The organism is Chryseobacterium taichungense (assembly GCF_900109935.1).
In the GTDB taxonomy this organism is placed as follows: domain Bacteria; phylum Bacteroidota; class Bacteroidia; order Flavobacteriales; family Weeksellaceae; genus Chryseobacterium; species Chryseobacterium taichungense.
In genome coordinates, this window is record NZ_FOBV01000006.1 from 1 (window position 1) to 56,821 (window position 56,821).

General features: G+C 38.1%; 60 protein-coding genes, 2 tRNA genes and 1 pseudogene (1 of these 63 cut by a window edge). 29 read left to right on the top strand and 34 right to left on the bottom strand.

From position 1 onward, the window contains the following. From BMW64_RS13275 to BMW64_RS13285, 3 genes and pseudogenes are all read left to right on the top strand, one after another. A partial coding sequence (locus tag BMW64_RS13275; RefSeq protein ID WP_228400922.1) for an RteC domain-containing protein occupies positions 1-315 on the top strand: 315 nt, incomplete at its 5' end. Then, positions 303-799, top strand: a pseudogene (locus BMW64_RS13280) (ATP-binding cassette domain-containing protein); the annotation flags it as partial. The gene BMW64_RS13275 and the pseudogene BMW64_RS13280, both read left to right, overlap by 13 nt. Next, complete coding sequence (locus tag BMW64_RS13285) at positions 789-2,093, top strand: HlyD family secretion protein (RefSeq protein WP_090000447.1); 1,305 nt, start codon at positions 789-791, stop codon at positions 2,091-2,093. The pseudogene BMW64_RS13280 and the gene BMW64_RS13285, both read left to right, overlap by 11 nt. 168 nt (positions 2,094-2,261) lie before the next feature. Here BMW64_RS13285 and BMW64_RS13290 read toward each other — a convergent pair whose 3' ends face one another. From BMW64_RS13290 to BMW64_RS13305, 4 genes are all read right to left on the bottom strand, one after another. Further along, positions 2,262-3,497 (bottom strand): site-specific integrase, encoded by a 1,236-nt coding sequence (locus tag BMW64_RS13290; RefSeq protein ID WP_090000448.1) that lies wholly within the window; start codon positions 3,495-3,497, stop codon positions 2,262-2,264. A gap of 369 nt (positions 3,498-3,866) precedes the next feature. Beyond that, positions 3,867-3,941, bottom strand: a tRNA-Val gene (locus tag BMW64_RS13295). Positions 3,942-3,973: 32 nt separating this feature from the next. Then, a tRNA-Val gene (locus tag BMW64_RS13300) sits at positions 3,974-4,048 on the bottom strand. Positions 4,049-4,092: 44 nt separating this feature from the next. Next, complete coding sequence (locus BMW64_RS13305) at positions 4,093-5,337, bottom strand: bifunctional folylpolyglutamate synthase/dihydrofolate synthase (RefSeq protein WP_090000449.1); 1,245 nt, start codon at positions 5,335-5,337, stop codon at positions 4,093-4,095. Positions 5,338-5,435: 98 nt separating this feature from the next. Here BMW64_RS13305 and BMW64_RS13310 point away from each other — a divergent pair, with 98 nt between their 5' ends. Genes BMW64_RS13310 through BMW64_RS13330 form a run of 5 tightly spaced genes read left to right on the top strand, consistent with a single transcriptional unit; the run spans position 5,436 to position 9,647 of the window. Next, positions 5,436-6,758, top strand: coding sequence for a TolC family protein (locus BMW64_RS13310; RefSeq protein ID WP_090000450.1), 1,323 nt, complete (start codon positions 5,436-5,438; stop codon positions 6,756-6,758). Between the two features lies 1 nt (position 6,759). Beyond that, complete coding sequence (locus BMW64_RS13315; RefSeq protein WP_090000451.1) at positions 6,760-7,350, top strand: SprT-like domain-containing protein; 591 nt, start codon at positions 6,760-6,762, stop codon at positions 7,348-7,350. Positions 7,351-7,352: 2 nt separating this feature from the next. Then, positions 7,353-8,435, top strand: a complete 1,083-nt coding sequence (locus tag BMW64_RS13320; RefSeq protein WP_228400923.1) for a mannose-1-phosphate guanylyltransferase — start codon at positions 7,353-7,355, stop codon at positions 8,433-8,435. Positions 8,436-8,467: 32 nt separating this feature from the next. Then, a complete protein-coding gene (locus tag BMW64_RS13325) occupies positions 8,468-9,142 on the top strand; it encodes a hypothetical protein (RefSeq protein WP_090000453.1) in 675 nt (224 codons plus the stop codon). After that, the gene (locus BMW64_RS13330; RefSeq protein ID WP_090000454.1) at positions 9,102-9,647 is read left to right on the top strand and encodes a GNAT family N-acetyltransferase; all 546 of its coding nucleotides are present in this window, start codon (positions 9,102-9,104) and stop codon (positions 9,645-9,647) included. Before BMW64_RS13325 ends, BMW64_RS13330 begins: the two co-directional genes overlap by 41 nt. 83 nt (positions 9,648-9,730) lie before the next feature. Here BMW64_RS13330 and bcp read toward each other — a convergent pair whose 3' ends face one another. Next, a complete protein-coding gene (gene bcp / locus BMW64_RS13335; RefSeq protein ID WP_090000455.1) occupies positions 9,731-10,180 on the bottom strand; it encodes a thioredoxin-dependent thiol peroxidase in 450 nt (149 codons plus the stop codon). Between the two features lie 32 nt (positions 10,181-10,212). Here bcp and BMW64_RS13340 point away from each other — a divergent pair, with 32 nt between their 5' ends. Then, positions 10,213-10,833: an endonuclease III domain-containing protein gene (locus tag BMW64_RS13340; RefSeq protein ID WP_090000456.1), complete on the top strand. Its 621-nt coding sequence runs from the start codon at positions 10,213-10,215 to the stop codon at positions 10,831-10,833. A 79-nt stretch (positions 10,834-10,912) separates the two neighbouring features. Here the strand turns inward: BMW64_RS13340 and BMW64_RS13345 are convergent, their stop codons facing one another. From BMW64_RS13345 to BMW64_RS13355, 3 genes are all read right to left on the bottom strand, one after another. Further along, the gene (locus BMW64_RS13345; protein ID WP_090000457.1) at positions 10,913-11,359 is read right to left on the bottom strand and encodes a DinB family protein; all 447 of its coding nucleotides are present in this window, start codon (positions 11,357-11,359) and stop codon (positions 10,913-10,915) included. Between the two features lie 80 nt (positions 11,360-11,439). Then, positions 11,440-11,829, bottom strand: coding sequence for a DUF1398 domain-containing protein (locus BMW64_RS13350; protein WP_090000458.1), 390 nt, complete (start codon positions 11,827-11,829; stop codon positions 11,440-11,442). A gap of 381 nt (positions 11,830-12,210) precedes the next feature. Then, positions 12,211-14,007 (bottom strand): DUF885 domain-containing protein, encoded by a 1,797-nt coding sequence (locus BMW64_RS13355; protein WP_090000459.1) that lies wholly within the window; start codon positions 14,005-14,007, stop codon positions 12,211-12,213. Between the two features lie 252 nt (positions 14,008-14,259). Between BMW64_RS13355 and BMW64_RS13360 the strand changes: the two genes are divergently transcribed. The 4 genes from BMW64_RS13360 to BMW64_RS13375 all read left to right on the top strand — a co-directional run bounded on the left by BMW64_RS13360 (position 14,260) and on the right by BMW64_RS13375 (position 16,976). Further along, positions 14,260-14,721: a hypothetical protein gene (locus BMW64_RS13360; protein WP_090000460.1), complete on the top strand. Its 462-nt coding sequence runs from the start codon at positions 14,260-14,262 to the stop codon at positions 14,719-14,721. 178 nt (positions 14,722-14,899) lie between these two features. Continuing rightward, positions 14,900-15,604 (top strand): MotA/TolQ/ExbB proton channel family protein, encoded by a 705-nt coding sequence (locus BMW64_RS13365; RefSeq protein ID WP_090000461.1) that lies wholly within the window; start codon positions 14,900-14,902, stop codon positions 15,602-15,604. Positions 15,605-15,661: 57 nt separating this feature from the next. Then, on the top strand, positions 15,662-16,060 hold the full coding sequence (locus BMW64_RS13370) for an ExbD/TolR family protein (RefSeq protein WP_090000462.1): 399 nt from the start codon (positions 15,662-15,664) through the stop codon (positions 16,058-16,060). A 34-nt stretch (positions 16,061-16,094) separates the two neighbouring features. Then, positions 16,095-16,976, top strand: coding sequence for a ferric siderophore ABC transporter substrate-binding protein (locus tag BMW64_RS13375; RefSeq protein WP_090000718.1), 882 nt, complete (start codon positions 16,095-16,097; stop codon positions 16,974-16,976). A gap of 14 nt (positions 16,977-16,990) precedes the next feature. Here the strand turns inward: BMW64_RS13375 and BMW64_RS13380 are convergent, their stop codons facing one another. From BMW64_RS13380 to BMW64_RS13420, 9 genes are all read right to left on the bottom strand, one after another. Further along, positions 16,991-17,383 carry a hypothetical protein gene (locus BMW64_RS13380; RefSeq protein WP_090000463.1) on the bottom strand — a complete coding sequence of 131 codons (393 nt, stop codon included), beginning with the start codon at positions 17,381-17,383 and terminating at the stop codon, positions 16,991-16,993. Between the two features lie 82 nt (positions 17,384-17,465). Next, positions 17,466-18,869: a nucleoside recognition domain-containing protein gene (locus BMW64_RS13385; protein WP_090000464.1), complete on the bottom strand. Its 1,404-nt coding sequence runs from the start codon at positions 18,867-18,869 to the stop codon at positions 17,466-17,468. Between the two features lie 165 nt (positions 18,870-19,034). Then, positions 19,035-19,547, bottom strand: coding sequence for a DUF6973 domain-containing protein (locus tag BMW64_RS13390; RefSeq protein WP_090000465.1), 513 nt, complete (start codon positions 19,545-19,547; stop codon positions 19,035-19,037). A gap of 55 nt (positions 19,548-19,602) precedes the next feature. Continuing rightward, positions 19,603-20,457, bottom strand: coding sequence for an acetyl-CoA carboxylase, carboxyltransferase subunit beta (gene accD, locus BMW64_RS13395; protein WP_090000466.1), 855 nt, complete (start codon positions 20,455-20,457; stop codon positions 19,603-19,605). Between the two features lie 83 nt (positions 20,458-20,540). Beyond that, entirely contained in the window at positions 20,541-21,611 is a 1,071-nt protein-coding gene (fbaA, locus tag BMW64_RS13400; protein ID WP_090000467.1) for a class II fructose-bisphosphate aldolase, read from the bottom strand. Between the two features lie 70 nt (positions 21,612-21,681). Next, the gene (locus BMW64_RS13405) at positions 21,682-22,548 is read right to left on the bottom strand and encodes an NAD kinase (protein ID WP_090000468.1); all 867 of its coding nucleotides are present in this window, start codon (positions 22,546-22,548) and stop codon (positions 21,682-21,684) included. A gap of 6 nt (positions 22,549-22,554) precedes the next feature. After that, positions 22,555-23,205 (bottom strand): CBS domain-containing protein, encoded by a 651-nt coding sequence (locus BMW64_RS13410; RefSeq protein ID WP_090000469.1) that lies wholly within the window; start codon positions 23,203-23,205, stop codon positions 22,555-22,557. A gap of 185 nt (positions 23,206-23,390) precedes the next feature. Continuing rightward, positions 23,391-23,921, bottom strand: a complete 531-nt coding sequence (locus tag BMW64_RS13415; RefSeq protein WP_090000470.1) for an RNA methyltransferase — start codon at positions 23,919-23,921, stop codon at positions 23,391-23,393. Positions 23,922-23,981: 60 nt separating this feature from the next. Further along, a complete protein-coding gene (locus BMW64_RS13420; RefSeq protein ID WP_228400924.1) occupies positions 23,982-24,884 on the bottom strand; it encodes a bestrophin family protein in 903 nt (300 codons plus the stop codon). 87 nt (positions 24,885-24,971) lie between these two features. On the opposite strand from BMW64_RS13420, the gene BMW64_RS20715 reads away from it, so the two are divergent. Next, complete coding sequence (locus BMW64_RS20715; protein ID WP_177175293.1) at positions 24,972-25,139, top strand: hypothetical protein; 168 nt, start codon at positions 24,972-24,974, stop codon at positions 25,137-25,139. A gap of 313 nt (positions 25,140-25,452) precedes the next feature. Further along, positions 25,453-26,331, top strand: a complete 879-nt coding sequence (locus BMW64_RS13425; RefSeq protein ID WP_090000472.1) for a cupin-like domain-containing protein — start codon at positions 25,453-25,455, stop codon at positions 26,329-26,331. 1,142 nt (positions 26,332-27,473) lie between these two features. Here the strand turns inward: BMW64_RS13425 and BMW64_RS13435 are convergent. The 3 genes from BMW64_RS13435 to BMW64_RS13445 form a co-directional block, all read right to left on the bottom strand. After that, positions 27,474-28,208, bottom strand: coding sequence for a DNA-binding domain-containing protein (locus BMW64_RS13435; protein ID WP_090000474.1), 735 nt, complete (start codon positions 28,206-28,208; stop codon positions 27,474-27,476). Positions 28,209-28,322: 114 nt separating this feature from the next. Continuing rightward, complete coding sequence (locus tag BMW64_RS13440) at positions 28,323-29,588, bottom strand: hypothetical protein (protein ID WP_143052702.1); 1,266 nt, start codon at positions 29,586-29,588, stop codon at positions 28,323-28,325. Positions 29,589-29,947: 359 nt separating this feature from the next. Continuing rightward, positions 29,948-30,169, bottom strand: coding sequence for a hypothetical protein (locus BMW64_RS13445; protein ID WP_143052703.1), 222 nt, complete (start codon positions 30,167-30,169; stop codon positions 29,948-29,950). A 573-nt stretch (positions 30,170-30,742) separates the two neighbouring features. Between BMW64_RS13445 and mutS the strand changes: the two genes are divergently transcribed. After that, positions 30,743-33,331, top strand: a complete 2,589-nt coding sequence (gene mutS / locus BMW64_RS13450; RefSeq protein ID WP_090000477.1) for a DNA mismatch repair protein MutS — start codon at positions 30,743-30,745, stop codon at positions 33,329-33,331. 500 nt (positions 33,332-33,831) lie between these two features. Here the strand turns inward: mutS and BMW64_RS13455 are convergent, their stop codons facing one another. Together BMW64_RS13455 and BMW64_RS13460 are read right to left on the bottom strand one after the other, a co-directional pair. Next, on the bottom strand, positions 33,832-34,260 hold the full coding sequence (locus BMW64_RS13455) for an energy transducer TonB (protein ID WP_090000478.1): 429 nt from the start codon (positions 34,258-34,260) through the stop codon (positions 33,832-33,834). 57 nt (positions 34,261-34,317) lie between these two features. Next, complete coding sequence (locus BMW64_RS13460) at positions 34,318-35,115, bottom strand: hypothetical protein (RefSeq protein ID WP_090000479.1); 798 nt, start codon at positions 35,113-35,115, stop codon at positions 34,318-34,320. A 204-nt stretch (positions 35,116-35,319) separates the two neighbouring features. Between BMW64_RS13460 and BMW64_RS13465 the strand changes: the two genes are divergently transcribed. After that, on the top strand, positions 35,320-35,703 hold the full coding sequence (locus BMW64_RS13465) for a ribosomal maturation YjgA family protein (RefSeq protein WP_090000480.1): 384 nt from the start codon (positions 35,320-35,322) through the stop codon (positions 35,701-35,703). On the opposite strand, the gene BMW64_RS13470 is transcribed toward BMW64_RS13465, so the two are convergent. From BMW64_RS13470 to BMW64_RS13485, 4 genes are read right to left on the bottom strand one after another with little or no spacing between them, the layout of a single operon-like run. Further along, positions 35,704-36,621 carry a YARHG domain-containing protein gene (locus tag BMW64_RS13470; RefSeq protein WP_090000481.1) on the bottom strand — a complete coding sequence of 306 codons (918 nt, stop codon included), beginning with the start codon at positions 36,619-36,621 and terminating at the stop codon, positions 35,704-35,706. Between the two features lie 35 nt (positions 36,622-36,656). Next, positions 36,657-37,295 (bottom strand): DUF2306 domain-containing protein, encoded by a 639-nt coding sequence (locus BMW64_RS13475; RefSeq protein WP_090000482.1) that lies wholly within the window; start codon positions 37,293-37,295, stop codon positions 36,657-36,659. Positions 37,296-37,298: 3 nt separating this feature from the next. Further along, positions 37,299-37,697, bottom strand: coding sequence for an energy transducer TonB (locus BMW64_RS13480; protein WP_143052704.1), 399 nt, complete (start codon positions 37,695-37,697; stop codon positions 37,299-37,301). Positions 37,698-37,708: 11 nt separating this feature from the next. Then, positions 37,709-38,911, bottom strand: coding sequence for a BaiN/RdsA family NAD(P)/FAD-dependent oxidoreductase (locus tag BMW64_RS13485; RefSeq protein ID WP_090000484.1), 1,203 nt, complete (start codon positions 38,909-38,911; stop codon positions 37,709-37,711). A gap of 308 nt (positions 38,912-39,219) precedes the next feature. On the opposite strand from BMW64_RS13485, the gene BMW64_RS13490 reads away from it, so the two are divergent. The 4 genes from BMW64_RS13490 to BMW64_RS13505 all read left to right on the top strand — a co-directional run bounded on the left by BMW64_RS13490 (position 39,220) and on the right by BMW64_RS13505 (position 41,539). After that, on the top strand, positions 39,220-39,714 hold the full coding sequence (locus BMW64_RS13490; protein WP_090000485.1) for an acyl-CoA thioesterase: 495 nt from the start codon (positions 39,220-39,222) through the stop codon (positions 39,712-39,714). A 68-nt stretch (positions 39,715-39,782) separates the two neighbouring features. Next, positions 39,783-40,847, top strand: a complete 1,065-nt coding sequence (gene thiL, locus BMW64_RS13495) for a thiamine-phosphate kinase (protein ID WP_090000486.1) — start codon at positions 39,783-39,785, stop codon at positions 40,845-40,847. A gap of 5 nt (positions 40,848-40,852) precedes the next feature. Next, the gene (locus BMW64_RS13500; RefSeq protein ID WP_090000487.1) at positions 40,853-41,113 is read left to right on the top strand and encodes a CPCC family cysteine-rich protein; all 261 of its coding nucleotides are present in this window, start codon (positions 40,853-40,855) and stop codon (positions 41,111-41,113) included. 9 nt (positions 41,114-41,122) lie between these two features. Beyond that, positions 41,123-41,539 (top strand): hypothetical protein, encoded by a 417-nt coding sequence (locus BMW64_RS13505; protein WP_090000488.1) that lies wholly within the window; start codon positions 41,123-41,125, stop codon positions 41,537-41,539. 65 nt (positions 41,540-41,604) lie between these two features. Here the strand turns inward: BMW64_RS13505 and pepT are convergent, their stop codons facing one another. Then, positions 41,605-42,852, bottom strand: coding sequence for a peptidase T (gene pepT / locus BMW64_RS13510; RefSeq protein ID WP_090000489.1), 1,248 nt, complete (start codon positions 42,850-42,852; stop codon positions 41,605-41,607). A 187-nt stretch (positions 42,853-43,039) separates the two neighbouring features. Between pepT and BMW64_RS13515 the strand changes: the two genes are divergently transcribed. Then, positions 43,040-43,888: a hydroxymethylglutaryl-CoA lyase gene (locus BMW64_RS13515; RefSeq protein WP_090000490.1), complete on the top strand. Its 849-nt coding sequence runs from the start codon at positions 43,040-43,042 to the stop codon at positions 43,886-43,888. Between the two features lie 15 nt (positions 43,889-43,903). After that, entirely contained in the window at positions 43,904-44,308 is a 405-nt protein-coding gene (locus BMW64_RS13520; RefSeq protein ID WP_177175294.1) for an OsmC family protein, read from the top strand. 37 nt (positions 44,309-44,345) lie between these two features. Here the strand turns inward: BMW64_RS13520 and BMW64_RS13525 are convergent, their stop codons facing one another. From BMW64_RS13525 to BMW64_RS13535, 3 genes are read right to left on the bottom strand one after another with little or no spacing between them, the layout of a single operon-like run. Then, positions 44,346-44,672, bottom strand: a complete 327-nt coding sequence (locus BMW64_RS13525) for an SUF system Fe-S cluster assembly protein (protein WP_090000491.1) — start codon at positions 44,670-44,672, stop codon at positions 44,346-44,348. 3 nt (positions 44,673-44,675) lie between these two features. Next, positions 44,676-45,380, bottom strand: coding sequence for a 3'-5' exonuclease (locus tag BMW64_RS13530; RefSeq protein ID WP_090000492.1), 705 nt, complete (start codon positions 45,378-45,380; stop codon positions 44,676-44,678). 11 nt (positions 45,381-45,391) lie between these two features. Next, positions 45,392-45,739 carry a tRNA-binding protein gene (locus BMW64_RS13535; RefSeq protein WP_090000493.1) on the bottom strand — a complete coding sequence of 116 codons (348 nt, stop codon included), beginning with the start codon at positions 45,737-45,739 and terminating at the stop codon, positions 45,392-45,394. A gap of 228 nt (positions 45,740-45,967) precedes the next feature. On the opposite strand from BMW64_RS13535, the gene BMW64_RS13540 reads away from it, so the two are divergent. The 5 genes from BMW64_RS13540 to BMW64_RS13560 all read left to right on the top strand — a co-directional run bounded on the left by BMW64_RS13540 (position 45,968) and on the right by BMW64_RS13560 (position 51,233). Continuing rightward, positions 45,968-46,543, top strand: coding sequence for a DUF4840 domain-containing protein (locus BMW64_RS13540; RefSeq protein WP_177175295.1), 576 nt, complete (start codon positions 45,968-45,970; stop codon positions 46,541-46,543). Between the two features lie 98 nt (positions 46,544-46,641). After that, a complete protein-coding gene (locus BMW64_RS13545) occupies positions 46,642-47,208 on the top strand; it encodes an RNA polymerase sigma factor (protein WP_090000720.1) in 567 nt (188 codons plus the stop codon). Then, on the top strand, positions 47,201-48,568 hold the full coding sequence (locus BMW64_RS13550) for an outer membrane beta-barrel protein (protein ID WP_090000495.1): 1,368 nt from the start codon (positions 47,201-47,203) through the stop codon (positions 48,566-48,568). Before BMW64_RS13545 ends, BMW64_RS13550 begins: the two co-directional genes overlap by 8 nt. A 29-nt stretch (positions 48,569-48,597) precedes the next feature. Then, positions 48,598-49,566 (top strand): T9SS type A sorting domain-containing protein, encoded by a 969-nt coding sequence (locus BMW64_RS13555; protein ID WP_090000496.1) that lies wholly within the window; start codon positions 48,598-48,600, stop codon positions 49,564-49,566. A gap of 131 nt (positions 49,567-49,697) precedes the next feature. Further along, entirely contained in the window at positions 49,698-51,233 is a 1,536-nt protein-coding gene (locus tag BMW64_RS13560) for a YifB family Mg chelatase-like AAA ATPase (protein ID WP_090000497.1), read from the top strand. A gap of 34 nt (positions 51,234-51,267) precedes the next feature. Here BMW64_RS13560 and BMW64_RS13565 read toward each other — a convergent pair whose 3' ends face one another. Further along, complete coding sequence (locus tag BMW64_RS13565) at positions 51,268-51,744, bottom strand: YdeI/OmpD-associated family protein (RefSeq protein ID WP_090000498.1); 477 nt, start codon at positions 51,742-51,744, stop codon at positions 51,268-51,270. A gap of 143 nt (positions 51,745-51,887) precedes the next feature. Next, positions 51,888-54,089, bottom strand: a complete 2,202-nt coding sequence (locus BMW64_RS13570) for a S46 family peptidase (RefSeq protein ID WP_090000499.1) — start codon at positions 54,087-54,089, stop codon at positions 51,888-51,890. Positions 54,090-54,176: 87 nt separating this feature from the next. On the opposite strand from BMW64_RS13570, the gene BMW64_RS13575 reads away from it, so the two are divergent. Further along, complete coding sequence (locus tag BMW64_RS13575; protein ID WP_090000500.1) at positions 54,177-54,629, top strand: META domain-containing protein; 453 nt, start codon at positions 54,177-54,179, stop codon at positions 54,627-54,629. A gap of 454 nt (positions 54,630-55,083) precedes the next feature. Here the strand turns inward: BMW64_RS13575 and BMW64_RS13580 are convergent, their stop codons facing one another. Both BMW64_RS13580 and BMW64_RS13585 read right to left on the bottom strand, forming a co-directional pair. Then, positions 55,084-55,968, bottom strand: coding sequence for a hypothetical protein (locus tag BMW64_RS13580; RefSeq protein ID WP_090000501.1), 885 nt, complete (start codon positions 55,966-55,968; stop codon positions 55,084-55,086). A 10-nt stretch (positions 55,969-55,978) separates the two neighbouring features. Beyond that, a protein-coding gene (locus BMW64_RS13585; protein WP_090000502.1) for a beta-carotene 15,15'-monooxygenase crosses the window boundary here: on the bottom strand, positions 55,979-56,821 show its 3' portion. The gene runs 498 nt beyond the window's last position; 843 of the gene's 1,341 nt are visible here — the last part of the coding sequence; the start codon falls outside the window, past its right edge; it ends in the stop codon at positions 55,979-55,981.

The following is a 56,821-nucleotide window of genomic DNA, read 5'->3' on the forward strand; positions in this document are numbered from 1 at the left end:
TTAGACACATTTTATTTTGAAGCAGACCATCGTTTTTCTACTTCACACGATTATAAGGTTGCCAAGATTATTGCCAATGACCTGATACAAGTTTATTTGGAAGACAGGCTCAATAACATCAATGTGAAAAGGGGTTCGGACAATTCATTGAAATGGACGGCAAGCAAAACAGCACTTACGGAACTCATATATGCACTGTACTCCCACGGTGTATTTAACAATGGGAATACAGATATAAAATTGATTGCTAAAGCATTTGAAGATGCCTTTAATATTGAGTTAGGTGATTTTTACCACACGTTTGCGGTGTTGTAATGCAGGACGGTTATATCTTCAATGATACCATTGCCAATAATATTGCAGTAGGAGAAGATTATGTTGATAAAAAGAAACTACGTCAGGCAGTGGAAATCGCAAACATCAAAGATTTTGTAGAAGGTTTGCCACTAAGCTACAATACTAAGATCGGGAATGAAGGTGTCGGGATTTCCGGTGGACAAAGACAAGGATTGTTTATTGCCAGGGCCGTTTATAAATCTCCACAATATATCTTCTTCGATGAGGACACTTCTGCTTGGATGCCAATAACGAAAAAGTGATTATGGAAAATCTGGAACAATTCTTCAAAGGAAAAACCGCAGTCGTTATAGCCCATCGTTTATCGACCGTAAAACACGCCGATAAAATCATTGTATTAGATAAAGGAAAAGTGGTAGAAGAAGGCAGTCATAATGAGTTAGTAGCCAGCAAAGGCGAATATTACAGACTCCTTAAAAATCAATTGGAACTTGGAAACTAAAAAAGACATATTAGATAATCTGGAACTTTGGAGTGAGAACGTTCAGGATATTTTAACGCAACCACCGCATTGGATGATCCGATGGGGAAATTCTGTTATTTTCATTATTCTCATCATGATTTTGGTAATGAGCTGGTTTATCAAATACCCGGAATTTATTCCCGCACCCATTATAGTGACCTCGCAAAACCCGCCGGAGAAAATCGAAGCAAGAATCAGTTCCAGAATTGAGAAGATCCTGATTAAAGATCATCAAAGTGTAAAGAAAAACGATGTACTGATGATTTTGCAGTCTACAGCCAATTATGATGATGTTCTGAAACTCAGAACATTAATGGATTCGATAACGCCAAGCCGATTATTTTCTTTTCCGATCAATCTGACGTCGAACTTTAGATTAGGTGAGCTTCAGAGTGATTATAATAATTTTGCCAAAGCCTTTCAGGATGAAAAACTATTTTCAAGATTACAGCCTTACTCTCCAGATAATCTTGCAGCTAGCGAAGGATTGTCTGAATACAGCGGTAGGATCGCGACTTTAAAGCAGCAGTTAAATCTTGAAAACGCCAAGTTTGACTTAAGTAAAAAAAATTTCAGTCGTTCCCAGTCTTTATTTGACCAAGGAGTCATTTCAAAAATGGAACTGGAAAATGAAAAAATAAAATACCTTCAAGCGGAACAGAATCTTAAAACAATCCATATTTCACTTTCGCAATTGCAGGAAGGGATTTCCAATCTCCAAAAAACGAAAAGCAGTGCCAATATCAATTCCGAAAAAGATAAAATCAATTATTCTTCCCAAACCTTGCAGCTTTTTGAGCAGCTGAGAAAATCTCTGAAGCAATGGGAGCAAAATTATTTGGTTATTTCTTCTACGAATGGTGTTACAAGTTTTCAGCAATTCTTCGGAGAGAATCAATTCGTGAAATCCGGCGATGCGATTCTGACAATATTGCCAACCGATAAAATGGCTGTTGTTGGCAGAATGCAGGTTCCATCCACCAACTCGGGGAAAATTATTCCGGGAGAAAAAGTGTTGATAAAGCTGGACAACTATCGTTATCAGGAATACGGAATTGTAGAAGGAAGAGTTCAGAACATTTCACTATCTCCGGATGAAAAAGGGAATTATTATGTTGATGTAATTCTTCCAAGAGGTCTTAAAACATTATACAACAAAAATCTTTCTTTCGATAAAGAGCTAAAAGGCAATGCTGAAATTGTAACTGAAGATTTACGGCTGATTGAACGTTTTTTCTATCAGATCAGAAAGCTGTTGAAGTTTCAGTCGTAAGGATATAGTTTAATAGTTGAATCTTTGGTTTATAATTTGGTATTGAAAAGTTAAGATTAGCAAATTCTATGCGTAAATTTATTTTCTAACAATTCAGTAAAAAGGTTTTGCATTACTGGACGACAATGTCAAGATAAGAAAATGCTATGCAGAGTACAGAAACTTAGTCTATATTTCCATTTTTCCCTTGTTTTTAAAAACCATTTTTAGATTAGACATATCTTCACTTACCTTCTGATCTAAAATCTTAGCGTAATGTTGAGTGGTCTTAATATTCTTATGACCAAGCATTTTGCTTACACTTTCGATGGGAACCCCGTTTGATAAAGTAATAGTGGTAGCGGATGTATGACGTGCAATATGGTATGTCAATTCTTTGTCAATCTCGCATAGATCAGCAATCTCTTTGAGATAGCAATTCATTTTTTGATTGCTAAGGATAGGAAGTAATTTACCATTATTTAGGCAGGTAGGATGATTTCGGTATTTTTTTATTATTTCTTCAGCCTGTGGGAGTAATGGAATATTAGATGCCGTTTTGGTTTTTTGCCGGTTTGTGAAAATCCATTTGTTGCCGTCCAGCCCGACCCTGATATTTTTGTGGGTCAAGTTCTGGGTATCTATATAAGCTAACCCAGTAAAACAGCTGAATAAAAATATGTACCGCACTTGAGAGAGACGCTCATTTTTAAAGTCTTTATTAAAAAGCTTTTCAATTTCCTCTTCAGTTAGAAAGGTTCTTGTGACTTCATCAAATGAAGACTTATAATTCAAGAACGGGTCTTTTGTGATCCAGCCATTAGCAATACAGTTTCTGATAATTTTTCCAAAATTCTTTTTAACATATTTAACCGCGGTATTATTGCTACAAGATTTTTCTGTTCTTAAGTAAAATTCAAAATCGTTTAGAAATGCTAGATCTATTTTTAAAATATCAATGTCTGTTGTATTATATTTCCATTTCAGAAATTGCTGGGTATGTTGCAAAGTTATGTTATAACGTTCAAGAGTTCCTTGCGCAAATTCCTGTCCTATAAGCTTCTTCATTCGATTATTATGGTCATTAAATATGGGAATTAATGTTCTTTTGCAATCATCTTTCCCAATTAGTTTATTTTTTAAAGCCTCACAAGTTGGAGTTTCTTTGTCCCTGATCATTTGATGGTAGGTGTCATAGACCTTCTGTTCAAGAGATTTCAGATAGAAGTTTATCGATCTGCTTTCTTCCGAAGAACCAGCAACTTTTTGTGATTGGGAATTCCACCTTGTAGGTAGTATATGGCGTTTCGTGGATATCTCGCAAATTTTGCCGTCAATCGTAATTCTCATATAGATTGGAGATTGACCCTCTGAATTTGTTTTGGACTTTTTCACATAGAAAAGTAAGTTGAATGTCTTGTTCATTTTGCCTTTTATTTTAGAGTTTAAAATTAATCTTGAGCCTAACCTCGTACAAGATATTCACTTTCTAAACTGGCTTGTACAAAGGATTTCTTTCAAATTCTAGTGACCTATTTGATCTAAATATATTAGGTCACTGAAGAGGTCACTAAAAGGATCGCTATTAGTGCTACTAAAATTTTTGATTGGTGCCAATAATCGGGACAGCGTAATCAAATTTTCTAGTGACCTGTTAAGGCTCATTTAAACAGGTCAACGAATAGGTCACTTTCAGATTGTTAAATTTTAACGCTTTTTGAACAGACATAAAAACAAAAAATGCCGTAAAACCTATGTTTTACAGCATTTTGAACTATTTTGTTTTAATAGTTGTGGGTCCTGAGGGATTCGAACCCCCGACCCTCTGGGTGTAAACCAGATGCTCTGAACCAACTGAGCTAAGAACCCGAATTTTTTTGAAAGGTTTCGTTCCTTTTCTGTGGGTCCTGAGGGATTCGAACCCCCGACCCTCTGGGTGTAAACCAGATGCTCTGAACCAACTGAGCTAAGAACCCTCTTTATCGTTGTTTCCTCGATTAGAGTGGTGCAAATATACGACTTATTCGGAAATCTCCAAATTTTTTTCTAAAAATTCTCCGACAACAAAATTACTTCCACCGATAAAAATCATTTCTTCTTTTGTACATTTCTCTTTTGCAGACAGATAGGCTTTCTGTACAGAATCGAAAATTTTATAAGAAATTTTTGCTTCCTTCAGCAGATCTTCATACTCTTGAGGGGGTCTGCCCCGTTGAATAGACGGTTTTGCAAAATAAAATTCAGCATCTTCCGGTAAAATTTTAATGACGTCATCTATTTTCTTGTCATTCACAAAACCTAAAATAATATGTTTATGCTTATTGATGGAATTTAATTGTGCAAAAACATATTCCAGGCCGGCCTGGTTGTGTGCGGTATCACAAATGGTAAGCGGACTTTGAGAAAACTCAAACCAGCGGCCGATAAAACCGGTATTGCGATGAACATTTAAAAGACCTTTTTCAATATTCTCGTCGGAAATATTGAAATTCAATTTTCGTAATTCTTCAATTAATGCTGAAACAACACGGATATTTTTCTCCTGATAATTTCCTTTTAAATCAGATTTTAAATCAGATTTTATTAAAGTTGCATCAATAAAGTTGGTATTTTCTTTTTCGGCTTTATTTTTAATGATGTTTTTTACGACCTCATTTTCATCTCCGGAGATAATGGGAACGTTGGTTTTTATAATTCCTGCCTTTTCGCCTGCAATTTCTTCAATGGTATTCCCCAAAATATTCTGATGATCGAGTTGAACATTGGTGATCGCCGAAACTAAAGGATTAATGATATTTGTTGAGTCTAATCTGCCACCTAAACCAACTTCAATGATCGCAATATCCACCTGTTGCTGATAAAAATATTCGAACGCCATGATGGTGGTAAATTCAAAAAAAGAGGGCCTTATCTCTTCAGGCAGGTTTTTCAGCTTTTGAATAAACTGAAAGACAAATTCTTTATTGCAGTTTTTACCGTTAATTTTGATACGTTCCGTAAAATCAATAAGATGCGGTGAATTATAGATCCCGACTTTATATCCCGACTCCTGTAGAACGGAAGCCAGCATGTTGCTCGTAGATCCTTTTCCGTTGGTTCCTCCTATATGTACGGATTTTATTTTTTCCTGAGGATTGCCGAAGAAATCACAAAGCTTTCTGATGTTATCTAATCCTGGTTTGTATGCTTTCTGTCCGTCGATCTGATAATTCGGAGCCTGTACGAATAGCCATTCGACAGCTTCCTGATATTGTGCAGTTGTCATAATGCAAAATTCTCAAAAGTTTCAGAAATATGAAACAATAATTTTTTCAAGTTGTAACTTTTTTATATTTGGTTCGTCTAATAGGAAAAATCGTAATTATGAAAAGAGTTTTGACTATTATTTTGGGATTATCTTGTCTGGCTGTCAGTGCCCAGAAGAAGTGGTCTTTGAGAGAATGTGTGGATTACGCGACTAAACATAATCTTCAGGTGATCCAAAATGAATATTCAAAACAAATGCAGGATCTCAATCTGAAAATTGCGAAGAGAAACTATCTTCCATCCGTATCTGCAAATGTAGGAAACAGTGTGAGCTTCGGACAGGGATCATTAGGAGCGGGAAGTTATAGAAACGACAGATTCAATAACAGTGTCAGCCTTGGGGCGGATATGTTGGTTTACAACAACGGAAGACTTGAAAAAACCGTTAGAAAAACGGAATTTGATGTAGAAGCAAGTCAATATGATATAGAAACGATTAAGAATGATATCTCTCTTCAGATCGCTCAGCAATATCTGACAACTTTACTGAATAAGGAAATTGTAAAAATTTCACAGGCAGCAGTTGAAAATGCTCAGAAACAATATGACAGATCAAAAATTACGACAGAAGTAGGAACTACGGCTCAAACCGTTTTAGCAGAGGCAGAAGCCGGACTTGCAAGAGAAAAGCAGAATCTGAAAACAGCCGAAATCAACGTAGGAAGAAGTCTTTTTGCACTCGCTCAATTGCTTCAGCTTCAGGAGTATAAAGATTTTGATGTGGAAGATGTTAATGTACCGGATCAGCTTGCTCCACAGTTGAAATCTGTTGATGAGGTTTTAACAACGGCTTACGAAACCCAACCGCAGATAAAAGCAGCTGAAAGCAGGATAAGATCTGCCGAAGCACAGACTGAAGTTAATAAAACTGCGTTTTGGCCTACATTAACAGCTAGCGCTGGTCTTAACACTTTCTACAATAAGCAATTTAATGAGCTGCCAGGTGTTGTACAGGGAACTTTTTTTAATCAATATAGCGATCAGTTTGGACAGAATGTGGGACTTTCACTAAATATTCCTATTTTCAATAAAGGCATTACGAAACTTCAGGTAGAGCAATCAAAACTGAATGAAAGTATTGCTAAAGTCAACATGCAGCAACAGAAACAGGCTGTTCGTGAAAATGTTCAGAAAGCTCAGTTTGATGTAGATGCAAACTATGAAATTTATTTATCAGCAGTTCAGACCGAGAAAAGCACAAAGCTCGCGCTTGATTTTGCAGATAAAAGCTATGCCGCAGGAAGATCTACGATCTATGATGTAAACATTGCAAGAAACAATTACGCCAATGCGCAGGGAACGGTAGCGCAGGCAAAATATAATTATCTTTTCAGTCTTAAATTGTTGAATTTCTATTCAGGAATTCCACTAAGTTTGTAAAATGTCTATTCAATCATTAGAAAAATATTTACCACCGCATACACTTCAATATTTAAAAATCTGGTTTGCAGGTTATTATATTCATATAAAAATTACAAGAAACAGAGATTCAAAATTGGGAGATTACCGCAAACTGCCGGATAATTCCCATGAGATTACCATAAATTCTACTCTTGTTCCACAGCTTTTCTTTTTTGTACTTACCCACGAGTTGGCCCATCTTATTGCCTTTGAAAAGTATGGAAGAAGAATTTCTCCGCACGGCAATGAATGGAAAGAAACTTTCCGGCAAATGCTCCTGCAAAGTATTAATGTATATGAAGAAGATTTAAAGCCGATCATTATAAAGTTTTCAAAATCACCTAAAGCCAATTTCATGGCAAGCCCTGACCTTGTTAAATATTTTCATATTGAAAAACAGGATGATAGTCTTGTATTTATTGAAAAACTGAAAAAAGGAGATTTCTTTATTTACCGCAATGAAAAGTATTTATTGGAAGGTCTTATTAAAAAAAACTATCTTTGTAAGAACCTGGCTACAGGAAGGAAGTACTCTTTCAAGCCTTTGGCAAGGGTAGAAAAATGCACTTAATAATGTCAAAATCAAATAGATATTGCGTGATTATGGCGGGAGGAATCGGAAGCAGATTCTGGCCTTTGAGTACGCAGAAATTTCCGAAACAATTCCAGGATATTTTAGGAGTCGGGCGCACGATGATCCAGCAAACCTATGACCGGATCAGTAAAATCATTCCTGATGAAAATATATTTGTCATTACCAATACAGAATATGTCGAGCTTTCTCATCAGCAGTTACCGGAAATTCCGCAGGAGAATATTGTGGGTGAACCGTTGCTGAAAAACACCGCTCCCTGTAATCTTTATATGGCTAATAAAATTGCCGGAATTGATCCTGATGCTACGATGATCGTTTTGCCGGCAGATCACCTCATTTTGAAAGAAGAAATTTTCCTTCAAAAAGTGGAATTGGCTTTTGATATTGCTGCTAAAAATGAATATCTTGTTACGTTAGGAATTACGCCCACGAGACCAGACACGGGATACGGATATATTCAGTTTGTAGATAAGCATGATTCTGACTATTATAAAGTAAAAACTTTTACAGAGAAACCAATGCTGGAACTTGCAAAAAGCTTTCTGGAAAGTGGAGACTTTTTATGGAATGCCGGAATTTTTATCTGGAATGTAAAATCGATTCATCATGCTTTCGAAAAGTACCTTCCTGAAATGACCCAGCATTTTATGGCCTGTGAGTACAATGCGGAAAGTGAAAAAAGCTGTATTGAACAGATTTATCCCAAAGTGCAAAAAATTTCGATTGACAACGGAATTTTAGAAAAAGCAAAAAATGTTTACGTAATTCCTGCAGACCTCGGCTGGAGCGATCTTGGGACATGGACTTCAGTTTATGAAAATGCTGAAAAAGACGAAAACAGGAATGCAACCAAACAAAAGCATATTTTAACATACAATTCGGAAGGCAATATCATCAACATCAAAAACACGAATAAAGCGGTTATTATTGATTCTTTGAAAGATTTTATTGTTGTAGATACGGACAAAGTGTTGCTTATATGCCCGAAAGAACATGACCAGTTGATAAAGGATTATGTGCTTGATCTTAAAAACTTCAAAAAAGGAGACAAATTCATATAAAATAATCATGAGGCATCTGCGTTCTTTTAAATATGATAAGATTTAGAGACCAATTCAATATATTTATTTTTGTTTTATCCGGAATATTTTTACATGCTCAGGAGAAAAAGCAGTTTCCTGGTATTTCTACGATTTTAAGCAAAATAAATCCGGATACTAAAACAGATTCCTGGATTTTGGTTCATAAAAGCTATGGAAAAGATAACATTCTCAGAGAAGCCGGTGCTAAAAAAGAATATGAATCCCAGTCCTCAGGATTTAATATCGGGATTGCTGAAGAAGATGAATTCTACTATATTGTTGACTTTTCATCCGGAAAACCGGAATATATTACTGATCTGAATGCGCTTAGAAAGTTTGTAGGAAAAGTAGATAATATTCAGGATGCAGCAGTTTTTGCATCGACTGAGGGATACATTATCGATGAAGAATTCAGAGATCTGGCAGCAAATTATTATGAAGATAAATCCAATTATTACCTTGATCTTGGAAAGCTGACCTCAAAAGAATGTCCTTATCAGAAAAAACATTTTACCTTAACAATTGGTAAATCAGCGGAAAGTATTTCAAATGTTAAAGATAACGGAGCATATATTGAACTTTACAATAAGAAATGCACCAACAATCCAAGGCTTTTAAAACTTGAACAAAAAGAAGAACAAAAAGATGAGCCTAAAAAATCAAGAAAACCTGCAAAACGCAGATAAATTTTACGAAACAGAACGGCTGATTCTTCGTCCGATGAACGTAGAAGACGCTGAATTTATTTTTGAACTTTATAACAGTCCGAAATTCATTCAGTATATTGGTGATCGCGGAATAAAAACGGTTTCAGATGCTGAAGATTATATTAAAAACAGATTTCTTCCGCAATTTAAAAGGCTGGGCTATGGTAATTATCTGATGATGACGAAAGAAGGAAACCATAAAATTGGCGGCGTGGGAATATTTGAAAGAGACGGACTCGATATTGTCGATATCGGCTTTTCTCTTCTTAATAAATTTGAAGGAAAAGGATACGCTTACGAAGCTGCTTTAAAGATAAAATCGGTCGGAATGAATGATTTTGGTCTAAAGAAAATCTCAGCGATTACTACCAAGAATAACTTTTCTTCTCAAAAGTTAATTGAAAAGCTAGGATTAAAATTCCAGAAATTTGTTACCATTCCGGGAGATTCGGAGGAATTGATGTATTATGAAACTCCGGATTAAAGACGAATCTCACAAATGTTTTCACCAAGGAACACAAGTGTTTGAGAAATTAGTGAAAAACATTTGAGCAATTTGTGTTTGGCTTATCCTTCCAAAATCTGTTCAGCAGCCGTTTTTGAAGTTACCTTCTCAATCACTCGTTCGCAGATTCCTTTCTCATCAAATATAAAAGTAGTTCGCACAATTCCCATATAGGTTTTTCCGAATGTCTTCTTCTCCTGCCATACCCCGAATTTTTCTAAAATTTCATGGCTTTCATCCGCAATAAGATCATATGGAAAGGCAAATTTGCTATGAAAATTCTTCTGCTTTTTTACAGAATCACCACTGATTCCCAATAATTGAAATCCTGCTTTCTCCAATTTAGAATAATTGTCACTTAGGTTGCAGGCTTCCACCGTACACGTAGGAGTGTTAGCGTGAGGATAAAAGAAAATTACAAGTTTCTTTCCGATAAGTTTTTCAGAACTTACTGTTTCTCCATCCTGATTTGTTCCTTCAAATTGAGGTAATTTATCTCCAACTTTCAACATAATGATTAATTTTGTCCAAATTTAATGGTTACATGACAAAAAAGCAAAGGGCCAAGCTTGTTCAGACAGAATTAGAAAAATTATATCCTGAAGTTCCTATTCCGCTAGATCATACCGATCCTTATACATTGATGGTCGCTGTAGCGCTTTCTGCTCAGACAACTGATAAAAAGGTGAATCAGGTGACTCCTGAATTGTTCAGAGTAGCAGGAACTCCTGAAAAAATGGCAAAATTGGAAGTGGAAGAGATCAGGGAGCTCATCAAAGAAATAGGATTATCGAATACAAAAGCCAGAAACCTGAAAAGAATGGCCGAATTGCTGCTGGAAAGGCACAATGGAGTAGTACCGCAAACCTACGAAGAACTGGAGGCACTTCCCGGAGTTGGCCATAAAACGGCTTCGGTAGTCATGAGCCAGGGCTTCGGATTTCCTGCTTTTCCGGTCGATACGCACATTCATCGTTTGATGACGCAATGGAAACTTACTTCCGGAAAGAACGTCATAGAAACAGAAAAAGATGCAAAAGCCCTATGGCCGGAAAGCGTCTGGAACAAGCTTCATCTTCAGATTATTTTTTACGGAAGAGAATATTCTCCGGCCCGTGGAAAAGGGGAAAAAGACTTTATCACCAAAATGTTATTTGAAAAATAAATATAGCGGAATAAATTCCCCTCCTCTGGAGGGGTGGCGAAAATTCAAAGAATTTTTGACGGGGTGGCGAAAAAGATAACTATAGATCAAGCAATCTGCGATGATAATTAATCTGTCCCAAATGATAGCTCAAATGCCCATACAAATGAATCAGGAAATATCCTGTAGTCATTTCATAGCCTAGAGGCTCAGACGGATAATTTTTCTGAAGGTCTTCTGTGGATAATCTTTCAAGTGATGAATTTACAATTTCGATAGTTCTCTCGATCTGCTGAATCAATTCGGTTCTCGGAACGTCTTTTAATGAAAATTCAAGTTCTCTGTTTCTTATATAGCCTGAATTTCCAAGTTCAGCACCAATATAATTATTAAGATTTCCGACCAGATGAAGACAAAGGTTTCCGGCAGAATTCGAGATGTTTTTATCGGTTTTCCAGATGGTTTCTTCGTTTTGATACGATTCGATCTCTGTTTTTAATTTATTCAAATCTCTGGTGAAAAGTGATTGTAGGCTTGCTGTCCTCATGATCTTCTTTATGAATTTGAGATAAAATTAAAGAATATTCACAAAAAAAGCCACAAAAACTAATCTGTGGCTTCAATATTTTAATGAGGAATTTCTTCCGTCAGAATTTCATTTCCGGCTTTATCGTAATAAATGCAGGTGAATTTATCCAGATCAACGATCCACTTTTCAATTCCCGTCTCTGCACAGTCTTTACAAAACGTCATGTAATCGGTTTCACCTTTTTGATGACTTTTAAGCTGTTGGACAAACTTTTCTTTATTAGAATCATCAGCAATCGCTAAATCTTCATATTGAGGCTGTGAAGTTGTTGTAAAGCTATTTTCACCGAAATATTCGGTATGGCTGTCTTTGACCCATGTTTCAAAAGATTTTACGCCTAATTCTTTAATTTCTTTAATGTAATTTGGGAAATCTGCTCCTGATTTTACTTTGCGGTGAGCATTTTCAATTTGTTCTAGTGTAAACATTTTTTTTCTTTTTGTATTTAAGTTAAATAAAAGTCTGGCCTGAAAGTAAAACTTTCTGAAAAAAAAGTGTATAAAAATGACTGTTTTTTTACTATCCCTTCGTTAGTTGGAGCGGATGTTCGCAAATCCTCTATTCATCGGCTTTCCTGCTGGTTTTTCTTCTGTTGGTTCCCTGTTGCCGAAAAATTATATGGATAAATCTTCCAATTTATGCTGATAACTTTGGAAAATTATGCGGATAATTTGAACGGTTTATCAGCATTAATTTTTACGAGCCATCAGAATATTCAGAAATCTGAACCTGTAGCAGCTACTTTTTCACTGAGATTTGATTGAAATTTAAACCTTGTGCACCAGTTAAAAAACACATAAATTTTTTCATTATTTCTGTTTCTTCGCCCAAAGTTCCATTTTCCTGTTTAAAACATCTAAAGGAAGACATCCCTGACTTAGAACTTCATCATGAAATTTAGCTAAACTGAATTTGCTTCCCAGTTCATTCTGATATTTATCTCTCAGTTCACGGATTCTTAAAGATCCGATTTTATATCCCAACGCTTGTCCGGGCATTGCCATATAACGTTCAACTTCTGCGGTAGCGCCGGCTTCATCGTAAGAAATATTGCTTAAGAAATATTTGATGGCCTCTTCCCGTGTCATTCTTCCCGTATGCAAACCGGTGTCTACCACCAGTCGCACGGCTCTCAGCATCTGGTCACTTAAGTAACCCATTTTCTGATAAGGATCTGTATACAGACCGAATTCAGGACCTAACGTTTCACAGTAATGTGCCCAGCCTTCACCATATGCCCCAAACCATCCGAATCTCATGAATTTAGGAAGCTTGGTATTTTCCTGTTGAAGAGAAACCTGATAGTGATGCCCCGGAATCGCTTCATGCAGGAAGAGAGATTCCATCCCGGAAGTGACATTGAATTTTGTAGGATCCGGAAGCGGAACATAGAATATTCCCGGCCTCTTTCCATCCGGAGTTCCCTGAATGTATTCTGCACTCGCACTGGCTTCCCTGAATTTTTCTGTCTGCCGGATCTCAAATTTGGTTTTCGGCGTCACGGAGAACATCGTTTTCAGCTTTGGAGTAATTTTAGTTAATATCCCATTAAAAGCATCCAAAACCTCTTTTGATGTTTTATAAGGCATTGCTTTCGGATCTGTTTTTACATAGCTGATAAATTCTTCCAGTGTTCCTGTAAAGCCAACCTGCTGTTTTACTTTTTCCATTTCAGAACGGAGCATAGCGACCTGCTGAAGACCTATTTTATTGATCTCTTGAGGCGTTGTATTAGTAGTTGTCCAGCTTTTTGTATAATACTGATAGATTTCTTTTCCGTTTGGTAAGCTATTGTAGCCATCTGTATCTCTTGCTTTAGGTAAATATTCCTTTTCTAAAAAATCGCCCATTTTGGTATAAGCGGGTATGATTTTCTGTGTAATGGCATCCTTATAAAGTTTAGAAAATCTTTCTTTCTGCTCTTTTGTAAAATCTTTCGGGAATTTTCTGATCGGCCCGTAGAAAATATTCTTTTCTAAATCAGTCGTGGTAATTTCCTCGGCTCTCATTTGCGGGATCATTTTTACAACCAATTTTTTAGGCAAAACCATTTTATTGTTGATGCCTTCACGGAAGTTATCGGTAGCAGCATTCATCCAGTCAGGAAACTTTTCCATTCTTTTGAGCCAGTCGCTGTAATCTTTCTCTGTTTTGAATGGCTGACTTCCTTCTCCGCTTCCATACAAAGGAAAATTCAGCGGAAGCCCGCCAAATTGTGTAAACGGAATATATTCAGGATGATAAGCATAGGCCTGTATTTTATCTTTTAATGTGAAATCCAGCACATCATACACTACTTTATCGTCATCTGAAAGGTTTTTATAATCAACATTTTCAAGCTGTTTCTGCACTGAATTGTAAAAAGCAACTTCCCCTGAAATAAAATCCTTGTCGATATTGATGGGCAGCTGGTCATTGTATCTAAGATCTCCCTGTGACGTAGCATCCAGCGGATAGAGTTTCAGATACTGCTCATAATAATTGGAAGCAATAGAATCCAAATTGGAGGGTGTAACTTTAGTTAAAGGCGAATCAGATTTTTTGCAGGAAGCAAGACTTATGGCCAGGCTCAACCCTACAATACTTTTAGATAAAATGTTTTTCATTTCTCAGAATTCTTTAAAAAACAAATGTAATATTAAAATGATTGATTTTAAGTTAAAATTAAAAAACACTTGGCTTTAAGCAAAATTGCAAAGGGTTTTATTTAAGACATTATAGCTACAGGGGAAAATTAAGTAATTAAATGTGGCAATTTTTAAAAATAATTTTCAAAAAATTTTTCACGTTCAATCTATTTTTTATCTTTGTTGAAAACGTTTAACAATCATATTATTACAGCTCTTTTTTAAGAAAAAATGAAAGGGATTTTAAAAATTTACCATCCGGACGAAACGCTAAAGTACAATATTAGAAACACTTATTGTAAAGCGGTTTACAGCAACCAACAACATTTCTTAGAGGTTGAGATTATTACGGATGACGGTCTGGATCATGTAGATGATGATTCTCTGCAATACAATTTTCCTCAACTTTCACTTGAAGTTTTCGATTTCCCTATCGAATCTGCAGAAATAGAAGGAAAAACAATTACAATCAGTGATTCTGACGAAGATACTTTCACGGAAGTAGATCTTTTCGATGATGAAGAGGCTTTTATCTATGATAATGAACTTCAGTTTGATAAGAATGAAGAGGGAGAGCTGCAGGTAGTATGGAAAGGAACAATTGATGATTTCTATACAGGTTCCGGTACTCCGATTCCTTTCAGGCTGAAATGCGAATTTAAGCAGGATGAAATTGAAGTAGACGAAGATTAATCTTTAACACTTCTCCTTCTGCGGAATTGATATCATGTTTCTTTTCAGATTTTTTTGGAAAGAAATTTGCTGTTGTTGAAAATAACAATTTTTTAAGTTGTTTTAAGCAAATTTTAAGATAGCATTTCATAATATTCCATTACATTTGTCGTTACAACTCTTATAAAAATACACATTAATGCTGATAACGGAACTTACTCAGATTTTATTTGCACAGGTTGCTGCACCTGCAGTCGCGGCAGAAGATTTAGAATTTTCATTTTGGAAAATCATGTTTCACGGGGGAGCCTTTGCTAAAATAGTAATGGTGACCGTACTCCTTTTAGGTGTATTTTCCGTCTATCTCTTCTTCGAAAGGTTTTTCTTTATTAAAAGGCTGACCTCAAAAACAGATGCCAACTTTATGGATAATATTGAAGACTTCATCAAAGAAGGCAAAATAGAATCTGCAATGGATTACTGTAAAAGACAAAATTCACCGGAAGGAAGAATCTTGGAAAAAGGAATATCCAGACTGGGAAGACCGGTATCCGATATCGTAAGCGCGATGGAATCACAGGCCCAGGTTGAGGTGGCCAATATGGAAAAGAACCTGAATCTCTTGGCTGTTGTTCCGAGTATTGCACCAATGCTGGGACTTTTGGGAACGGTAATCGGGATGATCATTGCATTCTTTAATTTATCCCATGCTAGCGGATCTTTCTCTCCTAAAACCTTGTCGGAAGGTATTTATACGGCGCTGGGACAAACGGCTGTTGGTCTTGCAGTGGCAATTCCGGCAAACTTCTTCTACAATTTATTATTGACAAGAATTGATAAATTTGTATTGAAAGCACAGAATATGTCGGGAGAATTTTTAGACCTTATCAACAAACCTTTATAAATCTTCATATGAAACCGAAAGGTTCCGTCTGACCATTAAAAACAAGAAAGTAAACAGATGAAAATTCAGAGAAGAAATAAAGCAAATCCCGAATTCAGTCTCGCAGCGATGACCGATGTTATCCTGTTGATGCTCATATTCTTTATGGTGACATCTTCGGCCGCCAATCAGAGTGCTATTGACGTAAAGCTGCCAAAGACGGGAGCCGTTGATGATAATATTCCGAATCCGCTCACGGTAAGCATTAAACCCGACGGATCATATTTCGTGGATGATAATCCTGTTGATAAAGCTCAGCTTGAGCAGATGATTGTCAATAAACTGACTAACCAGACCAACAAGTCTTTCACCATACGAGCAGACGAAAACACCATGCATAAAGATGTTGTTTTTGTAATGGAAATTGCAGAAAAGCATAAATTTAATATTGCCATTGCAACGGTTAAAGATAAATAACAACTCCGAATCGAGCGGAAAGGATCCATTTAAAATGAGAAGCCACATTATAAGCAGAGAAGAACAAAATAAAGACCGGATAAAAAGCGCATTGCTTTCTATCCTGATTTGGTCTGCGATCTTACTGTTTGTTTTTTTATATAAATTGAAACCGGAACTGGATCAGCAACCGGAAATTGTAACCACCATGCTGGTAAATTTCGGAGACAACAGAAACGGAAACGGGGCAGAAGAGCCCGCAGATCAGCCGGGAAGTTTAGCTGCCGCAACGGAAAATGTTACAGAGCCTGCCGAAGCAGCCGTTCCGGAAACAAAAACAGTTATCAAGCCAGAGCCACAGCCTGAAACACAAAAATCAGAGGCTAAGGATAAAATCATTACCGGAAACAACTCAAAAATAAGTGTCCCGAAGAAAGAGGAATCCAAAGCAGAGACTAAAAAATCTGCAGCGAGCACCAGTGCCACCAAAAATACCAAGAAATCCGGTGCGGTAACTTCCAATTCAAAAACCGGAAACGGGGACGGGAAGGGAACGGCAGCCATCGGAAACCTGATTAAAGGAAGAGGAACGAAAGCCGGAAGCCAGGGAGACGGAAACGGAATTGGAAATGCAGGAGATCCTTTAGGAGGAGACGGTAATGGCGACAGCAAAGTGGGGATCGATAGAAAACTGGTCGGGTTCATCCCCGGAACGATGGGCAGAGGAGGTGCACAACCGGCAAATAACTGTACTGCCAGTGGAACGATTACCATAGCTTATACAGTAGACAAAGCGGGAAATGTAGTTTCCGCAAGAAGATCGGGAGGCACGTCAGATCCGTGCATCACTTCAAATGCTATTTCATGGGTTAAGAAATATGTGAAGGCTGAAAAAGCCAGTGTTTCTTCCACCGGAAGTTATAAGATTACATTTTAAATTACAAAAGCACTTTATTCAAGTGCTTTTTTTATTTCCGAGATTCTGTTGATTACAGGAAGTGCAAAAATACCGCTTGTTTGAAGATAGAGCTCATAGAATGTTTTTGCTTTATCCAGAAAATCATTGTTAGATTCTGTTTTTCCTTTAAAATAAAAGAGATTTCCCAACATTTCATAATAATCTTTGTGATCTCTTTCTTGTCTTTCGTTTACAATTTCGATCAGCTCTTCTTTCGTTTTGGAAGAAATTTCTGTGAAGCTCATCTTGAAAATATCTCTCATTAACGAATCAAAATCCAGTTCTTTTTGCATTAAACTTTCTTCGGGTTTATCCAGGATCAGTTTTTCCAATGCCTGGCTTAACTGACGTATCAGTCTTAACGTAAATTCTTTATCTGTAATCATAGTTTTGGTTTAAATTTTAGTGTCTAAGGTTGATCATATGATGTTTCAATATTTAAATTTTAAACATTGAACCTTGAATTTTTTAAGCAAAGAATAAATATGCTAAAGCGATAGAGGTAATGATACCCACCAAATCCGCCAGAAGCATAGCAACTACCGTATATCTCGTGTTTTTGACGGCTACAGCCCCGAAATACACGGCAATCACGTAGAATGTCGTATCCGAGCTTCCTTGAAGAACGGCGGCGAGTTTCCCCTGAAAGCTGTCTGCTCCAAATGTAGCCATCGTGTCGACCATCATTCCTCTTGCGCCTGATCCTGAAAGAGGCTTGATTAAAGCAGTTGGAAGCCCATCTACAAAACGGGGGTCCAGATTGGCGGTATTGGCAACCCATTTCATTCCGTCAATAATGACATCAAAAACTCCGGAAGTTCTTAGGAGAGAAATAGCGATCAGCATTCCAACCAGGTAAGGGATGATCTTGACACAGGTGGTAAAGCCTTCTTTAGCGCCTTCAATAAAAGCATCAAAAACATTGATTTTTTTGTAAACTGCACCTAAGACGATGGCCAGAAAGATAAATAGAATTAAGCCATTACTTACCACTTTACTGAAATCATCCAGCTGATCTTTGCTTAATTGCACGAGATATACAACCAGTAAAGCGATCAGCGCTGAAATTCCTCCAACGTAAGCAATCACAACAGGTCTCAATAAATTGATTTTCTGATATAAAGAAACAATGATCATCGCTGCCAAGGTTGCGGCAAAAGTTGCGATCATACAGGGCAGGAAAATATCTGTCGGCGTTTTCGAACCCATTGAAGCCCGAATGGCAATGATAGAAACAGGAATCAATGTCATTCCGCCTGCGTGTAGGCACAAAAACATGATCTGCGAGTTGCTTGCCGTATCTTTTTGAGGATTTAACGTCTGTAAACTTTCCATGGCTTTTAAGCCAAAAGGTGTTGCGGCATTGTCCAGTCCCAGAAGATTGGCGCTGAAATTCATCAGCATATGTCCGAAAGCAGGATGGTTTTTTGGGATTTCAGGAAAGAGCTTTGAGAAAAATGGTTGAATAAAGCGGCTTAAAAGATTAATTCCTCCTGCTTTTTCAGCAATACTCATGAAACCCATAAACAAGGTCATAATTCCGATCAGACCAAGGCATATTTTTACGGCAGTTTCTGAAGTTCCGATCACGCCGTCTGCCTCCTGAATGCGGTAAACCTTCACATCCTGTTTCAGCGAATCGGTTTTATAATGGATTCTGCTGTCGGCAAAATCTGGCTTTTTCAACAAACTGTCTCGGACAATAGGAGAAAGCGTATTCATTTTCTGAGTCGCAATCTGCACCGTATCACCACCTTTTCCTACCACCATGTCATTAAAAATGGTTTTGTAATGACTTGATGAAATGTATTTTATACTGGCAATGGCAATGGCAACAATGATAAAAGCCGACCAAATTCTGCTGAGAACCATTTGATTGAATTAAATATAGGTTAAACTTATCAAAAAAACTTCAGATGACAAAGGGGTTGTGTTGTCAATAGTCAATTCCTTGGTGTCAATAGTTAACTTTCAGGCTGATAAAGATTCACTTGCATAGCAAAATTGACTGGTGAAGCAAAGTTCACCATTCACCATTCACTTTTCATCCAAATACACAAGGAATCCCTCAAAATCATCATCCAGACTCTTTAAAACTTTAGCATCTTTCATTTTCTTTTCAAGGCCATCGATGAAAAAGCTTTTTTCAAAGAACTGGCGGTGGATTCCCGGAAGGAGTTCCATGAAGTAATCCATTCCGATTTTGTTGTTGTGAAGATCCATTTTCGTTTCCAGTGGTTTGTTAGGAAACAGTTCTTCATGGAGATCAGTCATTCTTTTGCAGAACGCCAGTGCTTTTTCCGGTGAGGAAATCTTACAGCAATACATCATAATAAAGCAACACCATAATGCATGTCTGAAAGCATTTCCGATGCCGTTGGTAGAAGCTGTTTTCGGAAATTTTTTCTGCGCAATGGAGTATGCCTGAAGGGTTGCGTGAAAACTTAACAAGGAGAAAAGAGGATGAGGAAGAACAAGCGACAGAAGGCGCATGATCTTTTTAAAACTCATACTGCGGATCGTATTGAAAAATATGCTGAAAGTTCTCATCAATAAAAATCTCTCTCCTGTTCAGAGAGAGATTGCTGTATTTTGTTATAAATTATTAAGCTTTTACCGTTAACAGATTCACTGTTTTAGAGATCGTTTCTCTGATTTCTGTTCTCTTTACGATAAAATCAACGAATCCTTTTTCCTGTAGGAATTCCGAAGTCTGAAATCCTTCCGGTAGATCTCTTCCAATGGTTTCACGGATTACCCTTGGCCCTGCAAAACCGATTAGTGCACCCGGCTCTGCCATGATGATGTCTGCTGTCATCGCGAAAGAAGCTGTAATTCCTCCAAAAGTAGGGTCACAAAGATAAGCGATATACAAAAGGCCTGCTTCAGAAAGCTGTGCCAGCTTAGCCTGCACTTTTGCCAACTGCATTAGAGAGTATGTTGCTTCCTGCATTCTTGCACCCCCGGATTGGCAAATGATCATGTAAGGAAGTTTCTTCTCGATACAGTAGTCTACTGCTCTTCTGATTTTCTCACCCATTACCGATCCTAAAGATCCTCCGATAAAAGCAAAATCCATACAGGAAACCACTATTTCGGTTCCTTTTACGGTGCCTACTGCATTTCTGATAGAATCAGTAAGCTTTGTTTTAGCCTTTACTTCCTTCAGACGGTCGGCGTATGGCTTGGTATCTTTAAAGTTCAGGATGTCAATACTTTCAACATTAGCGTCCAATTCTGTGAACTTACCTTCATCAAAAAGGATATCAAAGAATTCTGCACTTCCTATTCTTACATGAAAGCCATCTTCAGGAGAAACATAGTTGTTTCTTTTCAGCTCATCGTGTTCTACGATTTTCCCTGAAGGGGTCTGATGCCAAAGACCTTTGGGAACGTCTTTCTTCTGATCAGTAGAGGTCGTAATATTTTGTGCTTTTCTTTTAAACCACTCGAATGCCATATTGTTTATATAATTGATGAAAGATAAATGATGAAAAAAATGATAATTGAAATCAATTATCAATCATCATTTATCATTAATTTTTATTTAAGTGTGTTTACGTTATTTAAATCTTCAAATGCCTGAACAAGTCTCTTAGCGAATGTTTCTTCACCTTTTCTTACCCAAACTCTTGGGTCATAGAATTTCTTGTTCGGTTTTTCTTCTCCTTCAGGATTTCCGATCTGAGCTCTTAAATAATCGATATTATCCACCATATAATCTCTGATTCCTTCTGTGTATGCAAACTGAAGATCTGTATCGATATTCATTTTGATCACTCCGTAGTCAATTGCTTCTCTGATCTCTTCCAAAGTAGATCCAGATCCTCCGTGGAATACAAAATTCACTGGCTTGGCAGCAGTTCCGAATTTTTCCTGAACATATTTCTGAGAATTATCAAGAATTTTCGGAGTAAGAACTACATTTCCAGGCTTGTATACTCCATGTACGTTTCCGAAAGCAGCAGCAATCGTAAAGTTATCGGAAATAGCTCTTAATTTTTCGTACGTATAAGCCACATCTTCAGGCTGAGTATATAATTTTGAATTGTCAACATCAGAGTTGTCAACACCGTCTTCTTCTCCTCCGGTTACCCCGATTTCTACTTCTAATGTCATCTGCATTTTAGCCATTCTTTCGAAATATTTAGCAGAGATTTCAAGGTTTTCTTCTAAAGGCTCTTCCGAAAGGTCAAGCATGTGAGAAGAATAAAGAGATTTTCCTGTCTGCTTATAGAATTCTTCGTTAGCATCCATTAAACCGTCGATCCAAGGCAATAATTTTTTTGCACAGTGGTCAGTATGAAGTATTACAGTTGCTCCGTAAGCTTCTGCAAGGGTGTGAATATGTTTTGCTCCGGCGATCGCTCCCAGGATGGCAGCTTTCTGTCCGTCATTGCTTAATCCCTTTCCTGCATTGAAAGCAGCTCCTCCATTAGAGAACTGAATAATAACAGGTGAGTTTAGTTTTGCTGCAGTTTCCAAAACCGCGTTTACGTTGCTTGAACCAATTACGTTTACTGCTGGTAATGCAAATTTGTTTTCTTTAGCATGCTGAAAAATATCAGTAACTAATTGACCTGTGGCAACTCCTGCCGGGAAAATTCTGCTCATGTTTTACTTTTTAATATAAATTATTAGGGTTTGTAAAATTCCTGTAAAGGTAATCATTTTTGCTTAATTGTTAATTTCTTTTGTCCCTGCCCCAAAGTAGCTTCTGGCGGATGGTTTCATAGAAGCTGAGGTTGTTTGGCTGTACCAGAAGAATCTGGAAATCTGCCTTTTTAATGATGATTTCCTTATCTGTTTCAATATGGATCAGTCTGGAATCCAGGGAAAGGGAATACTGTGGTACGCGGCTTTCCACTTTAAATTTTATTTCCACCTTATCATTTACCACCAATGGCCGCACATTGAGATTGTGTGGGGCAATAGGGGTGATGACAAAGTTTTCGTTGTTCGGCGAGATGATCGGCCCGCCACAGCTCAGTGAATATGCGGTAGAACCGGTAGGAGTGGAGACAATAACACCGTCGCCCCAGAAAACATTAAGAAATTCATTGTTAATATAAGAATCCACTGTAATCATGGAGGTGGTTTCTTTTCTTGAAACCGTTACATCGTTCAGAGCATAAGGAGAAAAATCTTCTATTTCCGGCGACACTACTTCAATGACGGAGCGGCGGCTGGTTTTTATATCTCCTTTTAAAATGGAATCAAGTTCATTAAAAGCTTCTTCTTTGGTAAAGCTGGCCAAGAATCCAAGTCTTCCGGTATTCACTCCTACAATAGGAATTTCCAGATCTTCAATAAAAGTTAAAGAATTAACGATCGTTCCGTCTCCACCAAACGTAAAAAAAAGATCAATCTCTTTATCCAGGAGATCTTGTTTGCAATTGAACGTTTCGAAGATTTTTGAGAACTGCAGCGCTTCAGCCATTTCATCATACAAAACAGATTTTACGCCTCTGTTTTCAAGCTCAGAAATAAATTTGCTTAAATATAAAAAGGTATCTAGATCTTTTTTCTGGGAATATATGGCTGCCTTCATTCGTTTTTATATTTCTATAAATTTTTGGAAAAACCCGAACCTGTCCTGAAACAAATCTGATTTTTCATCAGAGTAATACTTTTGTACAATACGATAATCGTACCGGTCGAATGTTTCATCAATAGAGCTCAGATTTTCATTGCTGATCTTGATCGTCACCTGGATCACATCATCTGACATCTGGCTGATGAAGGCTCCGTAAAATTTGGAGTTGTTGCTTTCAACAATATTGGCGATTTCAGTCATCGAGTATTTTCTGCCGGGTGTTTCAACGGTGAGAATAGCACCAGATTCAGAGAACAACGGATATTTTGACAGATCCTGAAAGATATCCTCACAGGTGATGTATCCCAGATATTTTTCATTCTTGTTGATGACAGGGATCACATTGGCATTGAATGTATAGAATAGCCTGATGCTATCCATAATATTATTGTCCTCAAGAATGGCAAAGCGCTCGATCTGGTGTTCCAGATCCTTCAGAATACCTTCTTCTTCATAAAGAAAATCTTCTGCGATGGCGCCGTAAAAATGATGGGATTTTTTGATGAAAATATGAGAATATCCAAATGCTTCTAGCGTCTCTCTTGCTGATTCTATAGAGTCAGTCAGGCTAAAACACGGAAAGTCTTTCGAGATATATTCCTTGATAAACATTGTGCTAATTTATAAAAAATTAAACGAAACTATTTCTGAATTTCAAACTTTTTTTCCTTAAAAAGTAAAAAAGCGATCCTAAAATTTGTTTGTGACAAAAAATTAGGTATCTTTGTCGCCTTTCATTTTTACTTTTTATTAGATTTATTTCAAACTGCACTGTGTTTTAGACATATGCAGTTTTTTTATTTCAGGGCTTTGGCAAACTCCCACATCACAATTCCGCCGCATACACTTACATTCAGAGAATGCTTGGTTCCCAGCTGGGGAATTTCAATAAAAGAATCAATATTTGCCAATGCTTCATCGCTGATTCCTTCTACTTCATTTCCTAAGATTACCGCATACTTTTTAGACGGATCAATCGTAAAATCGGTGATCATTGTGCTGTTTGTTGTCTGCTCAATGCCCACGACTTCAAATCCCTGGGATTTTAAATCATTAATGGTTGTATTAATATCACTTTCATGGCTCCAGTCCACACTTTCCGTAGCGCCCAGTGCAGCCTTGTGAATTTCACGATGTGGCGGCTGAGGCGTAATCCCGCAGAGAATAATCTTTTCAATGAGAAAAGCATCCGCCGTCCTGAAGGTTGCTCCAACATTGTGCATGCTCCTGATATTGTCTAATACTACAATTAAAGGGATCTTTTCAACCGTTTTAAAGGTTTCCACATCAATTCTGTTGAGTTCTTCCAGTTTTAATTTTTGTACCAATTGTATATTTTTATTAATGTTTTATAAATATGTACGAGTTCAGGATTATTTCAGATTTGATTATTTTCCCGAACACATGATCTGATGAACGCTTCTCTCAATATTCTGAGCGATAGTCTCCATCGGGATATCATTTTCATCGTTATTAAAAGGGTCTTCAATTTCCTCGGCAATCATCTCAAGGCTCATCAGTACATAATAAACAAAAACCGTAAGCGGAATCATAAAAAGACCAATAGAAATCACATATGCGACCGGTAAAGCCAGCACATACAGAATGATAAACTTTTTGACGAAGGATGAATATGAATAGGGGATCGGGGTGTTCTTAATCCGTTCGCAACCACCGCAGACATCCAGAAAACCTGAAAGCTGCGTATCCAGATACAGCATTTCTATATCGGAGATTTTGCCTTCCTTTTTTAGTTTATTCAGTTTGTGGGTCAGCAGAATTACAATTTCGCTGGGGCCGTGATGTTTGATATATTCTTCAATTTCAGAATAATCCTCATCCAAAGCCAGCCTTGTCGATTCTTTTGAAAGATGCTTGGCCAGAAAATGCGGGAAAAACTTCAGGTATCTGGCGATCTGCTCAGCACTTTTTCTGTCTTCGGCAAGAATGGTATTGATCTTTACCGCGAAATTCCTTGAGTCGTTGACCAATTTACCCCAAAGCTTTCTTCCTTCCCACCATCGGTCGTATGCGGTGTTGGTCCTGAAAACCAAAAGCAAAGACAGCACAAAACCCAGCAGCGAGTGAATCATGCTAACATTGCTGATTGGTGATTTTGAAGACAGATGAAGATACTCAACCTCGAGATATTCAATTCCCCAGGCATATAATCCTATCAGCAGCATGGTTGGGAAAAGGATCTTCAGGGTGTCGCTTTTATGCAGGCTGAAAAGGATTTTTAGAAAATGTTTGGTATTGTAAACTCTCATAAGATCGGTTAGTCCGTACAAATATAAAATTTCGCTTTCGTTTTTGTTTTACGGAAAACCATAAATTTTATTGCCCGGTTCATTTTTTCTTTGTTAAAAAATAGGATTATGGGATATTACAGAAAAGGACATTTCAGAAGAGATGGGAAATGGGTGAGCGGTCACTATGTAAGCACATTCGGAAGGAAAAGGAAATCTACAAGTCCACAAGGTTGTGCGGTGATTATTTTCGGAGGTATTATTTCTCTGTTAATTTATTTGCTTGAAACCCGTTAGCTAATTTTAGAATTAACCACAAAAATTGCAAAAGATAATCATAACGCGATGAGTAGAATATTTGGAGTTCCAAAAGATAAAAATCTCAGATTTTTAAAAGCTACTGTGACCTTTTTCATTTGTAGTCATCAACTTTAAATAAAAGATGAGCTGATCTTTTGAACCTTTTGTGGTTAAATTTAAAATTAGTTTTAAACATATTTCGGGATAAAAAAGAATACTGTATGGAAAATGATAATTGATAGTAGCTTTAAAATTTTCCTGAAATTCAAAAAAGCCTTACTTTTATTTCACAATTAAAACACCACACCAGATGATTCTCGGAAATGTAGATGTCGTAACAGATATTAGTAAAGAAGATTTTCAGAAAAACTATTTTAAGAAGCAGAAGCCGTTGCTGATCAAGAATTTTGCCAGCAGATGGGATGCCTTCGATCAATGGAATTTTGATTTTATCCGTGAAAAGGCGGGAGATCAGGAAGTTCCTCTTTACGACAACAAGCCTGCGGATGCATCCAAAAGCTCTGATGCGCCGGTGACCCACATGAAAATGAGGGATTATATTGATACCATCAGAAGTAAACCATCCGATCTGCGTATTTTCTTTTACATTATTACCGACCGCCTCCCGGAATTGCTGAAAAATTTCACCTATCCTGATTTGGGCATGAAGTTTTTCAAAAGACTGCCAACTTTGTTTTTCGGGGGAAGTGAAGCCCATGTGCTGATGCATTATGACGTTGATCTGGGAGATTTCCTCCACATTCATTTTGAAGGGAAGAAAAGGATTCTGCTGTTTGATCAGAAGCAGTCTGCTTTTTTATATAAAGTTCCCTTGTCGGTTCATACGATCTACGATGTTGATTACGAAAACCCGGATTATGAAAAGTTTCCTGCTTTAAAGCAGGCAAGAGGCTATGAAATTTTGATGGAACATGGGGATGCCCTGTTTATTCCGGGGGCCTTCTGGCATTTCAACAGGTACCTGGAGCCCGGTTTCTCCATGTCGCTCCGTGCCCTGCCCAATAAGCCCAGAGTTTTTGCCAGTATGCTGTATCATGTCTTCATCATGCGGTACACGGACAAGTTAATGAGGAAACTTTTTAAGGCCAAATGGGTAAACTATAAGCAAAAATGGGCGTACGAGAAAAGCGCAAAAGCTTTAGCCGAAATGTCTGCCGGAAAATCCTAAGCTTAACGCAATTGCTGACTTCCCTAAAAAGCTGGCGGCTTTGGCTTCGACTCCGCTCAGCCACCAGTTGTAACGCGACCCTTCGAGAATCTCAGGGTCCACCAGTCGACTGCTTTCTGTCGTTCTGTAGAAATATCCATAAACCTAAGACGCTGAAACGCTCATACTCTAAAACTCCCGAAACTACCCACACACTTTGTCATTGACTACGTCGAATCTGTGATTTCCGTAGGAATCTCGGCATCGTTAACATTATCCTGGAAAGATTCAGGCTTAGATCCCTACGGGATGACAAGGGAGCGTGGTGTCCTCCCTTCAATGGTGGCTGAGGCGAATCGAAGCCGCCTATCCTGCCAGGGTATGTATCCCTTCGTTATCTCACACCGACTGCTCCCAATTCCCATCCTCCGGAGGGGTGGCGGAAATTCCACAGGAATTTGCGACGGGGTGGTTTATTACGCTGCCACACGCCAAGCCGCCAGTCCTTACGTTCCGTCTCCCGGTGGCTGAGCGGAGTCGAAGCCACCAGTCCCGCAATTCTTCTTAAACCACCCCGTCAAAAATTCTTTGAATTTTTGCCACCCCTCCACTGAGGGGAATTTTGTACCGCTTTAAACCCTACAGCACTCTCACTCTTAAACTCTCCAACCAACGGTGGCGGAGCCGAAGCCACCTGTCCTGCAGGGTATGTATCCCTTCGTTATCTCACACCGACTGCTTCAAATTCCCATCCTCCGGAGGGGTGGCGGAAATTCCAACGGAATTTGCGACGGGGTGGTTTATTACGCTGCCACACACGAAGCTACCAGCCCTTACGCTTTCCTTCCCGGTGGCTGAGGCGAATAGAAGCCACCTGTCCTTCAACTTAAACCCTCCAACCCAACGGTGGCTGAGCGGAGCCGAAGCCAAAACTCCGGCCGGGAAAAGTTCCCAACCGGAGTAACACACTGATGAAAATACCCATCTTTACGATGGAATGATGGCTTGTTCTTGCGTTGAGGTTAAGCCTTACTTTAGTAATAAGTAACCTCCGTACGGTCAACACCCCCACACTCGGGCGGTCAACACACCCTTGACCGAACGGTCAACGCACCCTTGATCGGGCGGTCAACACGGTGTTGACTGTAGCGCTTCTTTTTCCCTTACACCACAGTAAGTACTTTATCAAGGGTAGCCGTTCGCACTTCTTTCAGAAGAGCGCCCTGGGTGAACTGCGTTACCACTTCCAGATTATAGGTGCCCGCTGCTAATGCAGGAATTACCACCATAACCTCCGAAGGATTATTGGTCACAATATCACTTTGCTCTACTTTCGTTCTTTCCTGTGTAGCAGTGTCTACGAAAAAGATCCCTACCGAAGCATCATCACCTGCGACTTTAATCTTGCTGCCCATAATCTTCAGGTTTCTTCCTGGTGTAAGCAGGTCGTTGACCGAACCGCTCTTGACATCCGTAACCTGTAAGATCACTGCTGAAGCTTCTGCGACGCCTAAGATATTCACCTCGATGTTGGGAATCTCTGCGCGTAGCTTTTCTCCCTGGTTGAACTGGAAAATAATGCTGTGCTTGCCTTTGTTAAAAGTCTCCGAAGGACTGTCGAATACACCTCTAATGGTTGTGCTTGCAGTAAAGTAACCGGTATTGACTGAAAAGCCATCACAAAGCTGGTAGGCCATTTCTTTCAGGAAAAGTTCGGTAGCATGCTCCATGGAAGAGGCGGAGATGTCTGCCCCGCCACGGGATACCGCTGCCTGGCAGATCTGCTGAACATTGAGGCTGCGCTCGCTCGCCGTGCGCGCCGTAAAATCATTGGGATTGTCTTTCGTTAAAACGTTATCGTACAGATACGCTTTGATGCGATGAAGAATTGTTGCCATAAGTAATTAATTTAAAAATGATTGTTGGTTTTAAAACCCTTCAAGGTTTGGAAACCTTGAAGGTTAATCCATTATATCAGATTACATATTGTAAATCTGCGACAGAGCATCGGATTAATTTGCACTTAATTTTGTTATAGAAAATACTCCTGAGTTATAGGTATAGGAATTAGCAGTACATCCTGAACAGGTTTGAGATTTTATTTTTATCGTTTGTCCTGCTGTAAGATAATATGAAACTGATCCTCCTATATTAGATGATGAAGCTTGATAGTTTCCCACACTAATTAACGAAATAGAAAATCCATTGAAGTCCACTTGCAAGTCATAGCCATTACTCCAGCTATTAAAACCTACCTGATAAGCAGAAGATACGAAATATAATCCTGATTCCCCAGCGGGTACTGTGTAAATTCCGGTGCTTGCATTATATCCTCCATCCGGATTGTTAACAACTGTAGGAAATGTAATGGTAGATGAAGCTCCTGCGCCGGCATTCTGTACAGTGGTTTTACGTGCTACCAATTTAACAACTGGTACAAAACTTCCATATGGATCACTTTTCGCAAGACTGCTCCAACTTGAACCATCAGAGTATTGTATATCTTTAGAAGTTGTATTGTATCGCATAGCACCCGCTCCGGCTGCTGTTGCGGTCGCTGTTGTAGTACCCAAGCCAAACATACCTGTTCCAGGATCGGTAGTAGATGTAGGATTAGTTCTAACATCCAGAGTAGCATTAGGAGTTGTTGTTCCTATACCTACTCTATTGTTCGCCGCATCTACCGACAAGGTAGTTCCATCTACAGAAAAACCATTCGTTGCATTTGAAGTAAAAGCCAAAGTGTTGGTTCCCTGTGTCACGGTAGTATTCCCGGATAAGGAGCCGTCCCCTTTGTAAATTCCACCTGCTCCTGAAGCCAAATCTGCATTGGCTACGGTACCGTCTGCTATTTTAGCAGAGGTCACGGCACTGCTGGCAATACTTGGTGATGCTGCGGTTCCGGATAAATCTCCTGCCAATTGTACGATCCCTTTGGCCGTTGTCGTAGCATCGGCGGCGGAAGCCCCGGTCATTTTCTGCCACACACTACCATCGAAATAGTAGTAGCCTGGTGCAGTAATATTAACTGTCACTGCATTGGGAGCGGTGGCCCCTGCAGTAGCATAAATAATAGCTCCTGTCTGGCCTGATCCATACGTTCCTGATTGGATTTGATTACCAGTTAGTCTTGGAGCAATTAAGCCTTCCGGCTTGCTGCCATCTGTTGTTTTGGCGGTAATGTCGAGTGTCGCTTTTGGGGAAGTGTTATTAATCCCCACCTGAGCGAATGCTGTCATGCTGAATAGCAGAGCAGCAGTTGTTAGTATATTTTTCATTGTATTGTATTTATGAGTTTGTTTGTTGTTTAATAATGTAAGCTTATGGTAACACAGAACACACAGAGATTTCTTTAATATGATATGCTTATTGAGTTTCACAAAGGCGTTTGACTACGTCGAATCTTCGATTTCACTTATAAGAGTGCGGTATTGTTCTTAAACACGAATGACACTAATGGACACTAATTTCACAAACGTTGTGTGAAAATGCTTTGCTTAGATCCCTACGGGATGACAAACGGCGTGGCAAGTGGCCTGTGCATTAGGGTTTTTCTGTTATTTGTGTAAATCATACGTGTTATTCTTGCGTAGATATTTGTGCTCATTTGTGTTTAAATAATTCGTGTCATTTGTGTTTAATAAAATATCGCTATTATAGGCGGAGGACGGCTGAAGTGGTTGGTGATAATTTCTAAAAGATTGAAATCTTCAGAAATAAAAATTGTTGAGTCGGAGTAGGAAAAAGGAGTCTGGGAACTGATAAAAACAGCAATGAAAAATACCTGCAAACACAGCATTCTTACGCTAAAACGAAGGAAATGAGGGAGCTGGGAAAGGGTCATTATTTGTATTTTCATTGTGTTCAAAAAGGTAGTCCCACTTAGACTACTTTTATAAACAATGATTTAGGAATCAGCATGGTTCTCTTTTTTTAAGGTAAAAACGAGGGCAGTTTCTTTTCCTCTGGATCGGCCATTTTTTAAGCGAAATTAAAGTAGCTAATTAATTAACCTATTAAAAAACAACGGATTATTATTTGGAAGTAATGAGAATTTGTTTACATTTGTCACAGAAAAAGTAGTCTAAGTGGGACTACATTTTTTAAGATTTTATAGGGAAATATTCCGTTCAGAAAAGTGAAGGCTTTCAAGGCTATTCGTATTCCCAATCTCAAATACTTATGCACCTCCCACAAAAAACTCCGGCAGGAAATGTTTTCCAAACAGGAGCTCATTATACTAATAATTAGACCTCATGCCTGCGTTACTGACCGGTCTGCTCTGATGGCAGTGAACGGACAGTATTGATGGCGGTGTCCGGACAGTGCGGGTGGCGCCATACGATATTAATAAAGACATCTTTTTTAAACACTTTCCTCCTACTGTTTTATTTCATATTTTTACCGACCTAATTCTTTAAGACAGATTTTAATGGCAAAGACAGCAAAGAAAGAAACCCCGTTAATGATGCAGTACAATACCATCAAGGCGAAATATCCTGATGCGCTTTTGCTATTCAGGGTGGGGGATTTTTACGAAACGTTTGGCCAGGATGCTGTTAGAACATCACAGATTTTAGGGATCGTACTTACCAAAAGAGCTAATGGGGAAGGGCATATCGAACTGGCCGGATTTCCACATCATTCTGTAGACTCTTATTTGCCCAAACTGGTACGTGCCGGAATGCGTGTAGCGATCTGCGACCAGCTGGAAGATCCTAAAATGGTAAAAGGAATCGTAAAAAGAGGGGTAACGGAACTGGTGACACCCGGAGTGACCTTTAATGATCAGGTTTTAAATTCAAAAAAGAACAACTTCCTGCTTTCTCTGCATAAGGAAAAAGAGAAGTTTGGGATTGCCCTGGTGGATATTTCTACCGGTGAGTTTCTGGTGAGTGAAGGGAATTTAGAAAAATTACTTCATATTGTTAATACCTTTGATCCCAGCGAAATTATTTATCAACGGAGCGTTCAGATTCCGGAGCAGATCAAAAACCGGAGTGCCTTTAAGCTGGAAGACTGGGCGTATCAGTTTAATTTTGCCTACGAAAAGCTTACGAGCCATTTTAAAACCAACTCTCTGAAAGGTTTTGGCGTTGAAAACCAGCAGCTGGCCATTACGGCTGCCGGTGCTATTTTCGCTTACCTGGTTGAAGATACGCACCATAATTTACTGTCACACATTACCAAAATGCAGGTTATCCCACAGGAGGATTATCTGATGATGGATCATTTTACCCTGAGAAATCTTGAAATTGTATACCCAAGCAGTCCACAAGGCAAATCTTTGCTGGATATCATCGATAAAACCTCAACGCCCATGGGAGGAAGGCTGTTGCGAAGAAGAATTATTCTTCCTTTGAAATCAGTCGCTGAAATCGGCAGAAGGCTTTCTTTAATTGACTTTTTAAACGAAAACGATCATCTTAAATATGAAATTTCCCAGTTGCTGAAATCGATTTCGGATCTGGACAGATTGATGGGAAAACTGGCGGCAGAAAAAATCTCCCCAAAAGAATTGGGATATCTGCGCCAAAGCTTAATTAATATTCATAAAATTAAAGGATTGCTTCACCCTCATGCCGAAGTATTGGCGTGGCTGGATCCTTTATACGATCAGGAAGAGCTGATCAAATGTCTTCAGAATCACCTGAATGATGAGTTGCCGGTGAATCTTGCGAAAGGAAATGTCATTAAAGAAGGCATCTCGGAAGAGCTCGACCGGTTGCGGGGTCTTCAGTCAAAAGGCCGCGGTTTCCTCGATGAGATGTGCCAGCGGGAAATTGAAAGGACGGGAATCTCCAGTCTTAAAATCGATTTTAATAATGTTTTCGGCTACTATATTGAGGTTCGGAATACCCATAAAGATAAAGTTCCTGCCGACTGGCTCAGGAAACAGACACTCGTGAATGCTGAAAGGTATATTACAGAAGAGCTTAAAGAATACGAAAACCAGATTCTTGGTGCAGAAGAGAAAATCGGGGTGCTGGAAAATGAGCTGTACCGAAAAGTATGCGGCGATACGATCATTTACATGGATCAGATTCAGGAAAACTCGAATATCATTGCGCAGCTTGATGTCGCAGTTGGTTTATCGGAATTGGCCGTTTCTGAAAGCTATACAAAACCTGTTCTCAATGAAAGCTTTGCCATTGATCTGAAAGAGGCGAGGCATCCGATTATTGAAAATGCGCTTCCTTTAGGGGAAAAGTATATTCCGAATGATATATTTTTAGACAAAGATTCCCAACAGATCATCATGGTCACCGGGCCAAATATGGCGGGTAAGTCGGCGATCCTTCGCCAGACTGCTATTGTATGTCTCATGGCACAGATCGGAAGCTTTGTTCCTGCCAAATATGCAGAAATCGGTATTTTAGATAAAATTTTTACAAGGGTTGGGGCAACGGATAACATTTCTGCAGGAGAATCAACCTTCATGGTTGAAATGAATGAAGCCGCCAATATCCTGAATAATATTTCGGAACGAAGCCTTATCCTTTTAGATGAAATCGGCCGCGGAACTTCCACTTACGACGGGGTTTCTATCGCCTGGGCTATAGCGGAATACCTTCATCAGCATCCTACACAGGCTAAAACTTTATTTGCCACCCATTATCACGAGCTGAATGAAATGACCGTGAATTTTGAAAGGGTGAAGAATTTCCATGTCTCCATCCAGGAAAACAAGGGCAATATCATATTCCTGAGAAAACTGGTTCCGGGCGGAAGCGAACACAGCTTCGGAATCCATGTTGCCAAACTTGCCGGAATGCCCTCAAAGGTAGTCAACAGAGCCAATGAAATTCTGAAAACCCTGGAAGCCAGCCGTGCGCAGGGCAGCTCTTCGGAAAGCATTAAAAGAGTAACTGAAGAAAATATGCAGCTTTCCTTCTTCCAGCTCGATGATCCGGTGCTGGAAAATATCCGGGAGGAACTGACGAAAATAGATATCAATACGCTGACACCGATAGAAGCTTTAATGAAGCTTAATTCCATAAAAAAAATGATCGGCGGGTAACCAATCATTTTAAGTCTGCTTCAATTTTTTATTTAACCACAAAGTCACAAAAGCTTTTATGGCACATGAGTCATATTAGATTTAGGCTAAAACTTTGCGCATATTTCAGAGCACAGAAGAAGAAAATCAAGATTTTTAGGAGTGCTAGAATATGTGTGCTTATCATTCTTACAGGGAATCCAGACGTGAATCTATTTAACCACAAAGTCACAAAAGCTTTTATGGCACATGAGTCATATTAGATTTAGGCTAAAACTTTGCGCATATTTCAGAGCACAGAAGAAGAAAATCAAAGATTTTTAGGGGGGTGCCAGAATATGGGTCTCGCTTATCATTCCGGAAGTGAATCTTTTCATGCGAATCTCTAATACTATGTTGAGATTCCCTTCGGGAAAGACAAACCTTGTGTTTGATTCTTGTAATGTATTTATATCCTTGGTTCTCGGTTAATTCCTAAATTAGTTTAAACAGGGTTTCAATAATTTGTTTAAGCGATTAATTTAATTTTTCTTGAGCGTTAAAGGAAAAGTATACAGATAGCGAACCGGCTCGCCATTGACGGTGGCTGGTTTCCATTTCACAAATAACCTTCTTACTGCTGCTTCTGCCGCATCCGAATGCTTTTTGTCACTTCCTGTCGCAGCGACCGATCTTACATACCCTGTTTTTTCAACAATGAAATAAACGCGTGTATTAATACTGTTTGATTTCACATCGATAATGTCCATCTTTTCTGCAAACTGTCTTCTGAAATTATCCATTCCGCCCGGGAATTCTGGAGGAGTATCTGCTTTGGTAACAACATCATCCAGCTTCATCTTCTTTTTTAAGACTACATAATCCGGAAGCTGTGAAACGGAACTGTAATCTGTCTGTGAGAATAAAAAGGTACTGACGAGTAACACTGAAAATAAAATGACCTTCTTCATGCTGTAATATATTTGATTGTTTTTTAGCAGCAAAAAAAGCGCCGAAGCGCTCTGATATCATAAATGGTTGTATTCATAGGTGGTGATCTCCGATTGGTACGGCTGGTTATTGCTGTGGTAATAATCCCGGATCGCTTTTGTAGGGTAGCTTTTGCTGTTGTACTCATACGTCGATTTAAAAATGGTGGATTCTTCTCCTCCGTTGGAATAGGTTATGATGTTCTTATACTCTTTAACATTCCTTGCCGATCCATTCATGTCTTCACTTTCCAACATTTTTATAAAACCTGTTACATTTTTGAAAGGGTAATGTCCTCCGTCATAAACAATGTTTTGCAGGCTTCCCGTTCCTGTACGTGTTGTTGTACCCTGAACGTCGGTAACAGTTTCCGTCCAGTTTTTTAATGAGCCGTCAGAATTGGTATAAGCATCCCTGATGTATGTTTTGGTATTGCCCGGAGAAGCAGAAGTTTGTGTTATTTTAATCTGATCAGTTCCGATATAAATATATGTTATGGTATTTGATGAATTGGGAAAATCGCTTGAGGTATAGGTTTTCTTTGTAATTTTCTGATTGCTGTTGTAGGTAAGTATTACGGTATCAAAAGTACCGTCGGAGAAAGTATCAACATATTTTGTAATTAAGTCTCCCGAGTAAGTAAAGGTTCTTGTCCAGTTTTCGGTGGTGTTTTTCATTTCGGTTATTTTGGCACCATTGTAACTGAATGTAAAATTGTCGCCATCTTGAACCATTTTAGTTACCAAAATTGGGTTGTCAAATTCTGAGGTATCCTGATCTGCAGTTCCGCAAGAAATTACGGAACATAAAGCGAATAATAAATAATTTTTTCTCATGCTGTATTAATTTCCGCAAAATTAACAGAAATATTTTTTAATATCGAAATTCAGCAATGAAATTTTGTGGTATTTATAAGAATTTTTCAGGATTAAGGATTCGGCGCCCGCAGGGCGCCGAATCCTTAATCCTGAAAAGAAAAAATCATTATCTGAAAAACTTATTCATTAAATTTTAATATCATTGCTCCGAAATAATATTCCATGATAAGATTAACATTCAGCCTGAAATATTTTCTTTTATCCATTCTTCTTTTCTTCATTGAAGTTCTCATTGCTACGGTATTCAGAGATATTTTCTTTGTCCGGGCTTATCTTGGGGATGTAATCGTCGTGATACTGCTTTATACGCTGGTAAAATCTTTTTTAGTCATCAAAGACAACCGGAAACTCATCCTCGGAATCTTTATATTTTCATGTATCGTAGAATGGGCACAGTACTTCCATATTGCTGATAAGCTGGGATTTCCACCGGGAAGCATGATGTATATCATTATCGGGAACTCATTTTCATGGGTGGATATTGCCTGTTATGCGGCCGGATGTTTGCTGCTACTGACTTTCACCAAGTCAGAAACTACTGTGTAATTACCTTCCGAAGCTGTCGTATTTGTCTTCCGCGTATTTAATAAAGCGGTTTAGCAAAGTTACATTCTCCTTTTCCAGCGGGGTAAGATCGTTGTCTACATTATTGGAAACGGGGATGTACCAGTCAGTCTGTTCGAAGAAATTTCTGTAAGTAGCCTTTTTGAATGAATAGCCATGACGCGCAAACACGGCATTTTTAATGATTTCCATATCCAGCTTACGGAGATTCTTAAGATCTTTTTCCGTTAATTTCTGTGTGGAAGCATTGATTTTAAATACCGCATCAGAAGCCACCCTGTTTTTGGAAGCAGTATACGTTTCTGTATTACCAGTGTGTTCGTCGGTATATTTTTCAACAAAGTTTTTCGGGTTTTCCCAGTCGATGAGGTCATTATCCGGGCTGAGCATGAAATTCGGATTATAAACAAATTCTTTCCTGATCAGTTTCAAAGTCTTCGATGGTGCCTTTACTGCTGTTTTATTAAATGCATTCCACTTTCCGGTAAGACTGTCGTTATTTAACTTAACCTCAAATCTTCCATCGGTTTTATCATTTCCGGGTTCATCAAGAATGAATGATTTTGAGGCTTCATTAAAAATACCGCGAAAAGGTCTTTGATTTCCATCAACAATACTTTGTCCGTAAACACTGTCTTTCGTGATCCTGTTGATTTTCAGCGCTATTTTTTTATACACTTCGCCTTCATATTCTTCTCCAATCTCCGGGGTAATCATTTCCTTGCCTGCAAAATCACCCATATAAATTCCGTAATATTCTTTATAAATTTCAGGAGCAACAACAGAATCTTTTTTTGCCGTAAGACTGTCTGCGTTTATACTTGCTTTTTTTGATTCCTTTTTGCAGCTTATCAAGCCAATGGCAAGCAGACAGATGAATGTTAATTTTAAAATTTTCATATAATATGGTTTGTGTTAATGATAATACAAGACTGTCAGAGTATTTTTTTTGCGATTAAATATTCAATTAATAAAATATTGGGAATCCAGCCCAGCCAGGCGATGATTTGGTAAACATCCATTGGATTGGGATGAAATAAATATACGATAATTACTTTCCACATGCGCAGTGTAATGGCAGAAAAGGTCAGTGCAAAACTCCGCCACATCCATTGCTGATGTTGTTTAAAATTCTTCTGCCGGGCCAGCTGGTACGCTTCCAATGTCGAAAACCACCACAGACATCCTAAAATAACAAATGAAATTTTAGAATAGATTCCTCCGTTGGCAAAGATGCCCATGTAAATGCCGGAAGGAGCGGCTAGGAAAAGAATCAGAAAGATATAGACCTTTCCAACATTTTGGTGAAGATCTTTTATTCCGAAATCTTTTCTGAGAATCGCCAAAAAGCCTGTAAGCAAAACGAAAATGCTTATGTACACATGCGTGTAGAAAAAATAAAGATACTCCGGACGGCTGGTGACTTCAGTCTGTTTAATCATCAGAAAACTTACATCAGTTTTCAGCGGAACATATTCCCATGTAATTTTCAGCATTAACCAAAAGAAATATCCGAACCCAATAGTTAAAAGGATTTTAAAGATCTTTGGAATATTTTTTTTGATCAAAAACATTTACTAATCTTCTACAAAAGTTATTGTAATGGGAAACCTATATTTATAATCGACAGGTTTGCCATTTAGCTTTTTAGGAATCCATTTGAATCTGGCCATTTCTTTAATTGTTCGCTCCATTTCATTATTCATAGAAATGTTGATTCCGGTTGATTTTATATTGATGATTTTTCCTTCTGAAGTAACAACGAATGTTGTTTCCGATGTTGTTATTCCTCTTCCATTGACTTTATCTCTGTCAAAAATCTCATAAAATTTATGTCTAAAATTGTATATTCCTTCAGGATAAACACTATCATAAATAGTATTAGTCTTCTCATTTTTTTGATTAGATGAAATACCCTCCTGTGAGAAAATTTTTATAAAACCCACAAACAAAATGAATAGAAGTAACTTTTTCATGATATAGTTCGTCATAAATTATTCAAATCCTGCGCAATCAGCCATGCCTCGCTCCAGCAAGCCTGAAAATTAAAACCTCCGGTTACGGCATCGATATTTAAAACCTCTCCGGCAACGTAAAAGTTAGCCAAAATTTTCGAAGACATATTTTTAAAGTTAATCTCCTTTAAATCAATGCCTCCGGCCGTCACAAATTCATCTTTAAATGTAGATTTTCCCGTCACCTGGAATTTCTTTCTGCACAGGTTTTCAATGATCGTCTGCATTTCCTTTCCTGAGATATTGGCAATCTGCTTATTCAGATCGACCTTCGAAACCTCCAGAATCCTTTGCCAGAATCGGTTTGTTATTTCAAAAATCTTAGATTGTCCTATGGTTTTTTTAGGATTAGACTGTTTGAAGTTTTGAAATAGCTCTGTTGCATCCTCCGTATCCTTCGAAATAAAATTAACCACAATTTCAAATTGGTATTTTGCCTTTGCCAGACTGATCGCTTCCCAGGCAGAAATTTTCAAAATGGCAGGGCCGGAAAGCCCCCAGTGCGTAATCAGCAATGGTCCGCTTTCTTCGGTTTTTAGTTTCGGAATGGATGTTTCTGCCATCTCAAAGCTTGTTCCTGCAAGATCTTTCAATAAATTGTCTTTTATGTTGAAGGTGAAAAGAGAAGGAACCAGATCAATGATTTTATGACCCAGGTTTTCGATCATTTTTAAAGATTTCGGAGAGCTTCCGGTGGTATAAATGATGTAATCGGCTTCAAAATCTCCTAAACTGGTTTTCACTACATATTTTTCATCAGACTTTTCGATTTCCTTTACGGAACATTTTGTTTTTACTTCAACATTTTTTTGCTGGATTTCGCTGAGCATTGCATTGATGATACTCTGCGACGAATTGCTCTCCGGAAATACACGATTGTCATTTTCAATCTTTAATGAAACTTTTCGGTTTTCAAACCACTTCATCGTATCTCCTGGCTGAAATCTGGTAAATACACTCAGCAATTCCTTATTTCCGCGGGGATAAAACTGAACCAGCTCTCTCGGGTCAAAACAGGCGTGGGTAACATTACAGCGACCGCCTCCGGAGATTTTCACTTTCTGAAGGACATCCGTATTTTGTTCAAGAATGGTAATTTTATACTGGCTTTCATCCAGGTTGGCCGCGCAGAAAAATCCTGCAGCACCACCTCCGATTATAATAATTCGCTTCATAGTCTGTTAATCTTATGCTCAAGATTATTTTTGCAAAACTACAATTTTTATAAATCATCTTATTTGAGTAATTTTGAGGAATATAATTTTTCAGTCATAAACAGAAAATTATTTACCACAAAAGTCACAAAGGCTTTTAACAGATAAGGCACATTAGATCTGGATTTCATGCGTTATGCATATTTCAGATCACAAAAAAGAAAATCTAAGATTTTCATAATTGTCATGTTCATCTTGGTGTTAAAACAAATAAAAACTTTTGTCACATTTATTGTAAAATTTAAGTTCATCTTTAAAACAAATTGTAAATGACATTTTATCATAAATTTGAAGTACGCTGGAGCGACCTCGATGCGAATAAACATTTGGCCAATTCATCTTATGTACAGTATTGTGCACAGGCACGAATGGCATTCATGACCAAAGAAAAAATGGGTGTTACCCAACTCAGCCGTTGGGGAATCGGGCCAGTGATCCTGCATGAAAGATATTCATTTTTTAAAGAAATCTATGCCGATCAGATTGTTTATGTAACTGTAGAAATTGACGGATGTTCGGAAGATTCATCGATCTACCGTTTCCTGCATAAATTCTATACTCCGGATGGCGTACATTGTGCAACCTCTGAAGCTACAGGAGTTTGGATCGATATGATGCTTAGAAAAATGACAACACCGCCGGATGATGTCGTGGAAGCGATGAACAAATACAAAACCCCGGAAACGGTAGTGCTGACGAGAGAGGATTTTAAGAAATTCCCTTTCCATCCGCATAATATTGATCCGGCAGAATTTACGGTTTAAAGTTTTGAGTTTAAAGTTTAAAGTTTGACATTACTCATTACTAATTATTCATTACTTATATTTAAAATATGTTTGAAGATAAATCACAGGAACTTACGCCGATTTCCAAATTAGGAGAATTCGGATTGATAAAACACCTGACCCAACACTTTTCTTTGTCCAACGCATCCTCGGAACTTGGAGTAGGAGATGACGCAGCAGTCATTAACCCTGAAAATAAAAAAGTTGTTCTTACGACAGATGTTTTGGCGGAAGGTGTACATTTTAATTTAGGATATGTTCCCCTGAAACATTTAGGTTACAAAGCCGTTGTAGTAAATCTTAGTGATATTGCAGCCATGAATGCTGTACCGACTCAGATTCTTGTTTCCCTGGCTGTTTCCAACCGTTTTCCGGTGGAAGCGCTGGAAGAAATTTATTCCGGAATTCAGGCAGCTTGCACAAGATATAAAATTGACTTAATCGGCGGAGATACAACGAGTTCTAACGCTGGTTTGGTGATGAGCATAACAGCCATTGGAATGGAAAATGAAGAAGTCATTGTAAAAAGAAGCGGCGCAAAACCAAATGATTTGCTTGTCGTAACAGGTGACTTAGGAGGCGCTTACATGGGACTTCAAATCCTGGAAAGAGAGCATGCTGTTTTCCTGGCAGATCCCAACATGCAGCCTGAAATGGAAGGATACGACTATATTCTTGAAAGACAGCTGAAGCCTGAAGCGAGAACTGACGTGAAAGGGATTTTAGAACAATTGGATATTCAACCTACTTCTATGATTGACATTTCGGATGGCTTGGCTTCGGAAATTCTTCACCTTTCGGATCAGTCGGAAGTAGGTTTCAGATTGTATGAAGAAAAAATTCCTATGGACAGCCTGACGATTTCTACGGCAGATGAGTTTAATTTAAATCCTGTCATGACAGCATTAAGCGGTGGTGAAGATTATGAATTATTATTCACCATTTCACCAAATGATTTTGATAAGATCAAGAACCATCCTGATTTTACAATTATTGGGCACGCGGTTGAAAAAGAAGAAGGTAACTTTATGGTTGCCAGAGGTTCAAATCAACTGGTCGCTTTGACGGCACAGGGATGGGATGCTTTTTTGGGAAATCAACAGAATGATTAAAATTTATGAATGAAAATAAAAATGTGAGTATTCAATGTTATTGTTGTGGATATTACACGCTTGAAGAGAGAGGTCATTATGAAATTTGTCCAGTTTGTTTTTGGGAAGATGATGGAGCTTGGGAACCAGATCAAATAAGCGGTCCTAACCATATGACATTGAAAGAAGGGAGAAAGAACTTTTTGGAATTTGGAGCCTGTGAAAAAAGATTTATTGGCAAAGTTGAAAAAGCTCCCAATTACAAATTTAAGAAAGAAAGTTTTTGAATTTTATGCATGGAAATTAAAAAAGGGTTTATAGAAATCTCAGAAGAAGAATGCCGATTAATTGTTGATGAAAGGTTTTTACTAATAAATTTTCCTGTTAAAAAAGCAATTAAGGTATATTCTTATTATGAAAAGTTAAAAAACAAAGAAAAAGAATCTCTTACCTCTGAAATCCAAAAAACTATTGTTTTTTCGAAAGAATCTTTATCTTTATTTGAAGAAAAGGAAGCATTTGAAAAGTTATTGATTGTCTCCTATTTTTTGCTTAAAAAACATAATATAATAATGATTTCAGATGCTGGTTTATCCGAAGAATCCATCATGAATTTTAAAATTGTAATTGTGGAAATAATAAAGCAGATGAAAAATAAATCTTTGTATTTTGTCAGAAAAAAATATACGTTCGTAAATATTGATTTAAAATAGAAAAATTTTTAAACAAGAAATAAAAACCAGCTCATTAAAGCTGGTTTTCAGTTTTATGAATAAGATTACGCTTTCACAATATTCACGATCACTTCCATTGCTTTTTCCATACTTTCCAAAGCAACATACTCATACGGTCCGTGGAAATTGATTCCTCCTGCAAAAATATTTGGGCAAGGAAGACCCATATAGGATAACTGGGCGCCGTCGGTTCCTCCTCTGATCGCTTTAATCTTCGGCTCAATGCCTGCTTCTTTCATGGCTTCGGCAGCAAGATCGATGATGTGCATTTTGCCTTCAAACTGCTGTTTCATGTTTCTATACTGTTCCTTAATCTCAATTTCGGCGGTTCCTTCACCATGTTTCTGATTAAATTCAGCTACTTTTTCTTCCATGAATTTCTTTCTTGCTTCAAATTTAGCGGCATCGTGATCACGGATGATGTATTGCAGTTTAGCTTCGGAAATATCAGCGTTTAGATCCATTAAATGGTAAAATCCGTCAAAACCTTTTGTCGTAGCCGGAGTTTCATTGGCTGGCAGCATTTGGGCAAATTCAGACGCCAGTAAAGCAGCATTTACCATTTTTCCATAGGCATAACCCGGGTGAACACTCAATCCATGGATTTTTACCACGGCTCCCGCAGCGTTGAAATTTTCATATTCCAGTTCTCCCACTTCACCACCGTCCATGGTGTAAGCGAACTCGGCCCCGAATTTGGCAACATCAAATTTATGTGCGCCCCTTCCGATTTCTTCATCCGGAGTGAATCCAACCGCTATTCTGCCATGCTTGATTTCAGGATGAGCAATTAAATATTCCGCAGCGGTTACAATTTCCGCACAACCAGCTTTATCATCAGCTCCCAGAAGGGTGTTTCCGTCGGTGGTAATTAAGGTCTGGCCGATATATTTTTTTAAGCTTTCAAATTTTAAAGGAGATAAAGTGAATCCTGTGGTCTGATTTAAAACAAGGTCACTTCCATCATAATTTTCCCATACCTGAGGCTTTACATTCTCACCACTGAAATCTGGTGATGTGTCATAATGTGAAATAAACCCGATAGTTGGCTTGTTATTGTGTTCAAGATTTGAAGGAACATAACCCATAATGTATCCGTTCTCATCGATTGAAACGTCTTCAAGACCAATGGTTTTTAGCTCTTCTACGATATAGTTGGCGATATTCCACTGTCTTTCTGTTGATGGTGTGCTCTCGCTTTCGGCATCACTTGTTGAATATATTTTTACATAATTAAGAAAACGGTTCAGTAACTTTTCTTTCCACAATGGGTTGAATTCTATTGCGCTCATTATTAGTATTGATTTATGGCAAAGTTAACAATTTTGAGGTTCAGAATAGGTTATTTGTAACCTGATATCCGTGATCGAAATTTTAAATGATACATAAGCATTTGACAATCAAAATAATGGTAGATTTACTTATCATAAAGCTAAATTGTTTAGTTTTATTATATTTGAGAAAATCTAAAAGTAAAAAATGTTTCTTACTGAATGTCCGCGTGATGCAATGCAGGGTTGGGGAGAATTTATTCCCACAGATAAAAAAATAGATTACATCAATTCTTTAATGGATGTAGGTTTTGATGTGCTGGATTGCCTCAGCTTCGTGTCTCCAAGAGCAATTCCGCAGATGGCAGACTCTGCTCAGGTTGCCGAAAATATTGATAAATCCAGATCTAAAACGAAAGTCTCTGCCATTATCGGGAATTATCGTGGTGCAGAAAAGGCACTCAGGCATCAGTCTGTAGATATTATTGGTTTTCCTTTTTCTATTTCCGAAACTTTTCAGCACAGAAATACCAATAAAAGCCAGGAAGAAGCCTTTAGCGAAATATTGAAAATGCTCGAACTGGTAAAAAGTGAAAATAAACAGTTGAATATTTATTTCTCCATGGCTTTCGGAAATCCTTACGGTGAAATGTGGAAATGGGAAGATGTAGATTTTTGGGCTCAACGTTTTTCAGATATTGGAATTAAAGATATCTTACTATCTGATACAACGGGCGTTGCAACACCGGAAACGATTGCTCTTTTATTTGAAAAAATTCCTGTAAAATATCCGGAGATTAACTTCGGAGGTCATTTTCATAATCGTTACGAAGATTCTTATTCTAAATTAAAAGCAGCTTATGATAAGGGATGCAGGAGATTCGACAGTGCGATTAAAGGGATTGGTGGCTGTCCGATGGCAAAGGATGATCTGGTGGGAAATATGCCGACTGAGCAGGTCATCAATTTCATGAGCGTAGAAAAAGTAAATCATAAATTAAATTTACTACACTTCGAAAGTTCTTATAACAAGGCCAAAGATATTTTTCATTTTTAAAAAATTCAGTTGAATATGATCACATCAAAAATTACATACATTGGAGATTTAAGATGTTCTGCAGAACATGTACAGTCCGGAACATTGATAGAAAGCGATGCACCGACGGATAATCACGGTAAAGGTGAAAAGTTTTCTCCTACCGATCTTTGCGCTACTTCCCTGGCAGAATGTGCCCTTACAACTATTGCCATTTTGGGAAAAGAAAAGAATATAAATATAGAAGGAGCATATTGCGAGCTGCAGAAGATAATGGCAGCAAATCCGAGAAGAATCAGTGAGATTATATGCAATTTTGTATTTCCGGGCCATTTTTCTGATGAAGAAAAAGCGTTTATCGAAAATACGGCGCATCATTGTCCGGTTGCGAAAAGTCTCCATCCGGATCTGAAACAGACCATGACTTTTTCTTTTCAATAACAAAAAACCTCAGAATTTTCTGAGGTTTTGTATTGTATTAAAGCATTCCCAGCTCAAATTTGGCTTCTTCGCTCATCATATCTTTATGCCAGCTTGGTTCGAACGTAAGTTCCAGATCTACACTTTTTACGTGCTCTACTTCGCCCACCTTGTCTTTTACTTCCTGAGGTAGTGTTTCAGCAACAGGACAATTCGGCGTTGTAAGGGTCATGATGATCTTAACATCCGCATCATCGGAAATCTGAACATCATATACCAGTCCAAGCTCGTAGATATCTACCGGAATTTCAGGGTCATATACGGTTTTTAAGACTTTGATGATCTCTTCACCAATGTCAGCAATCTGATCGTCTGTAAATTTCATTTTTTAATCTAAATTGATGTACCTTTTCAATAAATCTTCCTGACGCATGCGCCGGAAAATGTTTGCCAAAGTTAAGACATCTTTTTCACAATAGTCAACTATTCTTTGCAAGTCTTTCTCTATGTAGTAGATTGATGAAACCATTGAGCCGTCGATATCATCTTTCGGGGTAGGAATTCCGAAAAGATGAGCCAGTAACTCCAAGGAAACAAAGCTTTTATAATCCCCGAATTTCCAGAGTTCCATTGTATCAATATGCGGGATTTCCCAAGGTTTTTTCCCAAACATCTGGAACGGTATTGGCGGCATTATGCCATTAATCAGGAATCTCCGGGCAATCCAAGGAAAGTCAAATTCTTTCCCGTTGTGGGCACACAGAATTACGTCCTTTAATCGTGGACTGTTGAAGATCTCTCCAAACTCCATGAGAATTTTTTTCTCGTCGTCTCCTGCAAAGCTTTTGATTTTTAACGTATCATTTTTTTCCAGCATTCCGATGGTAATGCAGATGATTTTTCCGAATTCGGCCATAATTCCTGCTCTTTCGGAATAAAATTCACCGGCGGAAATTTCATCTTTTCGTTGGTGTTTTGTTTTTTTATCCCAAAGCATTTGCTCTGTTTCGGATAATTCTTCCCAGGCTCCGGAGCTTGGAACGGTTTCAATATCAATAAATAAGATTCTTTCCAGAGGGATGTGCTGTATCATTTGTTTTAATTTTATCCTACCTGCATTCCGTTTTTTACCGGCAATGAAGGGGTCAGAAGGGTTACGTCTTTTTTATCCTCACCATACAGTCCTAAAACCAGGCATTCGCTAAAGAAATTGGCGATCTGCTTTTTCGGAAAATTTACCACCGCCAGGATCTGCATGCCAATTAATTCTTCTTTTTGATATAATGAGGTTATCTGTGCAGAAGATTTTTTAATGCCTAAATCTCCAAAATCTATTTCTAACTGATAAGAAGGGTTTCTGGCTTTTTCAAAATCATTCGCTGAAATAATGGTTCCGCATCTGATATCGACTTTTTCAAAATCTGCCCATGAGATTTCAGGTTTTACTGTCATGATAGAGAATTATATAGATTCTATGTTGATGATTAAAAATGTATGCTTTAGCAAAAGTATTAAAATAATGAAAGTTAAATAATTTTTAAAATATAAAATTTTGCTGTTAAAAATCAGGTAATTATGAATTTTTTAAAGATTTCTGTCAATTTTCATGCAAGATTTCTCAAAATCAGGATTTATATAGTGAGTACTCAAGGATAATGTTTAATGTTAAAATTTAAAACAATGAAGAAAAAGACAGTACTTAATTTCCTGATCATTGCTGCGATTACCATATTGGGATTCTCTTTAACATCATGTATGAATGATAATTATGAACCAATACCGGTAAAGCTGAATGATATCAACGGGAAATACCGGGCAAGATTAGTAACCTCACAGGAAGGAATGTTTAACGAAAAAATTATTGATTTTACCGCTAAAGACAGTGTTATCACATTCGGGAATTTTCCGATGAAAGAGATCGTAAGAAGCATTGTAAATGATCCTGTGAAAGCAGATACCGTTTTGGCACATTTAGGAAAAATTGAATATCAACTGAATTTTAAACCCAAAGTAAATCCAGAACAGAATGTTGTAGAGCTTACTTTTGAACCTAAAATCCTTAGTTTTCAAATGACGCTGGATGGAGTGACAAAAGATGTCTCAGTCATGATGGCAGCCAAGCAAAAAGGTTTTTTTGTAGGATACGACTGGTCTATGAGATTTGCATGGGAAGCAGAAAAAATAACCGTTGGAGGAGTTGATCTGGCCCCTTATCAGAGCATAAAGTATGAAATTCCCATTAGTATTAAAAATTAGGCAACGGTTATTGGCAAGATAGGCAGGCTTCAATTTGGAGCAGCCTATCTTTGCATTATGTTAAGTAAGTGGAAATCCTTGAGGATGCCATAAAATCAATGAAAGAAAGTAACGAACAAATTCTGGTTAACCGCCTTTTACAGAAGGAAGAAGCGGCCTGGAAAGAGCTTTTTGAAGTTCATTCAGGCAGTCTGGCCTATGTTTGTTCGAGATATATCATTGACAGAGACAGTGTGAATGATGTGTTGCAAAACAGCTTTATACAAATGTTCCGTTCGATAGATTCTTTTGAATTCAGGGGAAACGGTTCTTTGAAAGCCTGGATTACCCGAATTGCAGTCAATGAATCTTTAAAGCATATTAAACAAAATGTAGATTTTAAGATCATCGCTGATGATTCGGAAATTCCGGATGTACAGCATGAAGATGAGCCTGATCTTGAGGAAATATCGCAGCAGGAAATTATGAATATGATCCATATGCTTCCGGACGGCTACAGAACGGTTTTCAACCTGTTTGTTTTTGAAGAGAAAAGTCACAGAGAAATAGCGGAAATACTGGGAATCGCAGAAAATTCATCAGCATCGCAGTTTCACAGGGCAAAATCAATGCTTGCCCGGAAAATAAAAGAACATAAAATATCTAAAACAGCGCAATATGAGTAATGAATGGTTAAATGATCTGCGCAGAAAAATGGAAGATCACACAGAAGATGTTCCTGATGGATTGTGGAAGAGTATCAGTGAAGAATTATTTGTAAAGGATGAGACCAAGGGAATTCCTGGTCCCGTACCTGGTGATCTGAAGGCGCAGAAGGCTGTTATTCCATTTAATCATTTACCGTTATGGTATCGTATTGGCGGTGCTGCGGCAGTTATTGCCTTGTTCTTGATTCTGGGTAGGCTGTTTGATTTTAATATTAAAAAGCAAGACAGGGAATTAAAAAAAGAATATAAAATCACGGGAAAAGATTTTCAGAATCGTACGATATTAGAACCTAAAGAGTCTGCTGTTTCTCCCAGTAAAATTGTTAAAATACAGCAATTTGATTTTAATAAAAGAACAGCATTATCTGTATTTAAAGATTGCACTAAAATTCCTTTAAACAGTATTAATTCTGCAATACAAAACCAGGATAATACTTCTGTAAATATTACGAATGATAATGGTTCTAATCAAAGTTTAGCACAGGAAAAAGAAGCGCTTTCGATTGAAAACAAATCTGATCACGAAGAGGCTGAAACCAATCCTCTCATGACAAAAGAAGAAAGGGAATGGAAGGAAAAGTTTGAAAAAGATCAAAAGTCAAAGCTGGCACTAAACAAAACTAAACAAAACTGGATGCTTGGTCTTGCTACGGGTAACGCCTCCTCAAATACTACTGATCAGTTTCCGGGATATGCCGCTTTGAACGGAACAACGCCCAGCCTTCCTGAAATCTGGGGACTGGAAACAGGCGAGGATCCTCTGATGGCTATTCTTCTGGCTAATCAGGATAAAAAAGTGGATGCAACCATCAGACATAAAACCCCGATCACTTTCGGAGCTTCCGTATACAAGAATTTAGGAAAAAGATGGAGCATCGGGACGGGAATTAATTATACAAAGCTTTCTGCGGAGCTGACTACGGGAAGTCAGTCTGATTTTATCAGCAGTGAACAGAATATTCATTATGTAGGGATTCCGGTGCAGGTAAATTATAATGTCGTGAAAAAAGGTGCTTTTACAGGCTATATGACAGGAGGTGGGGCAGTGGAGAAAGCTGTTTCCGGAGATATCAGGACAAAATATATTGTAGACGGAACGGTAAAACAGGAAACAAAGGAGGAAATCCATGAAAAACCCGTTCAGATATCTGTAAATACAGCCGTAGGTGTTCAGCTTAAAGTGGTAAAATATATAGGCATTTATGCCGAGCCGGGAATAGGATATCATTTCAAAGACAATAGTTCACTGAAAACCATTTATAAAGAAAAACCTTTGAATTTTAATGTAAAATTCGGGATCAGAATATTGCTTGATTAGTCGCAGATAATAATGACAAATAATTTTATATGAAAACAAAACTGATTTTTTTAAGTCTTTTATTTTTAAGTTTTTTAAATATAAAAGCACAATGTACCCCGGAAATTACAAGTCCGCGGCTGGGAACCATGTTCCCTGATAAAGTTGTTTTCTGTAATACGGAAACAGAAACGCTTTCAACAACTCAGACCTACGGTTCTTATCAATGGTATAAGCAGGAATGGGACTGGCAAACACCGAATACGAATCCATGGGTAGCAATTCCAGGGGCAACATCGCAAACCTTAACGATCAACGGAACCGATGATATGCTGTATTATTTTAAAGTTGAAGTGACCCAGGCCGACTGTACCGCAGAAAGTACACCTATCCTTGCAGATGGCTATGCTTACGGGCTTCCTTTCATGATGGTCGATTTGCAGCCGGGAACTTTTCAAGAGATTGCTCCGGGAGAATATAATGTTTGCGAAGGAGCTTCAGTACAGTTTAATGACGGATTTCCAGAGCTTTATGGAACTCATACATGGTTTAGCTGTCTTCCGGGAAGTAATCCGCCTTCATCTTCAGATCCTTGTATTATTCCGGGAGAAACAGGAGATTCTTACACCGCTACAACTTCGGGAACTTTTGGATTCTACGCCTGTACAGAATATTGTCCTGATCAGTGTGAAATGCTTTCAGAATTTGCTTTTACGAAGTTAAATTTCGGAAACTGGGATTTTTGTGGAACTCTTGGTACTGGTGAAACGAAACCGAAAGAGAATAACCTCAGCGTTTATCCGAATCCTGCATCGCAAGTCATTTACATCGGAAAAGAATCCGATAAGAAATATACTGAAGTATCCATCATTGATATGTCAGGAAAGCTGATCCAGCAAAAAAAGGATCATCGGTTTTCTGAAGCTATTGATGTAAGCTCTTTAGTTCCCGGAACCTATATTATTGTCTCTAAGTCTGAGAACGGAAAAGTATTTAAAAATAAATTTATCAAGAAATAGATCTAAGTGATAGTTTGAATTCAATTTGATGAGAGGCTCCGGTTTAATGTACGGAGCCTTTTTTATGTTGTCATAAATTTTCGTCAGTACAGAAGATAAAAAATTATTATTTTTGCATCAAAACACAGACAATGTTGATAAAAATTTATGGAAGTGCAATTCATGGCGTTTCTGCCCAAACCATCACTATTGAAGTTAATGTTGATACCGGCGGAGTAGGATATCACCTGGTAGGTCTTCCGGATAATGCGATCAAAGAAAGCAGCTACAGGATTTCTGCCGCTCTGAAAAATGTAGGATTCAAGATTCCGGGAAAGAAGATCACGATCAATATGGCTCCTGCCGATCTCCGTAAAGAAGGTGCTGCCTACGATTTGAGCATAGCCATCGGTATCCTTGCGGCGTCTGACCAGATTCTTGCAGAAAATATTCAGGACTATATTATTATGGGAGAACTTTCTCTCGACGGAACACTACAGCCCGTGCGTGGTGTTTTACCCATCGCTATACAGGCCCGTGAAGAAGGTTTTAAAGGAATTATTCTTCCGAAACAAAATACACGTGAAGCTGCGATTGTAAACAATCTGAATGTCTTCGCTGCCGAAAACATCAAAGAAGTTATTGATTTTTTTAATGAAGGCAAACCGCTGCAAAAAGTTGAAATAGATACCAGGAAAGAATTCCAGGAAAAAATAAATGATTTTCCGTTTGATTTTTCCGAGGTTAAAGGCCAGGAAACTGCAAAACGGGCTATGGAAGTTGCCGCAGCAGGCGGACATAATATCATTTTAATCGGACCTCCCGGAAGCGGAAAAACCATGCTGGCGAAAAGAGTTCCCAGTATTTTACCACCATTAAGTTTAAAAGAAGCGTTAGAAACGACAAAAATACATTCCGTTGCCGGTAAGATGGGAACGGAAACTTCTTTAATGACAGTTCGTCCCTTTCGTGCGCCACACCACACCATTTCTGATGTAGCACTTGTCGGTGGTGGAGGTTATCCGCAACCGGGAGAGATTTCCCTGGCTCACAACGGCGTGCTGTTTCTTGATGAAATGCCGGAATTTAAGAGAACGGTACTGGAAGTCATGAGACAACCGTTGGAAGATCGTGAGGTAACGATTTCCCGGGCAAAATTTACAGTGAATTATCCTGCGAGCTTTATGCTGGTCGCTTCAATGAACCCAAGTCCGAGCGGATTTTTTCCTGATGATCCGAACAATACTTCTACAGTCTACGAAATGCAGCGTTATATGAACAAGCTTTCCGGGCCGCTGCTTGACCGAATTGATATTCACATTGAAGTGCAGAAAGTAGAATTTGAACAGTTAGCGGAACGAAGAAAAGGCGAAAAAAGTGAAGAGATTAGAAAACGTGTTCTTCTGGCGCGCGAGATTCAGCGAGAGCGGTATAAGGACTTGAAAATAAGCTACAACGCTCAAATTGGTCCAAAAGAAATTGATAAATATTGCAGTCTGGATGAAAGCTCATTCAGCCTGATAAAAACAGCCATGGAAAAGCTGAATTTGTCAGCGAGAGCGTACGACCGAATTCTGAAAGTTTCCAGAACGATTGCCGATCTGGAAGGGTCTGAAAATATCCTTTCTTATCATGTTTCAGAAGCGATACAGTACAGGAGTCTTGATCGTGAGTTTTGGAATGGGTGATGCTAAATTAAAAGTCATTAATCTTAATGACAATTTAAACTCCCTTCTTCCCATCCAAAATCATCTTAATCATTTTAATCTTTCGGTTTTCTCGTGTTTCAGGCTTTTTGGCTTCATTAATCCATCGGATATATTCTTTCCGATGCGTATAGCTCATCTTGTCAAACAATGCTTTTGCTTCCGGATTTTCATTGAAAACGATAAGAATATCATCCGCAATTTCTACCGTTCTTTCTTCTTTATCTTCAATAAGACTGACCGAAACTTCATCACCGAAAGTCTTTCCCAGTTGCTTCCTTATTTCCTGGGTCAATCCTAACATATGACATTCGGATTTCATTTTTGCAAGGCTCCCGCGATATTCTACTTTGTCATCGAAGAGGGCTTTAATTTTAACCTGTCCTTTTTTATTAAATAACTTTTCTGTAGAAAAAGGAAATTCCACAAAAGCGGCATTCATAGTTCTGTGTTGCTTAATAACAGCTTTGAATTGTATAGGCTGAGGCTTCATTTGCTTAATTTTTTAGACTACTAATAATTTATATTTAGAGTTAATTGAATCATTCAACATTAAATTTATGATTTAATTTAAACTTAAAAACAAAAAAACCGCGAAAGAAAACTTTCACGGTTTTTAAAATATATCGGTTAGGATTATTTTCTTTTTCCTTTAGCAGAAGTTGCTTTAGGCATTTTTGTTTTGGTATCTGCAGGCGTGTTTTCGTCTCTTACCAATTGTAATTCGTCGATCAGTCTTCTTGCGCCGGCATATTTGTCGATTGTCCAAAGAACGAAACGAACGTCTACGTTGATGGTTTTTTGCCATTCAGGTTCGAAAACGATGTCTCCGCTTAATGCCTCACTGTTTCCGTCGAAGGCAATACCGATAAGGTTTCCGTCTCCGTCGATTACCGGTGAACCAGAGTTTCCTCCAGTAATATCATTGTTGGAAAGGAAGTTAACCGGCATATATCCTTTGGCATCTGCATATTGACCGAAATCTTTAAGGTTATAAAGGTCAATCACTCTTTGCGGAAGATCAAACTCTTCATCACCTTTCTTGTATTTCCCAACGAGACCGGTCATATCTGTATAATAGTTATCTGTAACACCGAAGTAGTTTCTGTCTGTTCTGATCGGCAATGTATCTACTGTTCCGTATGTAAGTCTCATGGTAGAGTTAGCATCCGGGTAGAACTTTTTCTCAGGCATTGCCTTCATTAATCCTGCTAAGAATAATCTGTTGTTTTTAGCAAAATTATCATCAATCTTTACGAATCTTTCTGCGGAAACTTTCTGGTCAGCTACAATTCCGTTGGCGATTTTCCAAAGCGGGTCAGCATCCAGTTTCAATTTGTCCGGATTCAGAACGAAGTTGGTTGCAGAAGTTTTAGTGGCAAAGATTGAAGAATAGGCAACATTAGAAAGATTCTTAGCATCAAGACCCATAATGGTTTCTGAAGCAACATCTTTGTTTACTCTTGTCTGGTAAAGATTAACCATAGAATTCATCATTTCCCCTTCAAGCTTGGTGTTGATGTTTTCGTAAGCTGATTTTAAAGCAGCATCTACTTTAGGTTTCATCGCAAGTCTGCCTTTCATATCCTGGTCTGCATATGCTTTAAGCACGCTTCCTACCTGTAATGCCAGCGAGAAATACTTCGCATTTCTCGAAAGCTGTGACATGTACATTCTTTCAACATTTCTGTCGGAAGTTTGCTTGTAATAAATACCGATATCTTCCAATACCATTTCATATTCAGCAATATTTTCCGGTTGCAGTGCCCATGTTTTAAATCTTTCTTCTACCTTTTGCTTGTCGGTGATTGTTCCGTTCTTAATAACGGCATCGATCGTTCCCTGTCTGTTTTTCCAGTAGTTAGCTACTGAAGCATATTGAGAAGCATAGTTCAACTGCGTTCCTTTATCTTTATCCATGTACTTTTTCATAACATCCATGGCAAGTTTGGAAGCTTCAACCCAAGCCGGGTAATCTTTGTTTACCATCTGCTGAATTCCATAAGAAGTCAGGTAACGGTTTGTTCTTCCCGGATATCCTAAGATCATTGAGAAATCTCCCGGCTTTACTCCTTTAAGGGAAACAGGTAAGAAATGCTTAGGCTTTAAAGGAACGTTGCTTGGAGAATATTCTGCAGGATTTCCTGCTGCATCGGCGTACACTCTGAAAACAGTGAAATCTGCAGTGTGTCTAGGCCATTCCCAGTTGTCGGTATCACCCCCGAATTTTCCTAATGCGGATGGCGGTGCACCCACCAATCTGATATCTTTATAATCCTGGTAAACAAAATAATAAAATTCATTTCCGTTAAAGAAATCTCTTACGACTACTGTATATTTTCCGTTTTCAGAATTTTCAGACTGGATCGCTTTGGTTTCAGCATCGATCACCGCTTTTCTTTCTGCAGGGGACATGTTGTTGTTTAGTTTTGAATTGATTCTCTGTGTAGCATCATCCATTCTTACCAAGAATCTTACATACAGATCTTTAGCATTGAATTCATCTTTTTGCTTCATCGCCCAGAATCCGTTCTTTAAATAATCTTTTTCAGGAGTAGAAGCTGCTGCTACTGCACCATAACCGCAATGGTGATTGGTGAAGATAAGGCCCTGTCCGGAAACAATTTCTCCCGTACAAAATCCTCCGAAGCTTACGATCGCATCCTTTAAGCTTGAGTTATTCACGGAATAAATTTCTTCCGGTGTAAGATGCAAGCCTTCTTTTTGCATATCTACACCATTAAGTCTCTTAATAAGCATTAACAACCACATTCCTTCGTCTGCCCTCATCTGGGCAAAACTTAAAAGGAAAGTGAATAGTAGAAGTATTCTTTTCATTTTATAAAATAATTTTTGTGTCGCTAATTTACTAATTTTTACCGTATTCTGGCCTCGGAATGGTATGAAATTGGTTTTTGGAAGCGTATGAAAACAATATTAGTTTCGATTTTGAGTGTTTTATTTTCAGGAATATTGCTGAATTGTAGTACGGTAAACGGCAATGCCTCACGCTCGAATCAAGATGCCCAGCTTCACAGAGAGTGGATGCTTATCGCGTACGGAGATTATTCTAAATCTGACCTGATCAGTAAAGATGCCAAGATTAACCTTACAGAAAAGGCAGAAAACGGGGAGATAAGAGGAACAGCCTTTATGGGCTGCAACGGGATGTTTTTTACTTCCGAATTTAAAAGTGACGGAAATGTAAAAATCTCGGAGATCGGCTCTACTCTGAAGGCCTGCCAGGATATGAAGCTGGAAATGGATTTCGGCAAGGAATTCAAGAACATGACTAAATATTCTGTAAAGGGACATTCTTTAACCTTTACTGATGATCAGGGACATAAGATGGAATTCGTAGCGGCAGACTGGGATTAATTAAAAAAAGAGGAGAAATTATCTCTTCGCTTTAACGATCAGCTTAAAAAAACACCTCAAAGTTTACTTCTACCAGATTACACTCTCCGGGAAATCTATTTAATCTTAATCTACCATTTTAAACTAAAATGGTAGTCTGTTTTAATCTAATCTACCGTATTATATTCTCACGGTAGCCTGATTTAGTTTAATCTATCAGTTTAGAATAAATCAGAAGTCCGGTTTAGTCTAAACTGACAGTTTAAATTAAAATGGTAAATCATTTTAAATGAAAACATCTTTTTACCACTAAGGATTTACTGCATAACGTCTTATTTTTTTATGCTTCGTCCATTCGAGTGTTTTTTCGTAACAAAGTGGAGAAAAAATGTATCGAGAATGAAATTTACTTCAAGGTCACAACTTCTCGATACGATTTTTTCAAATGAAGAACGCTTATATTAATTGTGTTTTTTTAGTATTTTCCTGAAATTGATTTTAAGATAATCGGCTCCAGGTTAGAAGGCAGGTCGGCAGATTTTATCTCATATTTTTTGACTTTCATTTCTTTAAACCAGTTTTCCCAATATTCCTTGATAACCGCTTCTTCGAAAGGATTTCCTTTTTCCGGATTGATTCCCAGAACGATCACTTCAAGGTTGCTGAGGTTGTCATTCGCTTTTACAAAACCGTAGGTTTTTTTTTCGATTAAACTTTTGAAATCAGAAGTGGTGAGATGGTTGGCTTTAATTAATTTACTGGTCAGGTAAGAAGTTTTATTTCCTTCTGCAAACTTCGTGTTGTCGTGGTACATATATCCATCCGTGAGAATAAAGAGGATGTTTCTTTTGTCATCTTTGATGCAGTAATCTTTTACCTTGTTTTTAAAAAACTCCCAGATATCGGAACCCAAATAGTTTCCATCTTTAATCGCCGACTGATAAATGTGTAAAGGCAATTCAGAATATTTTTTATCAACTTCATCAAAATAGGTTCTCTGCGTATTTTTGGTAAATGAAACTTTCAGCTCTTTCGTAAAGTCATTGATTTTCGGATCGGAAGGTTCAGGATTAAAAAACACCTGCATCTGATCATCGTAAGTGATGATTTTCTTGGATTTGATATGATTTAAAAACCCTTTTTCAATCGCTTTGATGTACTCCACATCTCTTTGGAAAAATGGCATCGTAGGATTAGGGTTTGTTTCGGGATCGATCCGATCCGATAGGTCGATCAGGATGCTGATATTGATATTATTTGAGTCAATTTTAGACGGACAGTTGATGCAGGGACGTTTGGGTATTTCTTGTTTACAGGAAATCAAAGAAATAATCATGAACAGATAAAATATTTTTTTCATAAGATTGATTTTATAAGGCTGATAAATACACTAAATTCTGAGTATCCGAATTGGCTCCGACGGTTTCAAGATTGGTATTGTAGGTTTCAATACAGCTGTCGATCATTGTCTGTTTCTCTGTTTTGGAAACCGCAATTTTTTCTCCGATAAAGGTGATCCATCCTTGAACATATTCTGAAGCATACAGCTTATAATCTTTGGTAGGAATAATAACGCCGTCTATGATATTCTGAAGTTCTTCGGTCCTGCCGCGTGTCTTGATGATCAGCTCTTTAATGTTTCCGATGTTTGCTGTAATTTCTTCGATTTCATGTTTTAAGGCAGTGATTTTTTCTGAAAGAGAAAGTACTTTTTTCTGCCTGATTTCCTGTTCGCTTCTTATTCGGTCTTTTTCACGATGCTCTTTCATGACAAAGTCGAAAACCAATCCCCAAATGATATAGACAATAAATCCTGCGAAAATAATTCCCCAAAACTGAATCTTGGTAAACGCGATTTTCAGATCAAACAGAGGAGAGTCAAAGGTTTTATTCAATTCATATAATTTTGATTCGATCTCATACGCTAAAATGGAATCGAAAACAAAAGTGATCAGAAACAGCATGCCCAATTTGACATAATTGACTTTCGTCTTATTTTCCCCAAACATGTGGATCAGAAAGCCTAAGCCCAGAAACACAAAAGGAATCAGGGTAACGAAAGCTACTTCAATGAATCCGTCATTCCATGCTTTCATCCATGCATTGGCATCCAGAACACTCTGTATAACGGTGCTTTTTGCATCAAAGCTTTTAAAGAAAGCCGAATAGGAAGTGGAAATATAAAATGTTGCTAAATACAAAGTAATGGGAAT

Coding starts and splice junctions, on each gene's coding strand:
- BMW64_RS13505 (WP_090000488.1), top strand. CDS start 41,123: ATGGAAATTAAAAAAGGGTTTATAGAAATCTCAGAAGAAGAATGCCGA.
- BMW64_RS13535 (WP_090000493.1), bottom strand. CDS start 45,739: ATGACAGTAAAACCTGAAATCTCATGGGCAGATTTTGAAAAAGTCGAT.
- BMW64_RS13345 (WP_090000457.1), bottom strand. CDS start 11,359: ATGAGGACAGCAAGCCTACAATCACTTTTCACCAGAGATTTGAATAAA.
- BMW64_RS13425 (WP_090000472.1), top strand. CDS start 25,453: ATGATTCTCGGAAATGTAGATGTCGTAACAGATATTAGTAAAGAAGAT.
- accD (WP_090000466.1), bottom strand. CDS start 20,457: ATGGCATTCGAGTGGTTTAAAAGAAAAGCACAAAATATTACGACCTCT.
- BMW64_RS13485 (WP_090000484.1), bottom strand. CDS start 38,911: ATGAAGCGAATTATTATAATCGGAGGTGGTGCTGCAGGATTTTTCTGC.
- bcp (WP_090000455.1), bottom strand. CDS start 10,180: ATGTTGAAAGTTGGAGATAAATTACCTCAATTTGAAGGAACAAATCAG.
- BMW64_RS13330 (WP_090000454.1), top strand. CDS start 9,102: ATGAGCCTAAAAAATCAAGAAAACCTGCAAAACGCAGATAAATTTTAC.
- BMW64_RS13555 (WP_090000496.1), top strand. CDS start 48,598: ATGAAAACAAAACTGATTTTTTTAAGTCTTTTATTTTTAAGTTTTTTA.
- BMW64_RS13545 (WP_090000720.1), top strand. CDS start 46,642: ATGAAAGAAAGTAACGAACAAATTCTGGTTAACCGCCTTTTACAGAAG.
- BMW64_RS13310 (WP_090000450.1), top strand. CDS start 5,436: ATGAAAAGAGTTTTGACTATTATTTTGGGATTATCTTGTCTGGCTGTC.
- BMW64_RS13525 (WP_090000491.1), bottom strand. CDS start 44,672: ATGAAATTTACAGACGATCAGATTGCTGACATTGGTGAAGAGATCATC.
- BMW64_RS13360 (WP_090000460.1), top strand. CDS start 14,260: ATGAAAGGGATTTTAAAAATTTACCATCCGGACGAAACGCTAAAGTAC.
- BMW64_RS20715 (WP_177175293.1), top strand. CDS start 24,972: ATGGGATATTACAGAAAAGGACATTTCAGAAGAGATGGGAAATGGGTG.
- BMW64_RS13445 (WP_143052703.1), bottom strand. CDS start 30,169: ATGAAAATACAAATAATGACCCTTTCCCAGCTCCCTCATTTCCTTCGT.
- BMW64_RS13350 (WP_090000458.1), bottom strand. CDS start 11,829: ATGTTTACACTAGAACAAATTGAAAATGCTCACCGCAAAGTAAAATCA.
- BMW64_RS13520 (WP_177175294.1), top strand. CDS start 43,904: ATGATCACATCAAAAATTACATACATTGGAGATTTAAGATGTTCTGCA.
- BMW64_RS13440 (WP_143052702.1), bottom strand. CDS start 29,588: ATGAAAAATATACTAACAACTGCTGCTCTGCTATTCAGCATGACAGCA.
- BMW64_RS13315 (WP_090000451.1), top strand. CDS start 6,760: ATGTCTATTCAATCATTAGAAAAATATTTACCACCGCATACACTTCAA.
- BMW64_RS13375 (WP_090000718.1), top strand. CDS start 16,095: ATGAGAAGCCACATTATAAGCAGAGAAGAACAAAATAAAGACCGGATA.
- mutS (WP_090000477.1), top strand. CDS start 30,743: ATGGCAAAGACAGCAAAGAAAGAAACCCCGTTAATGATGCAGTACAAT.
- BMW64_RS13455 (WP_090000478.1), bottom strand. CDS start 34,260: ATGAAGAAGGTCATTTTATTTTCAGTGTTACTCGTCAGTACCTTTTTA.
- BMW64_RS13575 (WP_090000500.1), top strand. CDS start 54,177: ATGAAAACAATATTAGTTTCGATTTTGAGTGTTTTATTTTCAGGAATA.
- BMW64_RS13475 (WP_090000482.1), bottom strand. CDS start 37,295: ATGTTTTTGATCAAAAAAAATATTCCAAAGATCTTTAAAATCCTTTTA.
- BMW64_RS13340 (WP_090000456.1), top strand. CDS start 10,213: ATGACAAAAAAGCAAAGGGCCAAGCTTGTTCAGACAGAATTAGAAAAA.
- BMW64_RS13500 (WP_090000487.1), top strand. CDS start 40,853: ATGAATGAAAATAAAAATGTGAGTATTCAATGTTATTGTTGTGGATAT.
- BMW64_RS13580 (WP_090000501.1), bottom strand. CDS start 55,968: ATGAAAAAAATATTTTATCTGTTCATGATTATTTCTTTGATTTCCTGT.
- BMW64_RS13290 (WP_090000448.1), bottom strand. CDS start 3,497: ATGAACAAGACATTCAACTTACTTTTCTATGTGAAAAAGTCCAAAACA.
- BMW64_RS13390 (WP_090000465.1), bottom strand. CDS start 19,547: ATGAGAACTTTCAGCATATTTTTCAATACGATCCGCAGTATGAGTTTT.
- BMW64_RS13365 (WP_090000461.1), top strand. CDS start 14,900: ATGCTGATAACGGAACTTACTCAGATTTTATTTGCACAGGTTGCTGCA.
- BMW64_RS13460 (WP_090000479.1), bottom strand. CDS start 35,115: ATGAGAAAAAATTATTTATTATTCGCTTTATGTTCCGTAATTTCTTGC.
- BMW64_RS13355 (WP_090000459.1), bottom strand. CDS start 14,007: ATGAAAAACATTTTATCTAAAAGTATTGTAGGGTTGAGCCTGGCCATA.
- BMW64_RS13560 (WP_090000497.1), top strand. CDS start 49,698: ATGTTGATAAAAATTTATGGAAGTGCAATTCATGGCGTTTCTGCCCAA.
- BMW64_RS13465 (WP_090000480.1), top strand. CDS start 35,320: ATGATAAGATTAACATTCAGCCTGAAATATTTTCTTTTATCCATTCTT.
- fbaA (WP_090000467.1), bottom strand. CDS start 21,611: ATGAGCAGAATTTTCCCGGCAGGAGTTGCCACAGGTCAATTAGTTACT.
- BMW64_RS13370 (WP_090000462.1), top strand. CDS start 15,662: ATGAAAATTCAGAGAAGAAATAAAGCAAATCCCGAATTCAGTCTCGCA.
- BMW64_RS13385 (WP_090000464.1), bottom strand. CDS start 18,869: ATGGTTCTCAGCAGAATTTGGTCGGCTTTTATCATTGTTGCCATTGCC.
- thiL (WP_090000486.1), top strand. CDS start 39,783: ATGTTTGAAGATAAATCACAGGAACTTACGCCGATTTCCAAATTAGGA.
- BMW64_RS13540 (WP_177175295.1), top strand. CDS start 45,968: ATGAAGAAAAAGACAGTACTTAATTTCCTGATCATTGCTGCGATTACC.
- BMW64_RS13305 (WP_090000449.1), bottom strand. CDS start 5,337: ATGACAACTGCACAATATCAGGAAGCTGTCGAATGGCTATTCGTACAG.
- BMW64_RS13550 (WP_090000495.1), top strand. CDS start 47,201: ATGAGTAATGAATGGTTAAATGATCTGCGCAGAAAAATGGAAGATCAC.
- BMW64_RS13470 (WP_090000481.1), bottom strand. CDS start 36,621: ATGAAAATTTTAAAATTAACATTCATCTGTCTGCTTGCCATTGGCTTG.
- BMW64_RS13530 (WP_090000492.1), bottom strand. CDS start 45,380: ATGATACAGCACATCCCTCTGGAAAGAATCTTATTTATTGATATTGAA.
- BMW64_RS13435 (WP_090000474.1), bottom strand. CDS start 28,208: ATGGCAACAATTCTTCATCGCATCAAAGCGTATCTGTACGATAACGTT.
- BMW64_RS13410 (WP_090000469.1), bottom strand. CDS start 23,205: ATGTTTATCAAGGAATATATCTCGAAAGACTTTCCGTGTTTTAGCCTG.
- BMW64_RS13565 (WP_090000498.1), bottom strand. CDS start 51,744: ATGAAGCCTCAGCCTATACAATTCAAAGCTGTTATTAAGCAACACAGA.
- BMW64_RS13380 (WP_090000463.1), bottom strand. CDS start 17,383: ATGATTACAGATAAAGAATTTACGTTAAGACTGATACGTCAGTTAAGC.
- BMW64_RS13570 (WP_090000499.1), bottom strand. CDS start 54,089: ATGAAAAGAATACTTCTACTATTCACTTTCCTTTTAAGTTTTGCCCAG.
- BMW64_RS13325 (WP_090000453.1), top strand. CDS start 8,468: ATGATAAGATTTAGAGACCAATTCAATATATTTATTTTTGTTTTATCC.
- BMW64_RS13480 (WP_143052704.1), bottom strand. CDS start 37,697: ATGAAAAAGTTACTTCTATTCATTTTGTTTGTGGGTTTTATAAAAATT.
- BMW64_RS13405 (WP_090000468.1), bottom strand. CDS start 22,548: ATGAAGGCAGCCATATATTCCCAGAAAAAAGATCTAGATACCTTTTTA.
- BMW64_RS13320 (WP_228400923.1), top strand. CDS start 7,353: ATGTCAAAATCAAATAGATATTGCGTGATTATGGCGGGAGGAATCGGA.
- BMW64_RS13515 (WP_090000490.1), top strand. CDS start 43,040: ATGTTTCTTACTGAATGTCCGCGTGATGCAATGCAGGGTTGGGGAGAA.
- pepT (WP_090000489.1), bottom strand. CDS start 42,852: ATGAGCGCAATAGAATTCAACCCATTGTGGAAAGAAAAGTTACTGAAC.
- BMW64_RS13490 (WP_090000485.1), top strand. CDS start 39,220: ATGACATTTTATCATAAATTTGAAGTACGCTGGAGCGACCTCGATGCG.